General features: G+C 43.6%; 56 protein-coding genes (2 of these 56 cut by a window edge). 27 read left to right on the plus strand and 29 right to left on the minus strand.

The window, feature by feature from the left end:
* A protein-coding gene (locus tag K8B83_RS00290) for a DUF2959 domain-containing protein (RefSeq protein WP_188735795.1) crosses the window boundary here: on the plus strand, positions 1-633 show its 3' portion. 15 nt of this gene lie to the left of the window's left edge; 633 of the gene's 648 nt are visible here — the last part of the coding sequence; the start codon falls outside the window, past its left edge; its stop codon occupies positions 631-633.
* Between the two features lie 75 nt (positions 634-708).
* Here K8B83_RS00290 and K8B83_RS00295 read toward each other — a convergent pair whose 3' ends face one another.
* The 4 genes from K8B83_RS00295 to glnA form a co-directional block, all read right to left on the minus strand.
* Positions 709-1,179, minus strand: coding sequence for an Lrp/AsnC family transcriptional regulator (locus K8B83_RS00295; RefSeq protein ID WP_188735797.1), 471 nt, complete (start codon positions 1,177-1,179; stop codon positions 709-711).
* A gap of 495 nt (positions 1,180-1,674) precedes the next feature.
* Positions 1,675-2,205: a type II secretion system protein gene (locus tag K8B83_RS21675; RefSeq protein ID WP_188735800.1), complete on the minus strand. Its 531-nt coding sequence runs from the start codon at positions 2,203-2,205 to the stop codon at positions 1,675-1,677.
* 32 nt (positions 2,206-2,237) lie between these two features.
* Positions 2,238-3,821 carry a diguanylate cyclase domain-containing protein gene (locus K8B83_RS00305; RefSeq protein WP_188735802.1) on the minus strand — a complete coding sequence of 528 codons (1,584 nt, stop codon included), beginning with the start codon at positions 3,819-3,821 and terminating at the stop codon, positions 2,238-2,240.
* A gap of 346 nt (positions 3,822-4,167) precedes the next feature.
* The gene (gene glnA / locus K8B83_RS00310; RefSeq protein ID WP_188735804.1) at positions 4,168-5,577 is read right to left on the minus strand and encodes a glutamate--ammonia ligase; all 1,410 of its coding nucleotides are present in this window, start codon (positions 5,575-5,577) and stop codon (positions 4,168-4,170) included.
* Positions 5,578-6,152: 575 nt separating this feature from the next.
* Between glnA and typA the strand changes: the two genes are divergently transcribed.
* The 6 genes from typA (at position 6,153) to K8B83_RS00340 (ending at position 13,356) form a co-directional block, all read left to right on the plus strand.
* Positions 6,153-7,964, plus strand: coding sequence for a translational GTPase TypA (typA, locus tag K8B83_RS00315; protein ID WP_188735805.1), 1,812 nt, complete (start codon positions 6,153-6,155; stop codon positions 7,962-7,964).
* 304 nt (positions 7,965-8,268) lie between these two features.
* The gene (gene ppnP, locus K8B83_RS00320) at positions 8,269-8,586 is read left to right on the plus strand and encodes a pyrimidine/purine nucleoside phosphorylase (protein ID WP_188735807.1); all 318 of its coding nucleotides are present in this window, start codon (positions 8,269-8,271) and stop codon (positions 8,584-8,586) included.
* Between the two features lie 165 nt (positions 8,587-8,751).
* Entirely contained in the window at positions 8,752-9,279 is a 528-nt protein-coding gene (locus K8B83_RS00325) for a DUF4124 domain-containing protein (protein ID WP_188735809.1), read from the plus strand.
* 135 nt (positions 9,280-9,414) lie between these two features.
* On the plus strand, positions 9,415-10,452 hold the full coding sequence (glnL, locus tag K8B83_RS00330; RefSeq protein WP_188735811.1) for a nitrogen regulation protein NR(II): 1,038 nt from the start codon (positions 9,415-9,417) through the stop codon (positions 10,450-10,452).
* 34 nt (positions 10,453-10,486) lie between these two features.
* Positions 10,487-11,899 carry a nitrogen regulation protein NR(I) gene (glnG, locus tag K8B83_RS00335; protein WP_188735813.1) on the plus strand — a complete coding sequence of 471 codons (1,413 nt, stop codon included), beginning with the start codon at positions 10,487-10,489 and terminating at the stop codon, positions 11,897-11,899.
* A gap of 227 nt (positions 11,900-12,126) precedes the next feature.
* Positions 12,127-13,356 carry a sensor domain-containing diguanylate cyclase gene (locus tag K8B83_RS00340; protein WP_188735814.1) on the plus strand — a complete coding sequence of 410 codons (1,230 nt, stop codon included), beginning with the start codon at positions 12,127-12,129 and terminating at the stop codon, positions 13,354-13,356.
* Positions 13,357-13,379: 23 nt separating this feature from the next.
* On the opposite strand, the gene fieF is transcribed toward K8B83_RS00340, so the two are convergent.
* Positions 13,380-14,249 carry a cation efflux pump FieF gene (gene fieF, locus K8B83_RS00345; protein WP_188735816.1) on the minus strand — a complete coding sequence of 290 codons (870 nt, stop codon included), beginning with the start codon at positions 14,247-14,249 and terminating at the stop codon, positions 13,380-13,382.
* Positions 14,250-14,443: 194 nt separating this feature from the next.
* The gene (locus K8B83_RS00350; RefSeq protein WP_188735818.1) at positions 14,444-14,938 is read right to left on the minus strand and encodes a Spy/CpxP family protein refolding chaperone; all 495 of its coding nucleotides are present in this window, start codon (positions 14,936-14,938) and stop codon (positions 14,444-14,446) included.
* 275 nt (positions 14,939-15,213) lie between these two features.
* Here K8B83_RS00350 and K8B83_RS00355 point away from each other — a divergent pair, with 275 nt between their 5' ends.
* The 6 genes from K8B83_RS00355 (at position 15,214) to K8B83_RS00380 (ending at position 20,455) form a co-directional block, all read left to right on the plus strand.
* Positions 15,214-16,647, plus strand: coding sequence for a thioredoxin family protein (locus K8B83_RS00355; RefSeq protein WP_223418899.1), 1,434 nt, complete (start codon positions 15,214-15,216; stop codon positions 16,645-16,647).
* A 110-nt stretch (positions 16,648-16,757) separates the two neighbouring features.
* Complete coding sequence (locus tag K8B83_RS00360; protein WP_188735822.1) at positions 16,758-17,444, plus strand: response regulator; 687 nt, start codon at positions 16,758-16,760, stop codon at positions 17,442-17,444.
* The gene (locus K8B83_RS00365; RefSeq protein WP_188735823.1) at positions 17,444-18,820 is read left to right on the plus strand and encodes an ATP-binding protein; all 1,377 of its coding nucleotides are present in this window, start codon (positions 17,444-17,446) and stop codon (positions 18,818-18,820) included. Before K8B83_RS00360 ends, K8B83_RS00365 begins: the two co-directional genes overlap by 1 nt.
* 62 nt (positions 18,821-18,882) lie before the next feature.
* A complete protein-coding gene (locus K8B83_RS00370) occupies positions 18,883-19,566 on the plus strand; it encodes a hypothetical protein (protein WP_188735825.1) in 684 nt (227 codons plus the stop codon).
* 89 nt (positions 19,567-19,655) lie between these two features.
* A complete protein-coding gene (gene trmL, locus K8B83_RS00375; protein WP_188735829.1) occupies positions 19,656-20,120 on the plus strand; it encodes a tRNA (uridine(34)/cytosine(34)/5-carboxymethylaminomethyluridine(34)-2'-O)-methyltransferase TrmL in 465 nt (154 codons plus the stop codon).
* Positions 20,120-20,455 (plus strand): DUF2956 domain-containing protein, encoded by a 336-nt coding sequence (locus tag K8B83_RS00380; RefSeq protein ID WP_188735832.1) that lies wholly within the window; start codon positions 20,120-20,122, stop codon positions 20,453-20,455. The genes trmL and K8B83_RS00380 overlap by 1 nt, the downstream gene beginning before the upstream one ends.
* A gap of 3 nt (positions 20,456-20,458) precedes the next feature.
* Here K8B83_RS00380 and K8B83_RS00385 read toward each other — a convergent pair whose 3' ends face one another.
* The 7 genes from K8B83_RS00385 to K8B83_RS00415 all read right to left on the minus strand — a co-directional run bounded on the left by K8B83_RS00385 (position 20,459) and on the right by K8B83_RS00415 (position 27,048).
* Entirely contained in the window at positions 20,459-20,989 is a 531-nt protein-coding gene (locus K8B83_RS00385; protein WP_188735835.1) for a hypothetical protein, read from the minus strand.
* Between the two features lie 132 nt (positions 20,990-21,121).
* Positions 21,122-22,546, minus strand: coding sequence for a M16 family metallopeptidase (locus tag K8B83_RS00390; RefSeq protein ID WP_373284846.1), 1,425 nt, complete (start codon positions 22,544-22,546; stop codon positions 21,122-21,124).
* A gap of 20 nt (positions 22,547-22,566) precedes the next feature.
* Positions 22,567-23,895, minus strand: coding sequence for a M16 family metallopeptidase (locus K8B83_RS00395; RefSeq protein ID WP_188735838.1), 1,329 nt, complete (start codon positions 23,893-23,895; stop codon positions 22,567-22,569).
* A 43-nt stretch (positions 23,896-23,938) separates the two neighbouring features.
* Positions 23,939-25,246: an amidohydrolase gene (locus K8B83_RS00400; protein WP_188735840.1), complete on the minus strand. Its 1,308-nt coding sequence runs from the start codon at positions 25,244-25,246 to the stop codon at positions 23,939-23,941.
* A gap of 118 nt (positions 25,247-25,364) precedes the next feature.
* The gene (locus K8B83_RS00405) at positions 25,365-26,003 is read right to left on the minus strand and encodes a class I SAM-dependent methyltransferase (protein ID WP_188735842.1); all 639 of its coding nucleotides are present in this window, start codon (positions 26,001-26,003) and stop codon (positions 25,365-25,367) included.
* Positions 26,004-26,033: 30 nt separating this feature from the next.
* Positions 26,034-26,417, minus strand: a complete 384-nt coding sequence (locus K8B83_RS00410; protein WP_223418901.1) for a hypothetical protein — start codon at positions 26,415-26,417, stop codon at positions 26,034-26,036.
* Between the two features lie 19 nt (positions 26,418-26,436).
* A complete protein-coding gene (locus tag K8B83_RS00415) occupies positions 26,437-27,048 on the minus strand; it encodes a tRNA-uridine aminocarboxypropyltransferase (RefSeq protein ID WP_188735844.1) in 612 nt (203 codons plus the stop codon).
* A gap of 99 nt (positions 27,049-27,147) precedes the next feature.
* On the opposite strand from K8B83_RS00415, the gene K8B83_RS00420 reads away from it, so the two are divergent.
* Complete coding sequence (locus K8B83_RS00420) at positions 27,148-28,146, plus strand: hypothetical protein (protein ID WP_223418902.1); 999 nt, start codon at positions 27,148-27,150, stop codon at positions 28,144-28,146.
* 100 nt (positions 28,147-28,246) lie between these two features.
* Here the strand turns inward: K8B83_RS00420 and K8B83_RS00425 are convergent, their stop codons facing one another.
* Positions 28,247-29,452: a multidrug effflux MFS transporter gene (locus K8B83_RS00425; protein WP_188735848.1), complete on the minus strand. Its 1,206-nt coding sequence runs from the start codon at positions 29,450-29,452 to the stop codon at positions 28,247-28,249.
* Between the two features lie 126 nt (positions 29,453-29,578).
* Between K8B83_RS00425 and K8B83_RS00430 the strand changes: the two genes are divergently transcribed.
* Together K8B83_RS00430 and K8B83_RS00435 are read left to right on the plus strand one after the other, a co-directional pair.
* On the plus strand, positions 29,579-30,562 hold the full coding sequence (locus tag K8B83_RS00430; protein WP_188735850.1) for a LysR family transcriptional regulator: 984 nt from the start codon (positions 29,579-29,581) through the stop codon (positions 30,560-30,562).
* 180 nt (positions 30,563-30,742) lie between these two features.
* Positions 30,743-31,075 carry a hypothetical protein gene (locus K8B83_RS00435; protein ID WP_188735852.1) on the plus strand — a complete coding sequence of 111 codons (333 nt, stop codon included), beginning with the start codon at positions 30,743-30,745 and terminating at the stop codon, positions 31,073-31,075.
* Between the two features lie 175 nt (positions 31,076-31,250).
* On the opposite strand, the gene K8B83_RS00440 is transcribed toward K8B83_RS00435, so the two are convergent.
* The 3 genes from K8B83_RS00440 to K8B83_RS00450 are packed head-to-tail and all read right to left on the minus strand — an operon-like array spanning position 31,251 to position 33,673.
* The gene (locus K8B83_RS00440; protein WP_188735854.1) at positions 31,251-31,463 is read right to left on the minus strand and encodes a hypothetical protein; all 213 of its coding nucleotides are present in this window, start codon (positions 31,461-31,463) and stop codon (positions 31,251-31,253) included.
* Between the two features lie 31 nt (positions 31,464-31,494).
* A complete protein-coding gene (locus K8B83_RS00445) occupies positions 31,495-32,934 on the minus strand; it encodes a DUF4145 domain-containing protein (protein ID WP_188735856.1) in 1,440 nt (479 codons plus the stop codon).
* Positions 32,935-32,956: 22 nt separating this feature from the next.
* Positions 32,957-33,673: a hypothetical protein gene (locus tag K8B83_RS00450; protein ID WP_188735857.1), complete on the minus strand. Its 717-nt coding sequence runs from the start codon at positions 33,671-33,673 to the stop codon at positions 32,957-32,959.
* A gap of 171 nt (positions 33,674-33,844) precedes the next feature.
* Here K8B83_RS00450 and K8B83_RS00455 point away from each other — a divergent pair, with 171 nt between their 5' ends.
* Positions 33,845-34,396, plus strand: a complete 552-nt coding sequence (locus tag K8B83_RS00455) for a DUF2780 domain-containing protein (RefSeq protein ID WP_188735859.1) — start codon at positions 33,845-33,847, stop codon at positions 34,394-34,396.
* An 87-nt stretch (positions 34,397-34,483) separates the two neighbouring features.
* Positions 34,484-34,939, plus strand: a complete 456-nt coding sequence (locus K8B83_RS00460; protein WP_188735861.1) for a tellurite resistance TerB family protein — start codon at positions 34,484-34,486, stop codon at positions 34,937-34,939.
* On the opposite strand, the gene yjeH is transcribed toward K8B83_RS00460, so the two are convergent.
* Positions 34,940-36,223, minus strand: a complete 1,284-nt coding sequence (gene yjeH, locus K8B83_RS00465; RefSeq protein ID WP_188735863.1) for an L-methionine/branched-chain amino acid transporter — start codon at positions 36,221-36,223, stop codon at positions 34,940-34,942.
* 169 nt (positions 36,224-36,392) lie between these two features.
* Between yjeH and K8B83_RS00470 the strand changes: the two genes are divergently transcribed.
* Complete coding sequence (locus K8B83_RS00470; protein WP_223418904.1) at positions 36,393-36,821, plus strand: Lrp/AsnC family transcriptional regulator; 429 nt, start codon at positions 36,393-36,395, stop codon at positions 36,819-36,821.
* A 43-nt stretch (positions 36,822-36,864) separates the two neighbouring features.
* Here K8B83_RS00470 and K8B83_RS00475 read toward each other — a convergent pair whose 3' ends face one another.
* A complete protein-coding gene (locus tag K8B83_RS00475) occupies positions 36,865-37,698 on the minus strand; it encodes an HDOD domain-containing protein (RefSeq protein ID WP_223418906.1) in 834 nt (277 codons plus the stop codon).
* Positions 37,699-37,897: 199 nt separating this feature from the next.
* Here K8B83_RS00475 and menD point away from each other — a divergent pair, with 199 nt between their 5' ends.
* Genes menD through menE form a run of 4 tightly spaced genes read left to right on the plus strand, consistent with a single transcriptional unit; the run spans position 37,898 to position 42,970 of the window.
* A complete protein-coding gene (gene menD, locus K8B83_RS00480) occupies positions 37,898-39,637 on the plus strand; it encodes a 2-succinyl-5-enolpyruvyl-6-hydroxy-3-cyclohexene-1-carboxylic-acid synthase (RefSeq protein WP_223418908.1) in 1,740 nt (579 codons plus the stop codon).
* Complete coding sequence (gene menH / locus K8B83_RS00485; protein ID WP_223418910.1) at positions 39,619-40,437, plus strand: 2-succinyl-6-hydroxy-2,4-cyclohexadiene-1-carboxylate synthase; 819 nt, start codon at positions 39,619-39,621, stop codon at positions 40,435-40,437. The genes menD and menH overlap by 19 nt, the downstream gene beginning before the upstream one ends.
* Complete coding sequence (gene menC / locus K8B83_RS00490; protein ID WP_223418912.1) at positions 40,437-41,543, plus strand: o-succinylbenzoate synthase; 1,107 nt, start codon at positions 40,437-40,439, stop codon at positions 41,541-41,543. Before menH ends, menC begins: the two co-directional genes overlap by 1 nt.
* Positions 41,540-42,970, plus strand: coding sequence for an o-succinylbenzoate--CoA ligase (menE, locus tag K8B83_RS00495; protein WP_223418914.1), 1,431 nt, complete (start codon positions 41,540-41,542; stop codon positions 42,968-42,970). The genes menC and menE overlap by 4 nt, the downstream gene beginning before the upstream one ends.
* Before the next feature lie 69 nt (positions 42,971-43,039).
* Here the strand turns inward: menE and rpoH are convergent, their stop codons facing one another.
* From rpoH to ftsY, 4 genes are all read right to left on the minus strand, one after another.
* The gene (rpoH, locus tag K8B83_RS00500) at positions 43,040-43,897 is read right to left on the minus strand and encodes an RNA polymerase sigma factor RpoH (RefSeq protein WP_188735876.1); all 858 of its coding nucleotides are present in this window, start codon (positions 43,895-43,897) and stop codon (positions 43,040-43,042) included.
* A gap of 233 nt (positions 43,898-44,130) precedes the next feature.
* Complete coding sequence (gene ftsX / locus K8B83_RS00505) at positions 44,131-45,096, minus strand: permease-like cell division protein FtsX (protein WP_223418915.1); 966 nt, start codon at positions 45,094-45,096, stop codon at positions 44,131-44,133.
* A complete protein-coding gene (gene ftsE / locus K8B83_RS00510) occupies positions 45,093-45,776 on the minus strand; it encodes a cell division ATP-binding protein FtsE (RefSeq protein WP_188735881.1) in 684 nt (227 codons plus the stop codon). The genes ftsX and ftsE overlap by 4 nt, the downstream gene beginning before the upstream one ends.
* Before the next feature lie 3 nt (positions 45,777-45,779).
* Positions 45,780-47,366 (minus strand): signal recognition particle-docking protein FtsY, encoded by a 1,587-nt coding sequence (gene ftsY / locus K8B83_RS00515; protein ID WP_223418917.1) that lies wholly within the window; start codon positions 47,364-47,366, stop codon positions 45,780-45,782.
* A 180-nt stretch (positions 47,367-47,546) separates the two neighbouring features.
* Between ftsY and rsmD the strand changes: the two genes are divergently transcribed.
* Complete coding sequence (gene rsmD / locus K8B83_RS00520) at positions 47,547-48,155, plus strand: 16S rRNA (guanine(966)-N(2))-methyltransferase RsmD (protein WP_223418919.1); 609 nt, start codon at positions 47,547-47,549, stop codon at positions 48,153-48,155.
* A gap of 161 nt (positions 48,156-48,316) precedes the next feature.
* Here the strand turns inward: rsmD and K8B83_RS00525 are convergent, their stop codons facing one another.
* Both K8B83_RS00525 and K8B83_RS00535 read right to left on the minus strand, forming a co-directional pair.
* Positions 48,317-49,078 (minus strand): IS5 family transposase, encoded by a 762-nt coding sequence (locus tag K8B83_RS00525; RefSeq protein WP_223417353.1) that lies wholly within the window; start codon positions 49,076-49,078, stop codon positions 48,317-48,319.
* 596 nt (positions 49,079-49,674) lie between these two features.
* Positions 49,675-50,238 (minus strand): NapC/NirT family cytochrome c, encoded by a 564-nt coding sequence (locus K8B83_RS00535; RefSeq protein WP_223418921.1) that lies wholly within the window; start codon positions 50,236-50,238, stop codon positions 49,675-49,677.
* Between the two features lie 346 nt (positions 50,239-50,584).
* Between K8B83_RS00535 and K8B83_RS00540 the strand changes: the two genes are divergently transcribed.
* The 3 genes from K8B83_RS00540 (at position 50,585) to K8B83_RS00550 (ending at position 56,034) form a co-directional block, all read left to right on the plus strand.
* Entirely contained in the window at positions 50,585-50,989 is a 405-nt protein-coding gene (locus tag K8B83_RS00540; RefSeq protein WP_223418922.1) for a hypothetical protein, read from the plus strand.
* A 129-nt stretch (positions 50,990-51,118) separates the two neighbouring features.
* Positions 51,119-52,891: an efflux RND transporter periplasmic adaptor subunit gene (locus K8B83_RS00545; protein ID WP_223418924.1), complete on the plus strand. Its 1,773-nt coding sequence runs from the start codon at positions 51,119-51,121 to the stop codon at positions 52,889-52,891.
* A gap of 11 nt (positions 52,892-52,902) precedes the next feature.
* Positions 52,903-56,034, plus strand: a complete 3,132-nt coding sequence (locus K8B83_RS00550; protein ID WP_223418926.1) for an efflux RND transporter permease subunit — start codon at positions 52,903-52,905, stop codon at positions 56,032-56,034.
* A gap of 96 nt (positions 56,035-56,130) precedes the next feature.
* Here K8B83_RS00550 and K8B83_RS00555 read toward each other — a convergent pair whose 3' ends face one another.
* The 4 genes from K8B83_RS00555 to mtr all read right to left on the minus strand — a co-directional run.
* Positions 56,131-56,382 (minus strand): hypothetical protein, encoded by a 252-nt coding sequence (locus tag K8B83_RS00555; RefSeq protein WP_223418927.1) that lies wholly within the window; start codon positions 56,380-56,382, stop codon positions 56,131-56,133.
* Between the two features lie 26 nt (positions 56,383-56,408).
* Positions 56,409-56,669 (minus strand): tetraspanin family protein, encoded by a 261-nt coding sequence (locus K8B83_RS00560; RefSeq protein ID WP_188735897.1) that lies wholly within the window; start codon positions 56,667-56,669, stop codon positions 56,409-56,411.
* A 100-nt stretch (positions 56,670-56,769) separates the two neighbouring features.
* Complete coding sequence (locus K8B83_RS00565) at positions 56,770-57,549, minus strand: VOC family protein (RefSeq protein ID WP_223418929.1); 780 nt, start codon at positions 57,547-57,549, stop codon at positions 56,770-56,772.
* A gap of 105 nt (positions 57,550-57,654) precedes the next feature.
* A protein-coding gene (gene mtr / locus K8B83_RS00570) for a tryptophan permease (RefSeq protein WP_188735900.1) crosses the window boundary here: on the minus strand, positions 57,655-57,671 show its 3' end. It continues 1,240 nt past the right edge of the window; 17 of the gene's 1,257 nt are visible here — the last part of the coding sequence; the start codon falls outside the window, past its right edge; the stop codon is at positions 57,655-57,657.

Genomic DNA, 57,671 nt, shown 5'->3' on the forward strand with positions numbered 1-57,671 from the left:
TCACTGGCACTATTAAGTAGCAGTTTACTGTTGAGCGGTTGTCAAAGCGCCTATTACGGTGCCATGGAAAAAGTCGGTTATCACAAACGCGACATTATGGTAGACCGAGTTCAAAACGCCAAAGAGTCACAACAAGAAGCCCAAGAGCAATTCAGTTCAGCTCTAGAAGAAATGCAAGCACTGCTCGCATTTGATGGCGGCGATTTAGAAGATGCTTACAACAAAGCCAAAGACGAATATGAGTCAGCCCAAGCTGCAGCAGATGAAGTCACCAGCCGTATTGATAAAGTAGAAGATGTTGCCGATGCATTATTTGCAGAGTGGCAAGATGAAATCACTGAAATCAGCAAAGCCAGCTTACGCCGTAATAGCACAAATAAACTTAACGAAACCAAACGAGCTTACGCATCGTTAGTCAAAAGCATGCGCCGCGCAGAAGCTAAAATGCCACCCATTTTAACCGCCATGAAAGATAACATGCTTTACCTAAAGCATAATCTAAATGCTCAAGCGATTGGCGCCATAAAAGGTGAGTTTGCTAATTTACAGTCTGACATTTCGAGCTTGATTAATGAAATGAACAAATCGATTGAAGAGTCAAACAAGTTTATTGCGTCTATGGAACAAGGCTAGTCGTCTTAACTGAATCATCGAGGTAAGTATTGGCTATGTAAACTCGCGGAGCATAGCCAATACCCATGCAGCGAATTATTCTATTGGTGAAGCGTCCACGGGTAACACGTTATGACTAAAGATTTGTTTTAATACTACTGTGGTTTCAATATTAGACACGTATTTTAAGTTACCTAACGATCTTTTAATGAACTGCTCGTAAGTCACGAGATCTTGAGCGACGATTTTTAACAAATAATCATGCGAGCCCGTTACCACAGAGCATTCCATCACGGCAGGCAGTTGCGCCACGGTATTTTCAAATAAAGCGGTAGACTCATCAGAGTGCTCACTCAAACGCACCGACGCATATACCACCACGCTTAACCCCACTTTAGCGGGATCAACTTGGGCACCATAGCCTAAAATCACTTTATCAAGCTCTAGCTTTTTTACACGGCGTAAACAAGGTGTGTCAGACATATTAACCTTGTCGGCTAATTCAGACACTGCCATGCGGCCATTACGCTGTAATATTTCTAATAGCTTTAGGTCTTTCTTATCCATGACATTGGCCGTTTTTTTGCTGAGTGATTTTCAGTGAAAATATCATATTTTTGAGTGAAATCCTCTACTAATTTAACTTAGAATCAAATATTTCAAGAAAACCATCAAAAATGACATGAGAAAGTCATCAATCCCCTAAACTCTCAATAAATATGATTGCTATAAACAAAAATGCCATGAAACAATCTTCATGGCATTCGTATTAGCTTAAGGGATTAACTGGGGTCTGTTGATCTTTGCTGTTTGAATTTTGTTCGAGTTAAAAACGTTTTAATCGAGACGAATGGATTGATGCCTAGTCATCTAAGCAAAATCCATTCAACAAAGAGTAAAACGTTTTTAGCCGAACCCTTCGGGCAGCGTTTGTTGGCCATTTTTACTGCGCTATCGACTTTTTATGTAAAATAACTACACTTCAAAGTCTCTGCCGCGCACTTGTATATGAGTAATAGCCAACAATTCGCTGCAAAAACAATCTTGAAAGATCAACAGACCCTAGCATTCATCTATATACACTTCGATTAGTGGCTCCTCGCCAGCGGCTAAAGGCTGTGAGTAGCGTATTTCACACTTGTTTGCGTCGTAGTCTGCGTCTGGGCGAATACGCAAACCAGTACGGCCAGAAGAGTTATAAGTGGTTATTTCAAAATCCACACCATCGGTAATGTTTATCATTCTAGCAATACCCGTTGCAGTATGACGCGGGTACCCATAAGCTAAAATAACAACCTCACCCTCAACAGTAATACTATTTCCAGAGCCATTACCACCTCCTGCTGGCGCAGTTTCATCGCAACTGGTGCTTATCACACAGGCGGAATACACCATGGTTTTACCACTACTAATGGCTGCGGCAACACCTTGCATTGAGCTGGCATACGCATCACTTTTTAAACTAATAAATTTAGGTGCTGCAACTGCGGCTAATACGCCCAAAATAATAATCACAACCACTAACTCAATTAAGGTAAAGCCATGTTGCTTAGCGTGTTGAGCATTAGGTAGGCTAACAAGTCGATTCTTCATTTTATTCCTTTATCGGCATACGCTTTAGTCAGTTAACTCGCATGCATCACTTGATCTTTACCCGCATTCTTAGCTTGGTACATGGCAACATCTGCTCGATGGATCAAGCTATCGATATCGGTATCTGTACCATCATATTGAACAACACCAATGCAAGCGCTCACCTGTAATTGATGTGAACCAATGTCATAGGGCTGTTTAATGGCCTCTAGCACCCTATTCGCCTTCTGATTAACTTTATCGCATTGCTTATCATTTTGTAAAACTAATACAAACTCATCACCACCATAACGCGCCAAGATATCGTCACGCTCTAAATATACTGTCACCTGCTGACCAATACTGGTTAATAAGCTATCACCTACACCGTGGCCATAAGTGTCATTAATCTTTTTAAAACCGTCTAGGTCAATAAATAACAAAGAAAAAGGTTTTTTGGCATTAATCAGTTGTTTAATGGTATGTCTAATCGACATACGATTAGCTAAACCGGTAACTTGATCATGATTGGCTAAATGCAATGCAGCCGCTTGTGCTTTGGCTAAATCCGCCGTTTTATCTTTTACCCTTTTAGCCAGATCTTTTTGACTATTAATCACTTGCAAAGACATCTGATGAAAACTGTCAAACAAGGTCACAAACTCATTTGTCTCAATGCGCTGCTTAGGTAAAGGGCTTAACTGTGTTTGCTGTTCTGCTAGGTCGCACACTTGCGTGGTGAGCGCGGCAATGGGCCGAGTAATTAACCCCGTCATCCACCAACTGAGTAAAAGGCAGGCAACAAAAGACCAAACGGCTATCCACAAAATCGTGTTAATTTGAGATTCGGCTCGCACATACAACTCAACTAATGGTTGCGGGATCATCACCCCCCACCCTGTTGTTGGCACCACAGTGTATGCCGCTATCATATCTTGTTGTACTGCTGGTGAATAAAACTCCATTACACCGGTATTACCTGCCATCATCTGTTGCACAATATTGACTTTAGCTAGGTTTTTACTGTCGGCTTGCCACTGTTTGTTAGGATGAGCCAACACATTGCCTTTGCGGTCAACAATTGCGGCGTGACCTTCTTTGCCAAACTTAACCGCAGACTGTAATAAATCAATAAATTCTGGGTTCATTACTGCTAGCCAAACACGTTGTTGTTGGTCTTTGCGGACCATATACAAAGTAGGCGTTTCGCCACCCAGATTTTGCACATCGGTAAATGTTGCTTGAGATCTTTGTGCAAGGTCAAATACGTTCACACCTTTTGTGAGTGAAACGGGCTGAAGACTTTCAGGACCAAATAACACATTAACCAGCTGACCTTGAGCGTCATACTCACCGATAGACTCAACATCAATATCCTGAAGCAGTGAAACTAAATGAGGGGAAATATCTTGTTGTACCACGGAGTCAGTTGCATGAGTAAAAATGGATAAAGCATCAACACTATATCGGTCTAATGCCTGAGATAGATTTTTAGCTAAAAGTAGATGCTTGTCATGAACCGTGCGGTATTCATTGTCAAGTGCGTTATGGCTGCTCCATAACGCTAAAATACAAATGGGGATTAATGAAACTAAACTCATGGCAATTAACAATAGATACCGAAATGATAATTTCATTTAATTCTCACATACCCAATCAACTTAATTAAATTACGCTAATGCCAAGCATAAAAAAGACAAAGACAACACCTTAGACACATCCATTTACATTTGCAACACACTGTATACCCAATCAACCTGAAAATGCTCAATTTCAGCAAGAATTTACACGCGTTTAGGCAAGGCATTGATTACGGATAATGGTTATTCCCTTTTCAAAATCAGCTAATTCAACAAAAGCCGCAGCATAAACACGGTGAAACTCTGAAACACATATCTTTTGGGTATAAAACAAAAACCCCCGATAATAACTTATCGGGGGTTTTGATCTAGCTATACTTCGTCGTCTAAAAAGACAAACTCATTATAGGCTGTAGTACATTTCAAACTCTAATGGGTGAGTTGTACGTGATACACGCTCAGCTTCTGCAGACTTAAGAGTGATATAAGAATCAATAAAGTCTTTACTGAACACACCACCTTTAAGTAAAAAGTCGTGGTCAGCTTTTAAGTTTTCAAGTGCGTTTTCTAATGACGTTGCAACTTGTGGGATCTCAGCCGCTTCTTCAGCAGGTAAGTCATACAAGTCTTTATCCATTGCTTCACCTGGGTGGATCTTGTTTTGAATACCGTCAAGACCAGCCATTAACAATGCAGCAAAACCTAAGTATGGGTTTGCATGTGGATCAGGGAAACGCGTTTCGATACGACGGCCTTTAGGGCTTGGTACCACAGGAATACGAATTGAAGCACTGCGGTTACGCGCAGAGTAAGCTAACATTACTGGCGCTTCAAAGTGTGGCACTAGACGCTTGTAAGAGTTAGTGCTTGGGTTAGTGAATGCGTTCAATGCACGAGCGTGCTTGATAATACCACCAATGTAGTAAAGTGCAGTTTCACTTAAACCAGCATATTTATCACCAGCAAATAAGTTAACGCCGTCTTTTGCTAAAGATTGGTGAACGTGCATACCGCTACCGTTGTCACCAACGATTGGTTTTGGCATAAATGTCGCTGTTTTGCCATAAGCATGCGCCATGTTGTGCACAACATACTTAAGAATTTGGATTTCGTCCGCTTTCTTAGTCAAGGTGTTAAAGCGTGTTGCGATTTCATTTTGACCAGCTGTAGCCACTTCATGGTGATGCGCTTCAACAACTTGGCCCATTTCTTCTAACACTAAACACATTGCAGAACGCAAGTCTTGTGAAGAATCAACTGGAGCAACTGGGAAATAACCCCCTTTCACCATTGGACGGTGGCCAGTGTTGCCTTCTTCATAGCTTTTAGCTGAGTTCCATGCTGCTTCTTTGGCATCGATTTTAACGAAAGTACCTGACATGTCAGTACCAAAACGGACGTCGTCAAATATAAAGAATTCTGGTTCTGGACCAATCAATACTGTGTCGGCAATACCGGTAGACTTTAAATACTCTTCTGCTTTTTTAGCGATTGAGCGTGGGTCACGGTCATAACCTGTCATTGTGCCAGGCTCTAAAATATCACAACGGATTAGCGCTGTGGTTTCTTCGGTAAATGGATCTAAAACGAAAGTCGTTGGATCAGGCATTAATACCATGTCTGATTCGTTGATGCCTTTCCAACCAGCAATTGAAGAACCGTCAAACATTTTGCCGTCTTCAAAAAAATCTTCATTTACTTGATGAGATGGGATAGACACATGCTGCTCTTTACCTTTGGTATCGGTAAAACGTAAGTCAACAAACTTAACTTCTAACTCTTCAAGTTGCTTTAAAACTGATTCAACTGACATTCTCAAGCCTCCGGTAGGGTAAAGGGTTATCCCTTAAAATAATTTTGTATATTCGCCAGAAATCGTATCTGGAAAACGAATTTGCATTCATCCGATGACCAACAACTTAGCGATAATCATGCCAATTAGCTAACTAATTGATTTTATGCATTTTGAAAATATTGCAGCCAGTAGCAAAACTCATTTTGCACCAGTGCAGTGCACCACTATGTTTCAATATGGTGCAAAAGTCCATTGTGGTGCGTAAGCAAATAGATAACATTATTACCAGTGTCACATTTCTGCATGACAAGCCTGTTACGTTATCAAAGCATTAACGCGATAAACATCAGTATCAGCATTTAAACTGATGCATTTATCTGCCGCTCAAAAGAACAAAAAGCGTAATACTTTCTATTAAAATAATGGTTTTCAGATGATTTTTGGCCACAAGCACACAAAAATTGCCATGTGTTCAAAAATAATCCTATCTACAAAAGCCGCTCTGAAGTAGAATGGCACGCTTTTTTATAGTGTCTATAATTATGTTTCACTATAAAGCCCCCCTTTTTTATTGATGGTTTAGAGGTTTATCCGTGCTAGAGAATTTACGTAACATCGCCATTATTGCCCACGTTGACCATGGTAAAACTACCCTGGTAGACAAGTTGTTGGCGCAGTCAGGAACCCTTGCATCTCGTGGAGAAGCTACTGAGCGGGTTATGGATTCTAACGATCTTGAAAAAGAACGTGGGATCACCATTCTGGCAAAGAACACTGCCATCAAGTGGAATGACTACCGTATTAACATCGTAGACACCCCAGGTCACGCCGACTTCGGTGGTGAAGTAGAACGTGTTCTATCTATGGTAGATTCTGTTTTATTATTGGTTGACGCTGTTGATGGCCCAATGCCACAAACTCGCTTCGTAACCAAAAAAGCGTTCGCGCAAGGCTTAAAGCCGATTGTTGTAATCAACAAAATTGACCGTCCAGGCGCTCGTCCAGATTGGGTTATTGACCAAGTATTCGATTTATTCGACAACTTAGGTGCTACTGACGAACAGTTAGATTTCCCAATTGTGTATGCTTCTGCATTAAATGGTTTTGCTACTTTAGACCCAGAAGATACTAGCACTGACATGACTCCGCTTTTCCAAACTATCGTTGAGAAAGTTGCTTTCCCTGACGCTGACGCGGAAGGTGCATTCCAGATGCAAATTTCACAGCTAGATTACAACTCTTATGTGGGTGTAATCGGTGTTGGTCGTATCAAGCGCGGTAGCGTTAAAACTGGTCAGCAAGTGACTGTAATTGGTGCTGACGGTAAAAAACGCAACGGTAAAATGGGCCAAGTATTAGGTTACATGGGCCTAGAGCGTACTGAAGTTGAAATCGCAAACGCCGGTGACATCGTGGCCATTACTGGTTTAGGCGAGCTTAAAATTTCTGACACTGTTTGCGCTGTTACAGACGTAGAAGCATTACCACCTTTGTCTGTTGATGAGCCAACATTAACCATGACGTTCCAAGTAAACACTTCACCATTTGCTGGTAAAGAAGGTAAATACGTGACTTCACGTAATATCCTTGAACGTTTACAGCAAGAGTTAGTGCACAACGTGGCACTACGTGTTGAAGAAACTGACAGCCCAGATCGTTTCCGCGTATCTGGCCGTGGTGAATTACACTTATCAATCTTAATTGAAAACATGCGTCGTGAAGGCTACGAGTTAGCAGTATCACGCCCAGAAGTTATTCTTAAGACAATTGATGGTGAACTATGTGAGCCATTTGAAACCGTAACCGTTGACGTTGAAGAAGAACATCAAGGTACCGTGATTGAAAAGTTAGGCACACGTAAAGCTGAAATGAAAGACATGCAGCTTGACGGTAAAGGTCGTGTACGTATTGACTTCGTAATCCCAAGCCGTGGTTTAATTGGTTTCCAAACTGAGTTCTTAACTGCAACATCTGGTACTGGTTTGATTTATCACTCATTTGATCACTATGCACCACATAAAGGCGGTGACATTGGTCAACGTGCTAACGGTGTATTGATTTCAAACGCGACAGGTAAAGCACTAACATTCGCCCTATACGGTTTACAAGACCGTGGTCGTTTGTTTATTGGTCACGCTGTTGAAGTTTATGAAGGCCAAGTAATTGGTATTCATGCACGTTCAAACGATTTAACTGTTAACTGTCTAAAAGGCAAACAGTTAACCAACATGCGTGCATCTGGTACCGACGAAGCTCAAGTACTGACCCCGCCAATCAATATGACACTTGAGCAAGCACTTGAGTTCATCGATGATGACGAATTAGTTGAAGTGACGCCTAAGAGCATCCGTGTTCGTAAGAAATTCTTAACTGAAAACGAGCGTAAGCGCCACAACCGTGGTTAATTCTGTTCAGTAAAAATATCTAGCCCAGATAATTATCTGGGCTTTTTTATGCCTGCAAGAACATGAAAACATTTAACTAGGAAGTTTAATAAAATATCTGTAATACTCTAAATAATAACAATCAGGATAAATAAGTGCTCAGAGGTTGCTTAGGAAAAATCGTTTAGAATAAGATAAAAATTGCAGCGAGCGAGCTGTTCTACCTTCAACATTTCTAACGACGTAATAAGCGACGTTAACCCGTAAGAATAGTCACATCCTTGTGCTGATTGGTTTAGTATAATTACATTAATTGGGAGTCGATATGAGTATGTTGCAACATGTAAGCGTGGCAAAACAAGCCAACGTATATTTTAATGGCAAGGTCACCAGTAGGAGCGTGTTGTTTGCCGATGGCAGTAAACAAACTCTGGGGGTTGTACTTCCTGGCGAATATGAGTTTTCAACTGCAGAAGGCGAAATCATGCAAGTAACTTCAGGTGAATTTGATGTGTTATTACCTGGTGCAACTGAATGGTCAACCTATGCCGCCGGCACTCAATTTGAACTTGCACCAAATGTGAGCTTTTCGATTCGTACAAGTCAAATATCAGAATACTGCTGCCATTACATCAAAGCGTAACAGCGCATTAACCGCAAGACACAAACGGCTGCGCCTTGGCCGTTAGGTTAATCAGCTTACTCATTATTGAAGGGAAGCACAGTTTACCCTGACAAAGATGATTAAGCTGATTTTTTTATAAAAAGCGTCTACTCTATGAAAATATTGGTTTTCAAGGAGTTTAACATGCGTGCCTTTTTGCTTATTGCTTTGCTGATCTTAAGCGCCAGCAGCCCTGCTACTGTCTATCGCTGGGTAGATGAAAACGGTAAAGTGCATTATTCTGATGAACCCAAATCAAATGCAGAAGCTGTTGATTTAAATAAAAATACTCAAAACAGCATGACCATCAACACCCCACCGCAAGCTAAAGAGTCCCCAAAAACAGAGTCTCAGATTAACTACAGTGTCACGATTATTTCACCTCAAGAAGAAGCCACCATCCGCGACAATAATGGCGACCTCACAGTCAATGTTAGTGTTAGCCCTAAATTGCCACGTGGAGCAAAAATGACATTACTCGTAGACGGTGTGGTGGCAGTCGAGCCACAAACTGCACCAATATTTAAACTTACTGGAATTTATCGCGGCGAACATAACCTTGTTGTTAATCTAGTTACACAAAACGGCAAAGTACTTGCATCTAGCTCTCCAAGAAAGATATTTCTGCACCAAGCATCAGTTTATAGCCCAGCAAACAAAGCTAGGCAATAATTTAAAATAGATTAAAATCAAACTCTTATATTGATTGATTGCTTTTTAAATCTTAACTCTTGTTTGTGTAGAACAGGTTGCGGCCTGCACCAAAACGGTGCATCATGTTAGTGCAACCTCAAATTAGGACAGCTAATGGACACAAACAACCTACTCAATCATTTAGTGACAGCTGTGCTGGTAATCGATACCGCGCTAAAGCCGTGCTATGCCAACGCCGCTGCGGCGCAATTACTTGGAGTAGGAAACCACAAACTACTTGAACAACCCTTACCAGAACTCTACCAACTCATGGGAGTGGAGCCTCAATTACTGCGAGACGCCATTAACGCAGGCCAAGGACTGACGGTAAACACCGCAGCATTAATCACGCTTGATGGTCAACATCACACCATTGATATCACTTTGATGCCCCTAGAAAATGACACCAATATGAGCATTTTAGAGTTACGGCAAGTAGACCAACAACGCAGAATTCATCAGCAATTGAACATGGACGCACAACAGCAAGCTGCACAGTTTTTAGTGCGCAATTTAGCCCATGAAATCAAAAATCCATTAGGTGGTTTACGCGGTGCCGCGCAATTACTCTCAAGAGAGTTAACCTCACCAGAATTAAAAGAATTTACCAGTTTGATCATTGAGCAAGCTGATCGGTTGCGTAATTTAGTTGACAGGCTTTTAGGACCACAACGCCCTACACAACATTCAGTGCACAGCATTCACCAAGTGGTGCAAAAAGTCTTAAAGCTGGTTCAAATGGCGCTGCCAGAAAATATTAAGTTAAAACGCGATTATGATCCGTCGATCCCCGATCTACAAATGGACGCAGATCAAATGCAACAAGCAGTATTGAATATTGTGCAAAATGCGATTCAAGCGTTGGAGCCCTGTGGCGGCGAAATTTTAATTAAAACTCGCACCCAGCATCAGGTCACCATTGGCACTCAACGCTATAAATTGGTACTCGCGTTGTCGATTATCGATAACGGCCCTGGCATTCCTCCCGACTTAATGGACACACTTTTTTACCCTATGGTCACCGGCCGAGAAGAAGGTTCAGGATTAGGGTTATCAATTGCACATAACATTGCCCGTTTGCATGGCGGCCGTATTGATTGTGTGTCGGCACCAGGACACACCGAATTTATTATTAACCTGCCCTTACAATAATTAGCACGCCTTTGTAGGCGCGAAGAGGTTTACCATGAACATAAGCGAACAAGTTTGGATCCTTGATGATGATAGCTCTATTCGTTGGGTATTAGAAAAAGCTCTTCAAGGAGCATCACTATCGACCGCCAGTTTTGCCGCCGCTGAGTCACTATGGCAAGCATTAGAGTCATCACAGCCGCAGGTTATTGTGTCTGACATACGCATGCCTGGCACGGATGGATTAACCTTATTAGACCGATTACAACTTCACTACCCGCATATTCCTGTCATTATCATGACAGCACATTCGGATTTAGACAGTGCGGTAAGTGCTTATCAGGCAGGTGCGTTTGAATACCTGCCAAAGCCGTTTGATATCGATGAAGCAATTAGTCTTGTTGAGCGAGCCTTGACTCACGCAACCGAACAAACACCGCTACCGGTAAGCGATGCAGAAGTCAAAACACCTGAAATCATCGGCGAAGCTCCGGCAATGCAAGAAGTCTTTAGAGCCATCGGCCGCTTATCACGTTCATCAATCAGCGTGCTTATCAATGGTCAATCCGGTACAGGTAAAGAGTTAGTCGCAGGAGCATTACACAAACACAGCCCTAGAAAAGACAAACCCTTTATTGCATTAAACATGGCCGCAATCCCTAAAGACTTAATTGAGTCGGAACTATTTGGTCATGAAAAAGGCGCTTTTACCGGGGCGGCTAATGTGCGCCAGGGTCGGTTTGAGCAAGCCAATGGTGGCACCTTATTTTTAGATGAAATTGGCGACATGCCCCTAGATGTACAAACACGATTATTGCGCGTATTGGCTGATGGCCAATTTTACCGGGTCGGCGGCCACCAAGCGGTGCAAGTAGATGTGCGCATTATTGCCGCTACCCATCAAAATCTAGAAGTGTTAGTGCAAAAAGGCACCTTCCGCGAGGATTTATTCCACCGTTTAAACGTGATCCGCGTACATTTACCACCTCTTTCACAACGCAGAGAAGATATTGCTCAGCTTGCCACGCATTTTTTATCGACGGCGGCCAAAGAAATCGGAGTAGAACCCAAAATACTCACCAAAGAAACGGCAATAAAGCTCGCAAACCTGCCCTGGCCAGGTAACGTACGTCAATTAGAAAACACCTGTCGCTGGTTAACCGTGATGGCATCTGGTCAAGAAATTTTGCCGCAAGATTTACCGCCAGAGTTATTAAAAGATCCTGTGGCAAGTCAGCAAAAACAAGCTGGTGCAAGCGATTGGCAAACAGCCCTAACCGACTGGATTGACGAGAAATTAGCCGCAGGCGAAAGTGACTTATTAACCGAGGTGCAACCAGAGTTTGAGCGGATATTGCTCGAAACGGCGCTGCGTCATACTCAAGGCCATAAACAGGAAGCCGCCAAACGCTTAGGTTGGGGACGAAATACCCTTACACGTAAATTAAAAGAACTGTCGATGGATTAACCATGCTCGCACTCAGATAAATGACCGGCGAAATAACACTGCAATGTATAAATAACCCATTATTTTACAAGTTATTATGCTATTTTATATCGAGCTGTGAGCGTTAGCGCAAATTGAAAAATTATTTTGTAACTTACTCATAACAGCGCATGCAAATAAAAAGATGAGTGCTAAAATAAATCATCCGTAGAACAATCATTACTCATCCCCAAGTGCAAGGATAGATTTTGGATTTTGATGCTCAATTTGGTGTGGTCATTCACCAGGACTTTATACCGCGACATGCGGATGACACCTATGCAAAAATATTTGGCTACAATAACGCTCAGGAGATCCTTGCGTTAAAAAGCATATTAGAACTCATCGATCCTGAGTCTCAAGATATTGCAGCTCATACTTATTACGCACTAATGAGTGGCATTGAAAAACCCCAAGTTCGCAGTTATATCAACCGTAATCGCCTTGGTGAAGTGATGAATGTGCTTTCTATTGAACATATTGTTGAATGGCAAGGCCGCCCTGCATTGCAAGTCACAATTGTTAATTTAACGCGCTCTATTCAGCTTGAGCAATCACTTCAACAAAGTGAATATCGTTACCGACAATTACTTAATGGGTCAATCCAGGGCGTATTAATACACCAACACTTTACCCCCCTGTTTTGCAATCAAGCATTAGCCACTATCTTAGGTTACCCAAACCCACAAAGTATTTTGGCATTACCGTCGATGCTAGACTTTATTGACCCAGACTATCGCACCCGACGCGAAGAAGCGCTTAAGAACCTATTTAATCACCAAACCAAACCTTATCCAGTAGAAATTAAATGCCTGCATCATAGTGGTAAGCCTGTTTGGGTAAAATTACAAGAAACCATTATCGACTGGGACGGCAAACCAGCCATCCAAGTCACCATGACAGACATCACTGAATCATATTTGCTCAAAGAAAAGTTTGAACAGCAAATCCATTTAGATTACCTCACAAAAACCCTCAATCGCAGAGGCATGACAACGGCTGGCAAAGCTTTGCTTGCCGACAGTACAGTGCAACACAAAAATCTGTATTGTTTGTTAATGGGCTTAGATGAGTTAAAACAAATTAATCATTTATTTGGCCACGACATTGGCGACAAAACACTTATCCATTTTGCCAGACAGTGCCAAAGCAAACTTGCTGATGCTGACATACTCGGACGCTGGAGTGGTGACGAATTTATCGCGATAATACAAGCAAGCAGTAACAAAATTGCCCGCAACATCGCAGAAAGTGTTCGTCATAGTATTGATGGTATTGATCTTATCGATCCAGAAACAGGCAAACACCTTAGCTTCAGTGCAAGCGTTGGCATATCAAAATGGCAAGAAAATGACACATTAGATGAGTTGATTTTACGAGCAGATTCAGCACTAGAACAAGCAAGATCGCAAATAACTAACCAGCTGGTCATGGTGTAAAACACCATGACCATTGGGTCCCACTAAACGGGGTCTTGATGGATAATGACTTCAGCGTCGTCAAAAGCAGCCTTTATCGCTAACCCTGCTTTGTCTGCAATGGCATGCGCCTCTACTAACGACAACTCGCCCGATAATTCCATATGCAATTGAATAAACGTTGTTTTACCCGCCTGACGCGTGCGTAAATCATGGATACCTTTAACTCTAGGGTCTTGTTTAGCCAATGTCTTGATTTGTTCACGAGTGGCATCATCTAACTCGCGATCAAGCAAACTTTGTATTGAGCGATAACCTAAATCTAGCGCTTGCTGGCCTATAAACACTGCAATTAATACTGCAAATAAACCGTCAGCCCACCACCAGCCATACATAGCCAATACTAATGCCAATAACACTGCACCATTAAGTAGCAAGTCAGATTTATAATGTAACGAATCCGCTTCGACTACCGTACTGTTGGTGTTTTCTAATGCTTTTTGTTGCAGTAATACCAGCGCTAAAGTCATCACAATAGCGATCACCGACACGACAATACCCACGCCTGTATTCACGACAGGCACAGGGTTTATCAACTTTTCACCACCATAAAGCAATAAGAGCGTTGCTGACCCTAAAATAAATGCAGCTTGTGCCAACGAGGCTAACGGCTCAGCTTTACCATGCCCATAACGATGATCTTTATCCGCTGGCACAATGGCATAACGAATGGCAATAAAGTTAACAATTGAAGCTAAAGCATCTGCAAATGAGTCGGTTAACGACCCCAGCATACTGGCAGAGCCAGAATACAACCAAGCTAATAACTTGATCACAATAAGGCATAAGGCTGTAGCAACTGAAGCGCGGCTCGCGAGTTTGACCCAAAAATCATAATCAGAAGATGTGGACATAAAAAATTATCGACTCTATTGGCTGTATATATCGACCGTGATTATAGCAAGCTAGACACTATATGAGGACAAAGTTTACACACCACACCAACCTCCATTTATCAAACTGTGACCATTAGCAAACTTGCATAAACAAAAAAGCCGTCACACAAGGTAACGGCTTTAATTTATTGGCTTTAGCATACTGCTAGAGATTAACGACGACCTTTACCGCCTTTATCTTTAGCAAACTTTTCTTGAAACTTTTGCTGTTGTTCTGGGGTTAATAATTGATAGATTTCGTTTTGCATTTTTAAATGCGTCAACATGCGCTGTAAATGCATTTGCTGCTTTGATTCAGCCATTTCAGTTGCTTTCGCTTCGTCAAAGCTTGCGCCTGTAATTAGCGTTAACATTTCAGCACGGTGCGCAGCACGTTGCTCTTCAGTTGGTTTTTCTGGGCGATCAGCTTTGTATTTTTCAACAACCGCTTTAACTTGCTCTTTTTGAGCATCGGTTAAATCCAGTTTGCGTAACATCTTGTGCATGCCATCTTTAGGGCCTTGATGCCTTTTACCTTTTTTGCAAGTTTGCTCTGTTTTCACAGTCGAGTCTGCTGCGGTATCAACTGCATATAATTGTCCAGCTAATAATGCCGAGCTTGCCACTAAGGCCACTAAACTGGTCTTGATGATCGATGATGTCTTCATTGTTAAGTACCTCGGTATGTATGAGTATTTAGTTTCTGCCTTAACAGATTGATACTCAGTGTAACCAATGCAATGTCAAGTAGGGTTAATCATGGGTAAAACTATGTAAAGAGCCATTTTATGGATTATTCAGGTCAATAATCCTTGATCCACTAGACATATTGGATCATAAAAATCGATGTAATGAGAGCCAGTTAACGAAAAATAGACTTAACCCTTTCAGCAAACAGATAAGGGCATAAAATCATCATATTAGCGTTTTAATGGAATTGAAGATGAACCGATTAATTGGCCACATACTCTTACTAGTTGGCATGTTTCTATTAGCACCAAATGCGGTCGCCGCTTCATCTGCAGCAATAGATGACACTATTTGGTATAGCCAACAAAACCAACAACCTGTTATAAAACTGCATTTTTTTTGGTCTAAAACCTGCCCGCATTGCCGCGAAGCGCATCCCTTTATTGATGCACTTGGTGAACGCTTTGATTGGATTGAGTTGCACGATTACGTGATCAGCGACAAAGGCAATGTCGATAAACTCATGCAAATAGGCAAGCTGACTGGCGTTGAACCCAAATCAGTACCGTATTTTGCCATTTGCGGCGAAGCCGTTGTTGGCTACAACAACCACGATGTCACAGGTCGCTACATTTTAGAACGCCTCATTGACTGCTACCAACGCCAGGGTGGTCAAGCCAAGATAGGCAATACACTCGATGACTTCCTTGTGGCGGCACCAAGCAACGATGCCCCTTTATTTGAAACCTGTGCCGACACCAGTGATGACCCAAATGCCCAAGGCAGCTGCGGCATGTCATTTGACAGCACGAGCCAAATCGAGCAAAAACCACAAGTACAGCCTGTTGATATTCCATTAATTGGTGCGGTTCATCCTGAGCAAATGTCATTACCTGTACTCACCTTAGTGTTGGCCGGTGTTGATGCCTTTAATCCCTGCGCCTTTTTCGTGTTGCTGTTTTTACTGAGCATTATGGTTAATGCGGGTAGCCGTAAACGCATGCTGCTAGTGGGTGGCATTTTTGTGTTCTTCTCTGGTTTTATCTACTTTATCTTTATGAGTGCATGGCTCAACTTATTCCAGCTCTTAGGTGGTGGCGATGGCGGTATCATTATTACCTGCGCGGGTGTGTTGGCACTGGTCGCGGCAATGGTCAATATTAAAGATTACTTTTATGGGCGCGGCGATGTGAGCTTATCGATGTCGGTCGAAAACCGCGGCTCACTCATCAAACGCATGGGTAAACTCTCCAAAGCTAGCTCATTACCGACCATGATTTTAGGCTCAACGATTTTGGCCATTTTAGCCAATGCCTATGAACTATTATGCACAGCTGGATTTCCAATGATTTACACTTCGGTTTTGTCATTGTCAGACGTTGATACCATGCAACGTTATATGTATCTTATTGCCTATAACATCGTATACGTCATTCCATTAGCGGCTATCGTAATTGTATTTTCAATGACCCTAGGCAAACGCAAACTCACCGAAAAAGAAGGCGAAGTACTTAAGCTTATGTCTGGCATTATGATGCTCGGCTTAGGCGGGATGTTAGTGCTTAATCCTGCTGCATTACAAAATGCAGTATTCTCAGTCGGCTTGATATTAGGGGCTATTTTACTGACATTTGTCGTAGTCAAAGTCACTCGTTACGTAAAAAAGCAAGCAAACGCTAAAATGTAAAACTATGCAATGTTAATGTAAATTGCCTCGAGTATGAGATAATCTTTAATTGATTGAAAATCGGTATGTTAAGTTAACTTACCGATTTTATTTTGTGCTAGAGGACAGTTATGAATCGCATTTTATTGATAGACGATGACGTTGGGCTATCTGACTTACTCAGTCAACTGCTCGAGCTTGAAGGCTTTGCATTAACCCAGGCCTACGACGGCGAGCAAGGGTTATCACTCGCACAACAACAAGATTTCGATTTAATTCTACTCGACGTAATGCTGCCCAAATTAAATGGCTTTGAAGTATTACGCGCACTGCGTCAGCGCAAGCAAACACCCGTATTAATGTTAACCGCTCGCGGTGACGAAATCGATCGCGTTGTTGGGTTAGAAATTGGTGCTGATGATTATTTGCCAAAGCCATTCAACGACCGTGAGTTAGTAGCCCGTATTCGTGCTATTTTGCGCAGAGCACAAACGACTCAGCAAGATCAACAAGTCAACGACATGATGCAGTTTGGCGATTTACGCCTCGACCCAACGCGTCAAGAAACCTATTGCAATGACCAACTGATTATCTTAACCGGTACTGAGTTTTTATTGCTGTTTCATTTGCTTGAAAAAAGCGGCGAGCTGGTCACCAAAGAATCATTAAGTGAAAACGTATTAGGCAAAAAATTAATGCCGTTCGATCGCAGCCTAGACATGCATTTATCCAACCTACGTAAAAAGCTGCCTGAACGCCAAGATGGCCGCCCACGAGTTAAAACTTTACGTGGCAAAGGTTATATCTGGATACCGTAATGCTAAAGCAAAACCCTTTCAATCGCTTGTTTTTCAAACTGCTGCTAGGCTTTTGGCTGTGCAGCTCATTGATTATTGCTTTGGTGTCATTATTACCGCTATTGCAGCAAAATCATGACCGCTCAAAGCTCCCACCTAGCCTTGAAAAGGTACTACAGCATGTGGCTGAACGCATTCAGCAGCAACCGCAATTACTAGAGAGCGAAAACCTGCAACGTTTACAACGCGGCCGCAACCATAAAGGCGGTCCTATCCGTTTATACTTAACCGACGACCAAGGTAAAGTACTAAACAATAAACGTGTTTCTCGAGAATTTAGACGTTTTCTATTAATGGCAGAAGAAGCCGACCAACCAATTAGCCACCAGTTTAGAGATGAACTGATTTTTGGGCCTTATTCTTTCGAGGTTAACAGCAAAACCTATCAATTATTCGGCCGTTTGCCTGACAATCACCCGCGGCCCTGGTTTTTATTTTTTGCCGACAATAAATTACTCACCGCAGGATTAGCAATTTTATTATCCGGTTTTTTATGTGGCCTTTTAGCCTGGTATTTAGGTAAACCATTACGCTCTTTAAAGCAAAGTGCCAACGCCTTAGCACGGGGTGATTTAGCCAATCGTGTAGACGAGGCAACCGCTAGCCGCCGAGATGAAATGGGTCAACTTGCCGTGGCATTTAATGCCATGGCAGATGCAGTAGAAACCATGGTGAATAACCAGCAACGCTTAATGGGCGATATCTCCCATGAGCTACGCACGCCATTAACACGCTTACAATTGTCACTTGCGCTTGCACGTAAAAAAGGCCAGCACAGTACTGAGCTCGATCGTATTGAATATGAGGCGCTGCAACAAGAAGCGCTCATTAGTGAACTGCTTACCTTGTCACGAGTAAGACTTAACGCCACTGAAAAACGCCTCACTGCCGAGTTAACAGAAACCTTAAGCCAGGTACTTGATGACGCGGAGTTTGAAGCAGAGCAACAAGGAAAACAGCTACACATCAACATCGATGACTCGATTTGCTTTGAACACTTTCCTAAAACCTTATCACGCGCGATTGAAAACTTACTGCGTAACGCCATTCGCTATGCAGAAAAGCATGTTTATATCGAAAGCCAACAAACTAAGCATCAGGTGAGTATACTTGTTAAAGATGATGGACCAGGCTTACCAGAAGAAGAACTAGAAGCGATTTTTACTCCTTTTTATCGTCCAGACAGCTCACGCGATAGAGAATCTGGTGGTTGGGGGCTTGGTTTAGCCATTACTCAAGCGGCAATTCAAGCTCATAGGGGGCACATAGCGGCTCAAAATCAGCAACCCCACGGCCTAATCGTTACCATCAGCATACCGAATCAATTAAGTCATTAAGATTAAACACATCGCCGATGTGATGCTATGCTTAACATTATCATCACATTAACGATTTCCATATGTATCGAATAATCATTGGTTTATTATGCTGTTGTATATTTGTCAGTCACGCCCAAGAAATCGACGTCATTGCTTTTGAGTATCCGCCTTATTTGACTCAACACACGAGCGAGCAAGGTGAGGTAGTGGTGTTGCTAAAACGCGCTTTTGCATACAGTGCTTTTAGCCCAAAAATAACATTTATCAGCAGTCGCGATGCACAAAAATACATCACCCAAAAAAAGTGGTGCTTGAGTTTTATTCCACCACAAACACCTGCTAAGCAACACTTGCAGGTGATATTGGCCGATAAAACCATACCATTAACCTTATTTCGCCTTGCTGAGCCTCAAGTGTTTATAGGTAACGAACTCAAAAACAAAGTGATTGCCCACCTACCTCTCTCACTTGACGATCGAAAAGTACGTTCATTTGCCAAGGCTGGGGCTAAACTGACCCTTGTTGATACCATAGAGCAAGGTGTGTCGTTATTGCTAAATCAAGAGGTCGATTATGTGTATGGCGATCAACAGGCAATTGATTACGCCAGCAATAACCTCAACTTCCCGGCAATGTTATTACAAGACTCAGCTATGGTATTTTACCAATTCCCAATGGCTGTTTGGTTAAATAGTCAGTGTGCAAGTGCAGATAAAATCCGTACTCATCTTGAGCAGCAACATTACTCTATTCACCGCTTTTAGCTTTACCTGAGTTGCAATGGATGACGCTTAAGCTCTGCTCAGGTATAATTTCTTCCCTGTTTTAAGCCTCGCAAAGTCTTAAGGTTACTATGTTTCATATCGCACTCTACGAACCAGAAATCGCCCCCAATACTGGCAACATTATCCGTTTATGTGCTAATAACGGTACACAACTGCATTTAATTGAACCGTTGGGTTTTGATTTAGAAGAGAAAAAACTACGCCGTGCCGGTTTAGACTACGCAGATTTAACTCGGGTTACCCGCCATAAAGACTACGCAAGTTTTTTGGCCGCCATGCCTGGTAAACGTATCATGGCTTGCACCACAAAAGGCAGCCGTCCACATACCCAAATCGCCTTTCAAAAAGATGACGTACTGTTGTTTGGCCCAGAAACTCGTGGCCTGCCCATGGATATCATCAACGCCACACCATTAGAACAGCGTTTACGCATTCCTATGACAGCCAACAGCCGCAGTTTAAACTTATCTAACTCAGTTGCCATTATCAGTTATGAAGCTTGGCGTCAGTTAGATTTTATAGGCGCTGAATAATGAAACAAACGCCCTCGCCAGAAACTCAAAACGATGCACTTGCCATGGCCAAAGCCACACAAAAGCCTGGTCAAACCAAAGAACAAACTAAGCTCATCGCTGCTGGGATAGAAAAGGGCATTGCAGAATACAAGAAACGTGAAAAAGCCAAAGCGCGCGACAGAGACAAAGCGCGTAAACAACGCTTAAAAGCAAAAAACCAGGTTAATGATATCGATGACACTGAGATGGACCATAGCGAATCAAGCGCTCAAATGACCACAATGGCTTGGGGGTTGCTCGGGTTATTGGTACTAAGTTGGGCGGGATTTGCTACTTACATATTGGTGCTTTAACCATCACTTAGACGGATACAAACTTAGCGCTCTAACCACCTGATATTGCTCGCTATCATCGTCAAGGTAGTGGGCACTTTGCTGCCATTGCCAGCCATTTTTCGGCTTGTCTGCTGTGGCCTTTATCGGGTCAAATTGCAATTGCACTAACGCTGGGCGCTGATTGATCTCTCCTTTACCCAAAAAAGAAAAACTACCCGACTGCCGATATAACGTCAGGTGCTGCATTACGTCATCGGTCACACCATTAGCGTAAATTAATAACACGTTATCTTGTTGCTGCCTAAACCACCAAGTTTCGCTATTTGAAAACCGGCTACCGCGACTGACACTAATGTATAAATTACCTTGATCGGCCGAGCACATCACCGAGGTTGTCACCGCCATTGGCGCCAAGTTGGGGTTGGCTGCAGTACCTTGCCATTCACCCACCAAGTGCGGGCATAACTCAGCCAATAACACCTTGTCGGCATTCGCACTCAAAGACAGAGTAATACTCAATGCTCCTAGTAATAGTAACGAGCGACGCTTCATCCCCCCCCCCTAAATGCCATACCAACTTAGAGTGTCAGTGTACTCCAACTCGCGGATAAAAAAATGACCCACTGAACAAATCAGTAGGCCATTTTATGTCTATTGATTACCTCGTGCCGAGGTCAACGACGCTTATTGACCAAAGCCAGTATCGGTAATGTTCACTTGAGTCACTTCACCGTATTGTGCAGCAATATCGGCAATTTCAGCAGCATTACCAATTAACACAAACTGCAGATTTTGCTGCGGAAAGTATTGAGCCACTAAGCGTTGAGTTTCAGCTAATGTGAGGCCATCCACTTTAGCTTGGAACTGGTTAATAAAATCATCGTTCATGCCATATAAGTACATGTCAGACAGTAAACCGGCTAATTGGCCACTGGTTTCGTACTTAGGCGGAAACTGCCCTTTAACGTACGCTTTGGCTGAGTCGAGCGTCGCTTGATCAATGCCCTTTTCCCATAAACGCGAATAGGTGAGCAAGGCTAAATCGATGGCTTCTTTGGTGGTCGATGACTTAGTAAAGGTACTAATTTGAAATACCCCAGACTGTGAATATGGGCTAAAGCCAGAGCGCGCACCATAGGTTAAGCCAGCGTTTACGCGTAACTCATCATTTAACCATGAGGTAAAACGGCCACCTAAAATGGTGTTCACCACAGTTAAACCAACATAATCCGGATTGTCATATCGAATGCCCACACCACCAATTAAAAACGTAGTTTCAATCGCGTCAGGCTTGTCGACTAACAAGACTCTTGGCTTGGTTAGTGTTGGTAAGCCCTGGCTCAAATCTGGTTGCATCACGGTTTCTGTAGCTTGCCAATCACCAAACGCTTTGTTGAGCTTGGCTGTCATGTCATTTACATCAAAATCACCAACCACGTTAATGCTCATGTTATTCGGTTGGTAATAACCTTTATGAAACGCTCGTAGCTCATTAACATTAATCGTCGAGATTGACTCACTGCTGCCAGATGCGGGATTTGCATAAGGGTGTTTGCCAAACACCAACTTGTTAAAGTAGCGACTAATCACTGCGCGTGGGCTTTCTTTTTGTTGCGATAATCCCACAATTTCGCGCTGTTTTAGCTTATCAAACTCGGTAGAGTCAAAGTCGGGTTGGCGTATAACATTGCTGAAAATGGCCAACACAGTGTCGATGTCTTTGGTCATCATATTAGCGCGCACATAAGTGCCCTCGGCATCGGCGTTAGTATTTACACTGGCACCAATAAAGTCGAGTTGTTGCTCAATATCAGCTTTAGACTGACCCGCAGCACCTAGCATTAAGCTTTGCGAGGTTAAATAAGCCAAACCTGAAGTGGTGTCATTAACCGCTCCGGCTTTTATCACTGCATCAAGGGTGACTAATGGCACTTCTTTTTGCACCATTAAATTAACGGTTAGGCCGTTATCTAAGGTCACTTTTTGATAACTCGGCATGACAAAACTTGGGGTTGCGGCAACCGGTTCAACGCTGGTTTTTTGAGTTGTTGCACAACCACTTAAAGTTAAACAGCATGCCAGCGAAATGGCAGATAACGACAGGGTCATTGTTGAATGAGTAAGGGTTTTCATTTGTCTGACTCCTCAGTCGCCGCGAGCACACCAACAGTGCGATTTGCTTTAATTAAATAGGTTTGTGCCACACGCTGAATGTCTGCTGGAGTCACTTTGTTATAAGCTTCAGGCGCATTAAAAAGCTTGGTGTAATCACCAAAATACAACTCGTAGGTACCAAGAGTATTAGCTTTACCATTAATGGTTTCCATGGTTTGATAAAAATCCATTAGCTTGATATTTTTTACTTTTTCGAGCTCTTGCTGAGTTACACCTTGGCTGGCAATTAAATCAATTTGCTCAATAAGCGCTTTCTCTAGCGTATCAGCACTGACGCCAGCATTAGCCACACCCAGGATATAAAAAAGATTAGGGTCAAATGACATGGGCATATAAGTGTCAGCCGCTACAGCCACTTGCTTATCAACTAACGCCTGATAAAAACGCGAACTATTGCCCTCACTTAACATTGAGGCTAATAAATCAAGTGCATAATAATCGGCATGGCTTGTGGCGGGCACGTGGTACGCCAGCATCACATTAGGGGTACTCACCGACTCTTTTTTAACAAACACACGGCGCTCACCTTTTTGCTCAGGCTCTACAGTACGTACGGCTTTTGGCGGCGCTTGGGCTGGAATAGGCGCAAAGTATTGGTCAGCTAACGCTTTTACCTGGGCAAGTTTTACATCACCGGTAATCACCACTAACGCATTGTTGGGTGCATAATAGGTTTTGTGGTATTGCTGTAAATCTTCCAAAGTCCATGCGGCAATGTCAGACTCATAACCAATCACCGACCAGCTATAAGGGTGCGCTGAAAATGCCACACTTTTAAGAGCCTCTTGAATGGTGCGCCAGTTAGAGTTTTCAAGCCCTGTGGTGCGCTCAGATTGCACAACACCACGCTCGCTTTCAACCATGTCAGGGTCAATGTCTAAATTGGCGATACGATCAGATTCAAGATCAAAAATAGTCTCAATACCACTGGCAGGAAACCAGTTGGTGTACACGGTTAAGTCTTCACTGGTATAGGCATTATTTGCGCCACCCGCGGCTTCCATGGTGCGGTCGAACATCTTAGGGCCAAACTTTTTTGAGCCGTTAAACATCATGTGTTCAAAAAAGTGCGAAATACCGGTAATACCAGGTACTTCGTTGCGCGAACCGACTTTCCAAAAAATGTACATGTTGGCATTAGGGATGGAACTATCCTCAAGCACCATGATTTTCATGCCATTGCCTAGGGTAAAGCTGTTAATGTCTTGTGCTTGTGTTGCTGACACAGAGGGCGTACTCAATACGCCAATTGTCATCAACAACGCGATTAACTTGCGTGTCATATCTCGCTCCTTTGAGCTATTGTCCAATATTATATTTACTGGGTTATTGTGCCGTGCCAAGTGCGGTCAATGCAACTTGAGTCATGGTTTGCACGCCTACTTTTAGTGCGCTCTCATCTACATAAAAAGCAGGCGAATGGTTACTGGCCACCTGGCTTGGCACTTTATCTGTTGGCGTCACGCCTAAAAAGAAAAACATGCCTGGGGTTTCTAGCGCATAGTAAGAAAAATCTTCTGCGCCAGTGATTAATCCTGGCTCAATCAATTTATTGTCACCCACCACAGAGGCTATCACCGGGCGCATTTTGCTAACCAACTCTGGGTTATTCACGGTAACTGGATAACCAGGTTGGATTTCTGTTGTCGCGGTGGCACCAAGGGTTTTAGCCGCATTAGTGGCAATTTCGGCCAGTTTCACTTTAATATCGGCGCGCATATCCTGATCAAAGGTGCGAATAGTGCCAATAAGCTCAACTTCATCTGGGATAATGTTTGAACGAATACCGCCATTAATGGCGCCAAAGCTAACAACCGCTGGCGCTTTAGTAATATCGACCTGACGGCTAATAATGGTTTGCACGCTGTTAATAATCTGCGCAGAAGCCACGATAGGGTCAACACCGCCCCAAGGGCGCGAACCATGGGTTTGTCTGCCCGTCACTTTAATAGTAAATGAATCTTCACTGGCCATGGCTGGGCCAGAGCGTAAACCAATCACACCAGTTGGCATGCTTGAGGTAACATGCATACCAAACACTTGCTCAGGCTTGCGTTTGGCAAACAAGCCTTCTTTTAGCATTAACTCAGCGCCGCCTTGCTCGCCTTCTGGCGCGCCTTCTTCGGCCGGCTGGAAAATAAACATCACATCACCAGCCAAACTGTCTTTTACCTTCACGAGGTTTTCGGCCACGCCCATTAACATCGCCACATGCGTATCGTGACCACAGGCATGCATTACACCGACTTTTTGGCCCCGATAAGTGTCTGTCGCTTTAGAGGCAAAAGGTAAATCAACCACTTCGGTCACTGGCAGCGCATCCATGTCAGCACGTAAACCAATGAGTGGACCAGGTTTACCACCTTTAAGGATCGCCACCACACCAGTATGTGCAATACCCGTTTGCACCTCGAGCCCTAGCGATTTGAGGTGTTTCTCAATCACTTTACTGGTGCGAAATTCACGATTTGATAATTCAGGATGTTGGTGAAGGTCGCGGCGCCATGCAATCACTTTGCTTTCGACTTGAGCAGTTAATTCTGCGGCATTAGGCACACTGGCCACGGTAGATGAACTGTAAACACTGCTAGCAAATACACTAGCAAGCATGAAAGCGAGGGAGGTCGGGCGCATGTAAGGTCCATTTTTGTTGTTATTTGAGAAACAAAACTACCGTGAAACGCCCCATTTGTTAACTGTTTTACCGATTTACCCTACAGACAATTGTATCTATTTATTAACATATGCGAGTTTATATCGAGGGCAGCTGTAAAAACACGACGTCATTGTCGATGATTTCAAGTTGCCAACCGCGTTGTTGTGCCAACCATTCAAAGGTCTCAACAGAGTAAAAGTTAATATGGGTTGGGTCACTTTTATAGTGCCATTTTGTGAACGCTTCCAAATCGAGCACACGCTTGGTCATAATGGCCAAAATGCCGCCGGGCAAAAGCAGTTGGCTTAATTGTTCAATTAACTGATGAGCATCGGCAATATGCTCTATCACTTCGGTTAAACATACAAAGTCATATTGCTGATTAAGCACCTGAGTATCTGGATGATAAAACAAATCATAATTAGCGATACTGACACCCTGGGCTGCAGCCATTTGGCTAAGCACGGCGCCTTCACCGCAGCCAAAATCTAAGCCTTTGGCATTAAGCCCAGTGCGAGCCAATAATGGCGTGAGTGTACGCGACAAAAACCGTTGGTAGCCTGCATCGGCAAAGTCATTGTCGTGTAAATCATATTGGGCTTTTTCAGCCGTTTCATCTAAATAAAACTGCGAGGGCACCGACACTAAATGGCATTGTTGGCAACGTACATATTCACGATTTTTGTCTTGATGAAAAGCAAACGTTTGCTGGTGACACAATGGGCAAGACGACAAAGACAACACTCCAAATTATAGCGAAAAAGGTTATTGTTCAGATTGAGCAGGATCGCTGGTTTCTTGTGGGATTTTTCGGGTTTGTGCTGCGGCCTCTTGCGCTTGCTGGAGGTATTTTTGCTCGCGAGTTAAACGCTGTTCCGATTGCGCTTTCGCTTTTTCGAGCTGCTGTGCTTCCCAATCATTTGCTTCTTGTTTGGCTAACACTTTTTGTTCACGCTCTGCAGTGGCACTGGCTGCGTCACGGGCTTTTTGCAATTGAGTTTGCTCAAGCTCGGCAGATTCAATCCGCGCTTGTTCGCCCTTTTCTGCCAAGGTCATTTTTTTATGTGGCTTGTCTGTCGCTAAAGCATTGACCGAAAGCATGCTAGCAAAACACATCAGCATTATCATCGCAATAAGGCGAGCATTCATAACATCTGTCCTTTGAGTCTTATCCCTTAAACTTATCGCTATTATAGCGCCCACGCACCGCCACTGGCATAGCGGATAACTTATGGTGCACCATTGCGTTAAACACTGCAAATATTGGCGCGATATCGGCACTAGGCTCAAGTCTTGCTAGGGTATAAGCCGCTGCCTCAAGGGTCGATAAACTGTCGCTGCGTTTGGCTTTGCGGATAACATATTGCGACTCATCTTCACACTCAAGGTGCAATGACGGATAGTTAAGCAACCATGGGTTAAGCTGCAACATACGGTAAGCTTTACGCCAGGTGCCATCAATTAGCACAATAATCGCTGTATTATCAGCGCCCACCTCACTTACCGCTTTGCTGTGCTCATTAGGGTACACAATATACACAGGCCGATTTTGCGCAGCTAAATACCCTTGCAACTCAGCAAAATCCTCTGCGGTTTCACCGACATAAACCTGAGTTTGTGGCAACGCCAGCTTGAGCAACCTAACGGTATTTTTAGCATGCCCCACCTCAGATGGATGCTGCATGATGATAATGTCAGTTGCTGTAGAGATTGGTTTTACTGCATGACAAATGCAAGCTGACTGTGGGTATTGGCAATTAATACAATAACTTCTACTCATATTTAATCTTATTTATGTTGCAATTTTGTAAAGCGCAATCCAGTATATTCCACTCTTATGATACCACCTCAAGGAAGAACCACTATTATGACAAGAGTTATGACTACAACTAAGGCAATGACAATGACTACAGTGTCTATTGCCTTAATGCTCGCGCTTTCTACAAGTTCGGTTTATGCCGCTCAAGATAATGCCTATCACCACGAAGCTGAAATAGGCTTTTTAGATTCAGACGATGGCGGTGATGGTATATTTAATGCCAACTATCGTTATTATTTTAAAGCGGTTGAACAAGCAGATAAGCCTTATGCGCTCGCTGACTTTTTTCACCAAGGGTCAAAGGTTGCAGTACGTTATTCGACTTCTGATTTCGATGATATATATGCACTTTCTGGCCAATATGTTTTTGACTCTAATTGGTTTATCAATGCAGAAGTGAGTCAGGTAGACTTTGAGGAATATGAATACTCTACCACTCTTGATAGCTTCACCATTTACGCAGTCAATCTAGGGTATTTTTTCACCGACTATTCAGCTTTAACCCTAGGTTACAGCACTATGTCTGAATCTAAAGCGACAAGCTTTACATCTTCAAGCTATAACTCTGAAAGATATTACAGTAATGACTTTGATGCTTTCCGTTTAACTTATGAGCACTTTATTCCACTGCAATCAACCGTCGGAGTAATGCTCACAGGTACATTGGCCTACAGCGATGAGCAATATAGTGATCATTTTTTAAACTCCGACACTAATGACCAAGGGCAAGTAACAAACAGTAATTCTGAGCAGAACATTACTTACGACAGATATAATGTTGCCATTAATGCCGATTGGTATATTAATAATTCATGGTCTGTCGGTGCTGTTATTGAGCAAGGTAATACCGATACTCATTATAATTACAGTAGTGCCAATTATGACGATGTAGGCAGTATTGACCAAACAGACACATCTACTAGCATAAACACACGCTATACATGGCGTTTTGCCGATATATTCTCAGCTAAGTTCTCACTTAGCTATTCAAATTTTGATGGCGAATATGAGAACGACTCACAAACTAACTTTAGTGTAGGTGTTAACGCGCGCTTCTAAGAAACCTAGTATTGAGAAAAAAATACCCGCAGAATGTGGTTAGCATTCTGCGGGTTAAAGGTGATATTACCAATATGTAATCTGAGCTCAGGTTATTTAATTAATCGTGTTGTAGTTGCTCTTGATGCAGATGGCTTAAACGGTTCATTGCCATCATGGCGAGTAACACACTGCAAAAACCACCCATCACAATCGCAATGGCATAAGGTGCTGGTATATCGGTTAACTGGATTAATGCAGTTAATATCGATGCGCCGCTCATTTGAATACAGCCTAACATTGCCGTTGCAGTACCTGCGCGCTCACCAAAGGCCGATAACGCCATACTGGTAGCAGGCCCAAGTAAAATCGCAAAGCCAACACAAAGCAGCATCATAGGTGCCATAAAGGCAACACCCGCAGCAATACCTTGCTCTGGGCCAGCTAATTGCATTACCACTTCAACCACAGCCGCTAACACCATTAACCACAACGCCACTATGACACCAGGGCGATTACCAATACGCTTAATTAATACTGGTGCAGCAAAACAGGCCGCGACATTCACTAGGGCATTTAACCCAAATAAGCCGCTAAACATCAGCTCTGAAATACCTAAGTGACCAATTAACCACACTGGTGAGTAAGACACGTAACATAAAATAGAAGCCATCGCGATCATGCAGCAAGAGGCATAAAACATAAAGTGAGCATCGCCAAGCACCGGCTTATAACGCCCCCACCGGTAAAGCGGGCCTGTGCTGTCGGTATTGAGTGGACGCGTTTCTGGGAAACGAAAACCTACTAAAAACAAAACGATTACGGCATAAATGGCCATAAAGATAAACGTCGAACGCCAGCCAAATTGCAATGCTAATAAGCCTCCCAATGTAGGCGCTAATGCGGGTACCACACAAATAGCCCCATTTAAATAACTGTACATCGACACACTTTGCTTGCGATCGTAACAGTCACGTACCGCACTAAATACCACAATAGACGTTGAACATGCGGCTAAACCTTGAAACACACGGGCAATTTGCAACAGCTCAAATTCAACCGCATACGCGCCCAACAAACTGCTAATGCCGTAAAGCACAATACCAAACAAGGCGACAGGCCTGCGGCCAAAACGGTCGGCTAATGGCCCAATCAATATCTGCCCGACACCCATCGCAAATAAAAACAGTACTAAAGTAGACTGAACCTCACTGTTCGATACTCCATACTCAAGTGCCATTGTCGGCATAGACGGAAGATAAATATCGATTGCCAGTGGGCTTAAAAGCACCATAAACATCAATAATGGCAGTAAGTTACGACGCATAATGTTCTTTCTCTTAGTGTTTAGCTGATAAAAGGTCACCCTTAATTGAGCGCTATGATAAGTCAAATGGTGGTATGAACAGAAATGATATAAAATCCAAAGTGAATTTCCATTTGAGAATATCTAATGAATCTTGATAACCTCGCACGTGTTGACCTTAATTTACTGGTTATTTTACAAGTACTGCTTGAGGAGCAAAGCGTCACTCGAGCAGCCCATCGTTTACACCTTAGTCAATCTGCTGTGAGCAAAAGCTTAAACCGCCTACGCGAAGCATTAGACGATCCATTGTTTCAACGAACAGCTCATGGCCTTAAACCTACAGCCCATGCATTAACTTTACGGCACAAACTGTCCCCAGTACTGCAAAACTTATATCAGTTAACGCAACCCCCCACATTTCACCCAGCCAGTAGCCAACGTCACTTTACGTTTTCAATGGTCGAAAGCGCTTATGAAACATTGATCCCCTATTTTATTGGGCCATTGTTACAACAAGCACCGTCGATAAAATTAGATTCATATGTGTGGACAGAAAAGTCGATGCAAGATTTACAGCAAGGGCAAATCGACTTTGGTATTGCAGGCCGCGACATTCATCCACAAAGTGACTTTAAGATAGAACATGTTCCCGAAGGTATCGAATATCAAACGCTATTTAACGACCATCAAGTGTGTTTGGTGCGTCAAAACCACCCTATTTTACAGGTTTTCGAGTCGGGTCACTGGGATCAATCTCAATACTTAAACATGTCCCATGTACAGGTAAGATGCGAAGGCAACGATTGGTGGGCACTCGATTATCACTTGGCTAATTTAGGTTTACACCGTCACTTATCAACCACAGTGCCAGACTTTTATGGCGCAGCCAGTGTATGCGCCCATACCGACCTTATTTTTACGCTGCCATCGAGCTTTGCCATCCATGCACAAAAACTCTATTCGTTAGTGTCTATCCCTTTACCATTTGATTTTATGCCCATGGCATATGTGTTTTTGTGGCACGAACGGAATAACCAGGAGCCCGGGCATCAATGGTTTCGCAATCTTATTTTTAACAGTGTCGACAGTGCCATGGCGAATACCAATCACCTACCTGAAAAACGCTAAAGCCTGCATTTTCAAGAACGAGCAAATTAAACATCTTGTCTGGCGCGTTCTCTGCACTGTTAAACACTACAGTATCAAGATTAACTAGGTTTAACGTGACATATTATGTCTTGAAGTTGCACACTGGATCTTCAATAGTCATTCGTTATCGATGCAAACAAGCCGCATTTAGGAGCCAACATGAACGTTAATCAAGCATTTAACAGCGCCCATTTTAAACATCGCATGGCGACGATGAACCCTATTATGACCTTATTGATGGTTGTTGCTATAACCTTGATAGCCATCACTTTACTGCCATTTTTATTTTTGTTTGGCTTAATCAGTTTTGTCGCCTTGCGTTTTTGGGGTAAAAAAATGCTCCGTCGTCAACAAGCTCAACAAGCGTATGCGTACCAAGATTTCGCCAATGTACAACGCGAACCCGCAGCGCCATATGCCGATATGTTTAAGCGCTCAAACGCAAACCAAGCGAAACCTACAGGCAGAACATTTGAACACCAGGCAGATTAACTCGGCAAAAAAGCTGACGAATGGCTTTGCTTAAGCGTTAGTGTCAGGAATTATCTAAGTGATAAGTTTTCGAAGTGCTAAAGAAAAGGTTGTTACATAGACAGAGACTTTACTTTTTGAGCAAATGCCGTTGCTGAGTCGCGCTTGTTACGGGGGCCAAAACCCGTGACTGCAGCTATCTATATAGCCAGCAAAACACTTTTAGACATAAATAATAAAACAGGCTGATGAAGGCAATTTTAACAAACAACGCGGCGATATATTCAAGCGATAAACTGGCTTCAACATCAATATCTAAATACCAAAAGATACTTTGAGCAATACCCAGTGCAACCACTAAAGATAGCCAATGAATTAATCCGCTTTCACGGGGATCCGTGCTTTTCATGCTCACAATACTCCCTTTGAACTCGTGAATGTTACCCCAAAAGCAACTTAGCCTGTTGCAACGCAATCATTTCATCATCACTGGGATTAAGCTCAATAACACTGTCGATTTGCATTGCCAGCGATTGCCATAACGGCTCAATAACCGCCAACTGTTTATCATTGGCATGGGCTTTCGCTAATGTCAGTAAATACGCCGCTTGCACCACATCAATACGACCTAAAATACCATCAGCCAACGCCACACTAAGCTCAATCATGGCTGCCACATTATGACCATATTTAATCGCTTGGTGTAAATAGCCTTCAGCCTTAACACGTTGTTGTTGACTAGCATTATCGTCATGCAAAATGTGACTGCCACAATGCAACATGGCATCAACCTGCCCTTGCTCTGCTGCCTCAAGCATCCATTGCCCGCTGGCCGCTAAGTCTGATGAGCAACCCAAGCCGTCAGCCAACATCAACGCCAAATGATATTGCGCATTAGGGTAACCCGCTTGAGCCGCCTTATTCACCCACAAAAACGCATTTTCAAACTGTTGGGCCTGGTAGTACAGCACCCCAAGGTTTGACATTGCCTCAGCGTTTTCGGCGTTGGCAGCCAGAGTGAGTAAACGTTCGGCTTGTACCAAATCAACCTCAAACTGATTACTGCCCACCAGATAAAAAAAGCCCAACAATGCCTGAGCGTCAACAATGCCACTATCAGCTGCCTGTGCAATAAATCGCTCACCCTCACTGAGATTGACCTCGCCGCAATAGCCATGCAGTAAACTTACGCCATGCTCAAAAACCGCGTCTTGATAATGGTTCGACGCAAGTGAAAACCAATAACCCGCTTGAGCAAAAGCCTCTGCTGCTGTGGTGTGTGTGCTAGCCTTATCAGCTTTGTCAGGCGCGCATATGTCTGTTGATGTTTGTGCTAATGCCTGCTCTTGTTCTTGCAGCATAAGGCCTTTAGCCTTTAACGACATTCCCACTAGATACTGCGCCTGAGCATCATTATTCATAACAGCGCGATAGCACAAATCTCGCCCAGCAAATGAGTCAAAAGGTTCAAATGTATAAGCTGGCGCGGCGTGTTGATGTACTACAGGATAAAGTTTAGTTACCAAACGCAAAATGTGTTCAATCGACTTTTCTGCCACAGTGACAAGTTGCGCCTGGGTTAAGTGATATTTTTCAGGGTGTGCACCACGGTTGCCGTCACTGCGCAAGCGGTGTAATGCGCGCACAGCAGCAGGCTCTATAAGCTTTGCTTGGTGTAATTGTTCAATACGGTCGTATAAATTAGGGCTGGTGAATGCAAAACCATAAGATTCGCCTAGTTGGCTTGTCAGCTTGTGAGTAAAGCTACGGACATACACCAATGACTGGGTTGGAATATCGCGTGCATAACTTTTCGCTAAGCGATAATCTTCGGTTAAGAGCTCGGAGAAACCATCAATAAACGCACTATCATTTAACAATGGCCTCTCCTTTTATTGCGGTCTATTGTTGCAAGTCTTCTGTTTGGCGGTTAACCATATACAATCTAAATAATGCTATGTTCACAAACAAGCCTAAAAATGCAAAAGCGGCTTCAACCACTAACTGTAACGGGAAACCAACCTGGCTAGCAAACTGAGTAAACACACCAGCAAATAAAGACAGCGGAACATATAGCATTAATACCGCAATGGTATTAAATGCAATTGAACCTGCACTAAAAGAAAAGCTTTTTTTAATGGCTTCTAACGGCGTTAAGCGTTCAACCACCACCATAAAGTTCACATAGGCCAAGCGAGCAAACAAATACAAGCTCACTACCAGACCAATTAACCATAAAGGACCAAACGCGGCAAAAATCATTACCGGCGCTAAAATCGCCAGCCCCGAAAACACGCCCGCAAGCAATAAAGGTGGCACAAACTGTAAACTGGCTTTTAAAATTTGCCCAGGAGATAACTCATGGCCTTGTGAGCGTAACTCCAAAAATAGGGTTAACGCAGCAATAAGCACCGAAAACACTAACAATAGCAACATCATCACAGCAGCATGAGATACACCAAATTGTGGGTTTTCTGGATCGGCGGTTAACATTTCATTACCAAGCCACAATTGTATCGCGACTTGGATTAACAGCAGTGGCAAAGTCAGTGCTGCCAGCTGACGAATATGGTTTCGAAAAAAGTTTAATGCTTCAGTCAAAATAGCAAACAATGACATGTAAATTCCAATAATCGATTAACAATAAATATGGCGCTTAGGATACCCAAAAAAACGCTAATTTGCACAAGTCAAATCGCTAAAAAACCGATTACCTGTCGCAATTAGATAAATCAGGGTAAAATAGCGACTACGTTTAACCATTTATTTCCCATCAACAGGACACGCATTATGAAATTAGCATCCGCTTTATCGGTACTTTTTACCGTCTTCGCTATCTCAACACCGGCATCAGCAGGTTGGTTAGACAAAGCTTCTGAAGCAGCCAAAAAAGTCGTTGAAACACCAGCCACGACGGCAACAGCAGCAGACACTAGCACTGCGGCACAATCAACTGAGCTCGTAGGCAGCGTAATGTCACAGCTTGGTTTAAGCCAATCTCAAGCAGAAGGTGGGTTAGGTTCATTACTGAGCTTGGCGCAGTCAAACTTAGGTGGCAATGATTTTAGTCAGCTAACAAGCAGCATCCCTAATGCCGACAGTTTACTGGCTGCAGTTCCATCAATGTCATCAGACAGTGGTATGTCAGGTTTATTGTCTAAAGCTGGCGATTTAGGCTCCTCGCTACAAGGCACTGCGATGGTCTATGATGCGTTTGAAAAACTCGGTATTTCAAAAGAATACATTGTGCCTATGGTCGATATTGCTAAAAACTATTTAGAGCAAAGTGGCAGCGAAGGCACTGTTGATCTATTAACCAAGGGTTTAGGTTCGTTGCTATAAGTTAACATTAATTAATCCCAAGCCATTCGCTTGGGATTATCATTTTTGCTAGCATCAAATTGCTTTAACCTCAGCCGTGGAGTCAATATGATCGCCAAACTAAAACAGTTTATCCAATCACATACTCAGGCAAGTAGCCCTGAAGAAAAAGCTCAAAACCTTAATTTAGCTGCTGCAACCTTATTGCTAGAAGTGGTTTATGCTGACGAAAAGCTAGCAGAAGCCGAAGCCGCTTTACTGCCAGAAATGCTCATTAACACCTTAGGTATAACCCCCGAGCAAGCAAAAAGCTTAATCGCTGAGGCCAAACAAGCGCGCCATGATGCAACGTCGCTGTTTGAGTTTACTGCAGAAGTTAATGCCCAATTTAGCCTTGAGGATAAACAGCAATTGTTACTGTCGATGTGGCGTTTAGCTTATGCCGATGGGGAGTTATCCCGCTTTGAAGATCAAATCATTCGCCGCACTGCCGATTTGTTATACCTCAAGCACAGCGAATTAATTCAAATGCGTAATATTGCTATTCAACACTCCAGCCAATGATCACGAGTTAACTTGGGGCTTAATTGTTTTGCGATATAAGTGATTTTTTTGCCACCACATAAAAGGGGCAATCACCATAATTAATACCAGTACATAGATCATATTATCTGCCAGGGCGATGCCAAGCCCAATACAAAACACACACCCAGCGGCAACCAAAGGTAGGTAACGTTTGCTGAGTAACTTAGCTGCCGATAACATGGCGAGCAAGTAAATAATCACAAACACCCCGTTACTCCAGGCAATCAACTTCTCTAAATCTTGCCCCGAATAAAAGGTCAACACTATCACCACTGCCATACTGCCGAGTATGCAAAAAAGCGCTCTAAATGGCACACCATGGCGATTCAATTTAACAAAGTATCTAGGCAAAATGCCTTCATTGCTAAAACTCCACAATAACCGCGCAGCACTGGCAGAATAAACGTTAACTGTCGCCAGGCCACTGGCAATACCTAAAATACCTATCGCCTGCGCGCCATATCCCTGTAAAAAGCTGTCTGATAACAAATAATCAAACGCGCTTATCATTGCCACACCGGTTTTATCTGTCGGCACCATTAACAACAAAAAAGTACAGGCTAAATAAATAACCCCAACCAACAATGTGCCCATCAAAATAGCCGGCAACATGTCTTTGTCTGGACGTCGAAAATCACTGGCTAAATGTGTCATGGCCTCTATGCCCAAAAAGCTCCAAAAACCAATCCCCATAGCAACCATAACGGTATTTAATTGTGGGTGACTGGTTTGATTAAATGATTCGAGCTGTTCAGAGTTAAGCCCGCTAGCACCAAATAACAACGCCACCACAGTGACTATGGCAAGAGTGAGCGCAAACTGAAGCTTGGCAGACACTTGAATGCCCCGAATATTCAAACCAAGTAACATCAGCACCACAACAAGCTCTGCCACTAATTGCCAACCACCATGCAGTGGGATTAAGGCGTTCATAAATTGAAAGGTCATTAAAATGGCGGCGGGGGCACCTATGGGGATCACCAATAGAAAAATTAACCCTATGGTTCTTCCGGCAATTCGGCCAAAGGCTTTTTCAACAAAATACGCAGGCCCGGCGGCATGTGGAAAGCGACTCGCCAGCAAACCAAACACTAACGCCACAGGAATAATGGCTAAAGTTAATATTAACCAGGCCAATAATGCCCCAGAATCAGCTACGGCTATGGTCATTTGCGGTAAAATAAACACACCGGTGCCCAGCAATGTGGTGGCCATTAACCCTGCACCTTGCCAGCGTCCAATCGTTCCTGATATTTGATTCATAATAGTAATCTTGCTGTGATATATTGCGATATTATAAGTGGCATTGGCTTAACATTCTGCGGGTTAATCAACGCAAGTTGTAGCTTAAACCGACAAAATGACGGAATTATTATACTTTGCCGTCAAAATGTTGTAGCGCGGGCATGAATGACAACTCAGGAATACGCTATTGGATAAGTTTGATAAAGCGATTATAAACGAATTACGTCTTAATGCTCGACAGAGTATTTCGTTCATTTCCGAACAAGTGAATTTGTCACGCAGTGCAGTGACAGAGCGAATTAAGAAACTTGAACAAAGCGGCGTTATTCGTGGTTATCAGGTTTTACTCAGTGAATCGCAAAAATCTGGGGTGTCAGCATATTTTGAAATCCAACATCGCTGCGCGCGCTGCGCAGAGGTGATCCATATTTTTACCACGATTCCTGAGGTCATAACCTGCCAGGGGATTACAGGCGATATGGATTTGCTGGTGCATGTCCATGCCAACTCAATGCAACGTTTACATGAAATTCGTGAGTTTATTGATGCTCAGGCCGATATTGTTAAAATAAAAACCCATGTTGTCATGAGTGAGTGGATTAACAATAAAGCATAAAAAGCTCTGTATAAACAGAGCTTTAAATTTTAAAATAATTATATTATGCCAGTTGTTTACCGATTTCTAATCCTTTGCCTCTTAGTGCAACAAACTTTTCAGCCAAGCCAGACATATCCATTTTAATGATACCCGCTTCTTTATTTGCTTTACCCGCTAACCATGCAGTAAATGATTCATCGTCACGCTCATCGTCCCAATGAGAAAATACCGCATGTGATAAATAAATTACCGATGCCAGTTTTGAAGCCGGTTTAGCTTGAAGCGGCGCACGTTGAAACTCAATACCCTGCACTAACGACGGAGCAAACTTCCAGTTTTTTGCCAATAAAGCACCAACAGATGGAGAATCAAACCCTAATAAACTGGTTTCGAGTTGCTGTTTATCCGCACCTTCTGCAACTGCAGCTCTAATTTGTGCCGCAATAGCAGGCTCAACAACTGCAATTAATAAATCACCAATGTTATGTAAAATGGCACAAGTAAATGCCTCATCAGTTGCCACGCCACATACTTTCGCCATTTCTTGGGAGTACAAAGCCACTTCAAAGGTTTCCCCCCAAAATTCCGCTAAATCGATACCTTCTACTTTTGGAATAACCCCAATAACAGCAGACGAAATAACGAGCGTTCGTAACGTTTGCATTCCTAAACGCACAACAGCATCTTCAATGGAGCCCACTTCACGGCTGCGGCCAAAATGAGCTGAGTTTGCAAGGCGAAGTACCCTCGCACTGATAATAGGGTCCTGGGCGACCTTGGCAGAAATGCTTTCTATCGAGGTGTTTTCATTATTAACTGCATCAAGTAACTCACTAACAGCTTTAGGTAAACGCGGTAATTCATCGACTCTTTTTAATAGCTCAGCAGAAGGCATATGTTTTGGTCCTTAAATTAACTGGTATGTAAATAAATCATTTTTATCACTTTAGCACAACATAAATTATACAATTAGGAATGCAAAAAAAGAGTAATATTATATTTAAGGCTTGGTTGAAAAAAGTCTGCGTTAAACCTTAGATATCATGCACACTTGGCGTTACACTAAAGCGTGTTTATCTTCTACATGAGCCAATATGCAACAACAGACTAGTGCTGATATGAATTTATTATGGGGACAATTGATCCTCGAAGAACTCGCGCGATTGGGCGTTAAACATGTGTGCATGGCACCGGGTTCTCGCTCAACGCCATTAACATTAGCTGCTGCTAGCCAAACCCAAATTACACGACATATTCATTTTGATGAACGAGGTTTAGGCTTTATGGCACTCGGGCTTGCTAAAGCCAGTGACGCCCCAGTTGCCATTATCACTACCTCTGGTACTGCGGTAGCTAATTTGTACCCAGCAATAGTTGAAGCCTGGTTAACCCATGTGCCGTTAATTGTTTTATCAGGAGATCGACCTAGTGAGTTAATAGATTGCGGAGCCAATCAAGCAATTGTACAACCCGCTATTTTTGCAGGTTATGCCAAACAATTAAATTTACCGACACCCGATAACGCTTATCCTGCCAATGCATTATTAACCGCCATTGACCATGCTATAGCCAATCAGCATCAACCTGTACACATCAATTGTATGTACCGTGAGCCGCTGTACCCAGCAGAATTAGTGACATTAAACCATGTAAAAAAAACCGCGAGTGTTACGACTGCAACTTACCTTTCACCGCTTAATTCATGGTTTGACAATAATAAGCCGTTAACGCGCTATGCTGCGCTTAATGGGTCCGAATTGCCCACCACTGACACCTTAATGCGCTTTGTGCATGGTAAAGGGATCATTGTTGTGGGTACGCTTTCGCCGGCAAATAATCCTCAACTTATTGTGGCATTGGCTCAAAAACTTGGTTGGCCAGTCGTTGTTGATGCACAATCGCAATTACGCCAGCACCCTGGCGTCGTCGGTCATATCGATCAGTTATTACTTAACCCCAAAGCCAGTAAATTACTAGAACAGGCTGAGCGAGTATTAGTATTTGGTGGTCGCTTTGTGTCAAAACGTTTGATCCAATACCTCGCCCAACAACAGTGGCATAGCCATTGGCAGATATTAGCTCACAGTGACCGGTTAGACCCAACCCATCAACATAAACAAATATGGCAAACCAGTGTACAGGCCATGTGCCAATTGCCTTGGCCAAGATCATCTGAGGCCAATTGGGCGCTGCAATTGTTACCTTACAACGAGTCGTTAGAGTCGGTACTAAAACAGCAAATAGACAACACCAGTTTTGGCGAAGCACAAGTTGTGCGAACCGTTGCGGCGAATCAAACCAATGAACACATTTTATTTATTGGTAATAGTTTACCCATACGTCTTTACGATATGTATGCCCCAATTGCTACCAATACGCCTTTAATTTATACCAACCGCGGCGCCTCGGGTATCGATGGTCTTATTGCGACGGCCTGTGGCGTGGCGGCAGACAAAAAAGCGCCTACCACTTTACTGATTGGCGATTTATCCTGTTTACATGACTTCAACTCAATGGCGCTGCTAAAACAGATGTCACGCCCTTTTGTGCTGGTCATTATTAATAATGATGGCGGTAATATTTTCAATTTATTGCCCGTACCCAATGAAAACTTGCGTAATGATTTTTACCGTTTAAGCCACGGGCTGGAATTTGGTTATGGCGCTGCCATGTTTGGTTTGGCCTATCGTCAGGTAGACGACATAGAGTCGTTCCAACAAGCTTATCAAGAGGCATTTGAGTATAACTGTGCCTCAGTGATTGAAGTCAATGTTGCGCCAAATCAAGCTAGCGATCAAATTGCGCAAATTAACCAATGGGTAAAACAACACTAATGGTCAGCATCCGTCGTTTTGGCCACCCCAATTTACCAGCATTAGTGATGTTACATGGTTTTTTGGGCAGCAAAGACGACTGGTCTATTTTGATGCCAAGCTTAAGCCAGCATTTTCATTGTATTTGCATCGACTTGCCCGGCCATGGTGCTAACCACTTAGCATTAACATCACCCGGATTTAGCCAGGTTTCAGCGCATATTCTGGCTAAAGTAAACGAGCTTGGCGTTAAGCAATTTCATTTGCTGGGGTATTCATTAGGCGGCCGCATTGCACTGCATATTGCTAAAGATTTTCCTGAGGCTTTACTGAGTTTAACTCTGGAGTCGGCCCATCCTGGATTAACCGATGACGATCAACGTGATGCCCGCGCCAACAGCGACGGCTTATGGGCTAAAAAGCTACAACAGTTACCCATAACGGCTTTTTTGTCGCTGTGGTATCAACAAGCGGTATTTAACGACCTTAGCAAACAGCAAAAGCAACAGTTAATCACCTTACGCAGTCATAACGACCCACTGCGCCTGAGCAACTGCTATCTGGCCACATCACTTAGTTTGCAGCAAGACTGCAGAAACGTATTGAGCCAACTCTCGTGCCCGTGTTATTACCTTTACGGCGAGGATGACACTAAATTTGCTCAGGTGGCGATAGATTGGCAGACACAGTCCGGTCAATCGGCATTGCAACTGCAACCACTAAACGCCGCTGGGCACAATATTCATAGTCTGCACCCAGCATTATTTTGCGACACTTTATTAGCCTTACTTACCCCCAAAAATCCAGCTAAGGAGGCGTAATGCAATTTGTCGACGAGTTAACCATTAGCGCAGTGTCTTTGTATCGATATCATATCGCGCTAACCCCAACATTGCCGGTGGCCAAACAACGCATAGATCACCGCCAGGGCTTGGTGCTGCTAACCAGCGTTATCAACAGCAATCAGCAAGAGCACCAGTTTTGGGTTGAAATAGCGCCGCTATCAGGTATTGATACCGAAGGGCTGGCTATTGAAGGATTTAGCCAAGAGTCACTTGATGAGGTGATTACAGCCTTATCACAGATTGCCAAGCAACTTATTGGCAAATCACCTAATGCGTTAATGGCTTTAGCCGCAACCTCTACTTTTGCATCTGTAGCGTTTGGACTGAGCTTATTACACGCCAAATTGTGCCATCAGTTACCTTGCAGAATAGAGATACCATATACTCAATCGGTCACGGTTCCTTTGGTTTATTCTGGTATGAGTGAACAACAACTGCAGGCTAAACTGCACCAAAATGGCAGCATCAATAGCGTTAAAGTCAAAGTGGCACAAACCTCAATGGAAGATGAAATTGCCTTTGTTTATCGGGTGCTAACGCTTGCCCCGCAGGTAAGCTTACGACTCGATGCCAATCGGGGCTTTACCCCAGAACAGGCCATCGATTTTTTAGCCTGTTTACCCAAAGACAAAATAGAATTTATTGAAGAACCTTGTATTAATCCAGCAGACAATCCTCTGATTTACCAGCAATTAGGGGTGCGTTATGCATTAGATGAGTCACTTAACTCAGCAACATTTGATGTGATCAATGCCATCAAACAGCAAGCAGGAATAGCTGCGCTAGTCATTAAACCTATGTTGCTTGGCTCTCTGGCTGATTTACAACACATGATTGATGCCGCCCATATTGAGGGGGTGCGCTGCATATTAAGCTCAAGCTTAGAGTCTGATATTGGCATTACTGATTTACAGCTTCTCAGCCAGGCCTTAACCCCAAACGAGACGCCGGGTTTAGATACTCTAGGCGCATTTAGTCAGTTGCTATTGATTGACTCGACACCCTCTAGCAAGCTTAATGTGAACGCTCTCCAGTTAGTTTATCATGCTGGAAATATAGATAAGACCACCACAGCATTATGATGATATCGCCACTGCATCAAACAGCACTAACTGCGCCCGACGCCGTTGCCATTGAAGATGCAAGCAACAAATACACCTATGCCCAATTAAGCGTAATGGTGATTCAATTAACTCAATCTCTGCAAAAGCAGGGTATTCACGCTGGCGATATTGTGGCGTGTTTGTCACACAATAATCTACAGATGATTTGCTTGTATTGGGCTTGTATCGATGCCGGTTGGGTGTTTTTGCCATTATCGCCACGCTTGTCTAACCAGCAGATTAATCAGCTCATAGACACATACCAAGTCCAGTGGTTATGGACAGATAATCCAAGTCGGCAAGCTGACATTGCTGTTTCACATTATTTAACCGTGTCTCTATACACACAAGGCATAGCAGACTTATCTGCTGCTAAAATTTCCCCGCATGTTGCTTCAAATATCATTTTAACCTCTGGCTCTAGCGGCACACCCAAAGCTGCTGTCCACAGTTTGCTCAACCATATTGCCAGCGCCCAAGGCGCAGCGAGTTATATCCCGCTAAGAGGCAACGACGCGTGGCTTTTGTCTTTGCCGTTATTTCATATCGGCGGCTTAGCCATATTACATCGCTGCACGTTAGCTGCAGCCCGCATTGTATTGCGTGATATGGCTAAATCTTTAGCCGAACAATTACAACAAAGCACCATTAGCCATGTGTCATTAGTTCCCACGCAAGCCTTACAACTGTTAACTTTGCAACCTCAGGCATTAACTCATGTTAAGGCGCTATTACTCGGCGGCGGCATGATAGAACCACAACTGATAAATACCCTTAACGCGCTCCATGTGAAGGCATATACAAGCTATGGTATGACCGAAATGAGCTCACAAATTACTACCGCTAAAGCCAATCTGAGTGGCCACCATGGCCGCCCTTTGCCTGCCCGACAACTCAAACTCGTCGACGGGGTAATCTGGGTTAAAGGTGAGTGTTTGTTTATGGGTTATTTAACCCCTCAAGGTGTGTCACTACCGGTAGATGAGCAAGGTTGGTTTTGCACCCAAGACAAAGGTCTGCTCAATGAAAAAGGTCAGTTAATGATTTTAGGCCGTGCAGATAATATGTTTATTTGTGGGGGCGAAAACCTCCATCCAGAGCAAATAGAAGCTGCGCTAATAACGCACCCTAATGTGGCGCAAGCCATTGTGTTTGCCATGCCCGATCCCGTTTTTGGTAACTTACCAGCAGCGATTATCGACTATATCGATGACAACGGCGCCGAGCAGCTCAATACGGAAGAGATTAATCAAGTTAACACTCAACTGAGTGAGTTAATTGAACTAAAGTTAGCCCGCTTTATGCGTCCAAGACAATATTTTAGCTGGCCCAAACAAGTCGTATCCAGCGGCATTAAAGCACCGAGAAAATTGATCATTGATGCTGTGCAACAGCCGCGAGCATAATAGCGTTAGCGCCAAAATACAAAAAACCTGCCGCAGCAGGTTTTTTAGTTTAAAAAGCGTAAGAGAAAATTATTCCATACAGGCTTTAAGCTTGTTCATGGCATTTTTTTCTAGCTGCCTGATCCGCTCAGCTGACACCTGATAGGTAGAGGCTAATTCTTGCAGTGTGGTTTTATCGTCATCTAACCAACGGGCGCGAAGAATGTGCTGGCTACGCTCATCTAAGGTTTTAATCGCCGACAGTAAACGCGCTTGAGAATCTGCTTCCCAGTTGTCGTTTTCAACTTGCTCAGCCAAATCAGAAGAGTGATCTTCTAAATACAATGCAGGGGCAAAGTCATGTTGATCGTCGTCGTTGTCACTGGCTAAGTCAAATGCTGGATCTTGTGCTGCCATACGCGACTCCATTTCAGTCACATCGGCTTTAGACACACCCAGATTTTCTGCCACCATGGTCACTTCAGCGTCGCTAAACCAACCCAAGCGTTTTTTCGATTTACGAATGTTAAAGAATAACTTGCGCTGCGCTTTAGTGGTCGCCACTTTTACAATACGCCAATTTTTAAGCACGTACTCGTGAATTTCGGCTTTAATCCAATGCACTGCAAAAGAAACCAAGCGAACACCCACGTCAGGATCGAAGCGTTTTACCGCTTTCATCAAGCCAATGTTACCTTCTTGAATAAGATCGGCTTGTGGTAAACCGTAACCAGAGTAACCTTTAGCCACGTGAACAACGAAACGTAGATGCGACATAATTAATTGCTTTGCAGCTTGCAGATCGCCTGTTTCTTGTAAACGCTTGGCAATGTCGTACTCGGTTTCAGCGTCCAACATGTCAATGCTGGTCACAGACTGGATATACGCTTCTAAACTACTACTGCCTTGAGGGACAGTCAGTGCCATTGATTGCGTTTGATAAGTCATTCGCTCTCCTACTACATTCAAAAAATTAACTTCTATTAGCTAAATACGTTTTATGAAACCCATTGGTTCATCTACTTCAAGACCGATTTAGCTGATGAACTATCAACTAAATGACATCATATGTCAACTTAGCGTCAGTTCATTAAATATTTTCACCGCTGACCATTAAAAAAGCAAGTGAACAATCGTTCATTAATAGCACCTATCGCGCTATGTTATGCCTTAAGCTGTGATTATGAGGGTTCAATATTACGTAAATGTTGCCTAACCGATAAATACGAGCCCAACCAACCTAAAAATGAAGCCAACAACACCAACTTAACGAGTTCCGTAAGGGTGAGCGACTGTATTGTCAATTGGCTACCATATAAGCCCATCAGCTCTGCTAATGCACCGTCGAGGTACCATACTAACGCATTAATAATAAGCCAGGCCAAAATACCACCAATGACTCCGTACCAAATACCGGTATACAAAAAAGGTCGTTGAATAAAGGCTTCGGTGGCTCCCACTAACTTCATCACTTCAATTTCGGTGCGCCGATTCATGATGGCTAATCGAATTGTGTTACCAATAACCAGTACCACAGCCAATACCAGCAATGCCGCTATGGCCAATACCGTCTTTTCAAGCAATTTAAGCAATGCTTGTAAACGCTCAAGCCACTCAATATCAAGACGACCAAAATTGACCTCGGGCTCACGTTCTAATTTTGCTAATAATTCACGAGCACCTGTAGGGCTTGAGTATTTGATTGATGGCGTGACAGTCACTACTGCTGGCAAAGGGTTATCGTCAAGGTAAGACAGAGCTTCGCCAAACCCAGATAGACGCTGAAATTCTTCAAGCGCCTGATCACGGCTAATATAGCTAACGGTGTCGACTTCTCTAAAGGCTTTAATCCGCGATAATAAACTTTGGATAGATTGCTCACTGCGGCCTTTATTAATAAACAACGAGATCTCAGCAGCGCTGTTCCACGATTGGGTAACGTTTTCGGCATTTTTAACCAACACCTGTAATGCCGCAGGCAAGCTTAAGCTCACCCCAAGTACAGCCATGGTCATAATGGATGAAACCGGGCTACGCCACAGCTCGCCCATACTTGACATGCCTTGCTGCACATGACGAATAAAAAACATCACAATACGGCCACTTAACGGTAGCTTGCTTTGGGTAATATTAGGCTTTTTACTCATCGCATTGTCTCCCGGCTACTACTTTCGCCACCCAGCATACGGCCCTGACGTAAAGTAAAGGTGCGGTATTTCATTCGCGCAATTAATCCCAGGTCATGGGTTGCAATTAATACGCTGGTGCCAGAGTCGTTAAACGTTTCAAACAAACGTAAAATATCCATCGACAATTTAGGGTCTAAGTTACCGGTTGGTTCATCGGCAAGCAGTAGCGGAGGCTTGTTAACAATAGCGCGTGCAATACCGACGCGTTGCTGCTCACCACCAGATAACATTATCGGCAGATGACGTTCTTTGCCATATAACCCCACCATATCGAGGGCTCCGGCTACCCGCTTACGAATTTCGCCGTGCGAGAAACCTTCAATCACCAATGGCAGAGCGATATTGTCAAACACACTTTTATCCATCAACAAATGATGATTTTGGAAAATCATGCCAATGTTACGGCGTAAATACGGCACATGCTTAGGGCCAACATTAGCAATGTTGTGCCCATTGATAGACACTCTACCTGCGGTTGCCCGCTCAATGACAGTGATCAATTTAAGCAAGGTACTTTTACCTGCACCTGAATGGCCAGTTAAAAAAGCCATTTCACCTTTTCTAAGATGAAAATTGACATCCATGAGGGCTTTCTGGCCACCTGGATAAATTTTACTCACCTGCTCAAATTGGATCATAAATTAGTGGTCCGTTTTTTCTTGACTGAATAACGCTTCAATAAAGTCATTTGCGTTAAAGGGGCGTAAATCATCAATTTGTTCGCCTACGCCAATATGGCGGATCGGGATATTAAATTTATCTGCAATAGCAAAAACGACCCCACCTTTAGCGGTGCCATCAAGTTTGCTGATGGTTAAGCCAGTAACGCCAACGGCTTCCTGGAATAACTGCGCCTGGCTTATGGCATTTTGGCCTGTGCTTGCATCTAGGGTAAGCATGACTTCATGGGGAGTGTCTGGGTCGAGTTTTTTCATTACTCGCACGACTTTTTTAAGCTCTTCCATTAAGTGGCTCTTATTTTGTAAGCGCCCTGCTGTGTCGGCAATTAATACATCCACTTTACGGGCTTTCGCCGCTTGTAATGCGTCAAATAATACCGATGCGCTATCGGCCCCCGTGTGCTGAGCGACAACAGGAATATTATTACGCTGGCCCCACACCTGTAACTGCTCAACAGCGGCAGCACGGAAAGTATCACCCGCTGCTAACATGACAGATTTACCTTGATTTTGATACTGTTTTGCCAGCTTACCAATTGTGGTAGTTTTACCCACACCGTTAACACCAACCATTAAGATAACAAATGGGCCATTGGCGTTGTCTGGCACCAGCGGAATCGCGACTGGTTCAAGCATTTTTTGCATTTCGTCACGCATTAAATCGTAAAGCGCTTCTGCATTTTTAAGCTGTTTACGCGACGCGTGCTCAGTAAGACTTTTAATGAGTTTAGTGGTTGTTTCAACGCCTACGTCGGCTATTAGCAATTGCTCTTCTAGTTCTTCAAATAACTCATCATCGATTTTTTTGCCGCTGAATAAGCCAATAAAACCAGAACCGATGTTTTCGCTAGTGCGCATTAACCCACGCTTTAAGCGGGCAAACATGCCTTCTTTTTTAGGCTTCTCTTGTGGTTCGTCCTGGACTTCTAGCTCAATTGATTCAATTGGCACCTGCTCGGCAGCAAGTTTTTCAGCAGCCAACGCTTCTGCTTCTAATCGCTCTGCGGCGGCTTGTTGTTCGGCTAAGGCTTGCGCTTTTGCGGTAACTTGCTCAGCCTCAAGACGAGCTTGTTCGGCGCGCTGGGCTTCTTCGCGAGCCGCTTCTTGTGCTGCCTGCTGTGCTGCTAACTGCTCTGCGGCTTGTTGTTCGGCGGCTAGAGCTTGCGCTTTTGCGGCAACTTGCTCAGCCTCAAGACGAGCTTGTTCGGCGCGCTGGGCCTCTTCGCGAGCCGCTTCTTGTGCTGCTAACTGCTCTGCGGCTTGTTGTTCGGCGGCTAGGGCTTGCGCTTTTGCGGCAACTTGCTCAGCCTCAAGACGAGCTTGTTCGGCACGTTCATTTTCAATACGTTGCTGTTCAAGCTGCTTTTCACGTTCTAGCGTTTCAAGGCGAGCAGCTTCTTCTGCTTGCTGTTGCTCTGCTTGCTGTGTTTGCTCTGCGGTGCCTGTGGCAACATCATGCGATATGTCTGCATCAGTTTGCTGCTGTTCTTCAACTTCAGGGGCGGGTTTATCTTTACGAAACCAGGAAAAAAAACCTTTCTTTGCCATGTTTGCTACCAGTATTTATATGTTTAAAAATTCAGTTGAAGCCGTTTGTTGCATCTCTGTGCAGTAAAATGATGAATACTCACATTTAATCACGAGTTTGATATAAAATAACGACGGTTCAGATTGTGGCATAGTCTACCACTTTCTTTTTTCTTTGTTCAGGCAAATCACGAGGGTGAGATGGCTAAAAAAAACACCAGCAGCGGTCAGGTGCGAATTATTTCTGGTCAATGGCGCTCTCGTAAGCTGCCTATCCATGATTTAGAAGGTTTACGCCCAACCACAGATCGGGTTCGCGAAACCCTATTTAACTGGATAGCCAGTGATATTCGGGGCGCAAGAGTACTCGACTGCTTTGCGGGTAGCGGGGCGTTATCGCTTGAAACCCTATCGCGTTATGCTGACTTTGCCACCATGATTGAACTGCAAAAAGACGCTGCTAATCAATTAAAACAAAACCTAGCCACCTTGCAATGCAAAAATGCTGAAGTGATTAATGGTGACAGTTTGCAAGTACTGGCCAAAGGCACTAAAAACGGTTTTGACATTGTGTTTATTGATCCGCCGTTTCGCAAAGAACTTGCAACTAAAGCAATAGATTTATTAATGGCTCACCAATGGCTCAACGACAATGCCTTAATTTACGTTGAAACCGAGTCAGAAATAGCCAGCTTACACGTCCCTGCTTCTTGGGTACCACTAAAAGAGAAAAAAGCCGGCCAGGTGACTTACCGACTTTATCAATATCAACTGACTGATACGTCGGTTGATGACCCCTCGGTGCTATAATCATGCTCAATAAGATGACCTTAAGCGACATAGCCCGCAACGATTTGGTATTAATCGGGAAAACCGCCACGTTATCAATGTGGGGGTTATTTGCCTATGGTTTTTTTGTATTTAGCCAAGATGTTACTAGGGTCTGTTGATCTTTGCTGTACACATTTTATTCAACAATACATCGGCAGCCACATTATAGTAAACGCCAGTGATACCATACTGGCGTAATTTCTTGCTAACTTATCATATCTTGTTGATATTGCTCGGAAGTGCTTTATCCTCGCGAAAGCATTCTCAACCAAATGTCGATACTTGTAGAGACACCAATCCATGCTTTCTTTGTCGATATCTTGCCCATAATTTCGCTTCGGTATAACGGTTTTGCCACCTTTAGAATTGACATATGCCCTTAAAGCGTCGCTGTCATAGCCTTTATCAGCGATAAATACGTTGACCTCCTTAAGGTGGTCAACAAGACTCTCGGCACGAGCAATATCATTTCTCTGGCCTTCTGATAGCTCGAAATAGATTGGTAATCCACCGCTATCCACGACCAAATGAATTTTCGTTGAGTTACCGCCGCGACTCTTTCCAATACACTCATTATCTGGTGTCGCAGCTCCTGCGCTATGCTGATGAGCTTTGACTATTGAGCCGTCTGCAAACACCCAATCATAATCGGAAAGTTTTGATAACTCTTTGAATAGTATATCTAACAGGCCTTTTTTAGACCACAGATTAAAGCGACGATAAACAGTGCTCCAGTCCCCAAACTCTGTTGGAAGATCACGCCATGGAACTCCTGTTCGCAAGCGGTAAAGAATTCCTTCAAAGGTCATTCTATGTTCAGATTTATTATAGATGCGGCCAGTGTTCTTCATCAGTTGAAGTAGCTTTTGCCACCACTTATCAGTTAGCATTAGTCTCGGCATGGTATGGAGTTATCGTTTATTTTTGGCGAAACAAATTATAACGCCTTACCATGCTGCTTAAAAAGCCATCACGAAAGATCAACAGACCCTAGGGTCTGCTGTTCTTTGTTGGTTAAATTTTGTTCGAGTTAAAAACGTTTTAATCGAGGCGAATGGATTGATGCCTAGTCATCTAAGCAAAATCCATTCAACAAAGAGTAAAACGTTTTTAGCCGAACCTTTCAGGCAGCGTTTGTTGGCCATTTCTACTGCGTTATCGACTTTTTATGTAGAATAACTACACCTCAAAGTCTCTGCCTTGTATAAAAGACCAACAATTCGCTGCAAAAATAACCTTGAAAGATCAACAGACCCCGGCATACTCACTTTTTTTGCTGCGTTTACTGCCACAATGCACCTGTTATTAATTTTAGTGGTTCGCCTTAGCCCTAAAGGCCACTACCAACCCAACATAAATTATGCCGCCATTTTGTTATGGGGTGTATTTGCCTTTGTCGAACTTAAACCTCAACCTGCGACCTCATAGGGCATTTCACCTAATAGCATTTACAAAAAAGCCTCGTTAATTTAACGAGGCTTTTTAAGTTAATGCGGTATTACTTTTTAGGGTAAGGGTGAGCAACACCTTTGTGACAATCTACACAAGTTTTTCTGTCTTCTGGTGCTTTTTTGAAGTTATTGCTGTGCATTCTAACAGCCATTTTTTTCATGGTTTCTGGCTGGTTTTCATAAATACGAGTATGACAGTGCTGACAGTTAGCAGAGTCATTGCTACGGAAGTATTCTAATGCGATATCAGCTTGGTCTTTACGGTTTTCATCTAACCATTCTTGAGTCATAAAGCCATCAATAGTCATCAAACCTATGATGTCTTTTGACACGATAATTTTCTTGATCAAGTAATCAACTGGACCATGAGGTAAGTGACAATCTTGACATTGAACCGTCACACCAGCACTGCCACCACCATGGGCAGATGCCATGACTTCATCTCTTAACGAATGGTCACGGTGACAAGTCATACAAAAAGCATCTGTGCTGGTTGCATGCAATGTCTGTTGAGTTGCGAAATAACCTACGACACCCACAATTACACCAACCACTATAAGTGCAATAATTGAGTACTTCGCGCTTGGTTTAAATAGTGCACGCCAGTTCATTGTTCAATCTCCATAATAACTAAAACTACATTTCTAATATTTGTTTATCTAGTTTAGGATTTTTTTAAATTAGAAAATTGATTCTAGTCGCTATTTTTATGATTACTTATTGGAAAATATCTAAAATGGGAGCTAGATCGCTACAAGTGATTTTCAATCAGTCTCATTACTTAGGGCCTGTTGATCTTTCAAGGCATAGCTATGGTTAATTAAACAAACGAGAAAACACGACGAAATAAGTAACTCAAAGATAAAAATGAGCGCTGGCGCATTGTTTACCTTGGCATATGCGTTTATATTGACCTTGATTGACATTTTATTTTTGCAGATTCATTTTTAGGACACTATGGGTAAATCTATTCGCCATTATCTTATTGCTATTTGCACTTTGCTGTCTTTATTAGGCCAAGGTGTGCTAGCTAATGGCCACACTATGATTGCACCAAACCATAGTCAAATGAACGATAAAGCCACAGCATCTGTTATGCTTGCAGGCGATCAAAACAACAACGACTGTCACGGTATGATGCAAGCAAAAACTGCATCAGCCGACGATACCAATCATTGTTGCGATAATGGCAGTAATTGCGCTAATGACTGCAGTCATTGCTTTACGATTACCTTTACCGGCACTGTACTTACCACTGATATTAGTGTGAGCCCCGCACCTGCAGATGAAGTCATACCAAGGCCCACCTCACTACTGTTTTCTATTGATGGAACCCCAGCGTTTCGCCCTCCTATCGTTTAGCCTCGCTTTAATAACGTCGGCCTAATGCTGGCGAAATCAATGCTACTTTTACAATACCTATGGTTTTTGAGTATGAGCAAGTTATAACGTTATTTTCTGCTCCGCGCTCTGCCATGATGTGAGGTTAAAATGAAACACACTCTTTTCGTTGCGTTATTAGCAACTGCCTGCTTATTGGGTTATTTCACTTCTGCGCCAACACTGGCCGCAGGCGAATCAACACCCCATGAGCAACATCAACACGCCTACTATTGCCCTATGCATCCTGAAGTCACCAGCAATGAGCCTGGTAGCTGCCCAATATGCGGTATGTTTTTGATTGAAAAAGAATCCAATGCAAATGATGTTGAAGCTAAGTCAGTCACTCATGCAAAAACCCATTTAACTCCAGCAACACATGCGGCTAATTACTATTGCCCTATGCACCCAGAAGTCACCAGCCATGAGCCGGGCAGCTGCCCAAAATGTGGCATGTTTTTAATAGAAAAAGAGACCGATTCGGCGACATCACATTCTGATGAAGCCGCTCAAAACCATGAGCATCAGCAGCACAATTACTACTGTCCCATGCACCCAGAGGTCACCAGCCATGAGCCGGGCAGCTGTCCTAAATGCGGCATGTTTTTAATAGAAAAAGACATCGATGCTGAACCAGCAATGGATAGTAAGCAAATGACCCCAGCAGCTAAAAAGGTATTTGAGCAACCCATTAGCTCGCTCAAACCGTCTAAAAAGGCGCTTTCTATTGCAGATACCAGCAGTAATGAAACCACCAAATACATCTGCCCCATGCACCCTCATGTTATCTCTGATGCTCCTGGAAGTTGCCCTATTTGCGGAATGAATTTAGAGAAAGTTGTGGTTGGTGAAGCAAATCAAGAAATAGTCGTAGGTGTATCTGGCGGCATGCAACAAGCACTCGGCATGCGCAGCCATGTGGTGGCTAAAGGCAGTTTATCCCGTCAGGTGAATACCATTGGCACGGTACAATATAATGAAAATACCATTGGCCATGTGCATACTCGAGCAACCGGCTGGATTGAAACGCTAATGGTGCATAACGTTGGCCAACAGGTAAAAAAAGGGCAGTTACTCTATGAGCTGTATTCACCTGAACTGGTCAATGCTCAAGACGATTACTCCCAGGCGCTGGATTACCTTAAACAGGACAAAAACCGTGGCAGCATATTACTCAGTAAAGCACGTAAACGTTTAGAGCTGTTGGGGGTTGATAACGCGGTAATTAAGCGTCTAGAAACCACTGGGGAAACGGTGTATCGCGTGCCATTTTACGCTCCACAAAGTGGATTTGTAAGTGAGCTTACCATACGTCATGGCATGTATATTCAACCGGGTGACACCTTGTTTGAAATCGTCAATTTAGACAGTGTATGGGTAATAGCAGACGTGTTTGAAAACGAGCAAAGCTGGTTATCAGAAGGCCGCAAAGTTAGCGTAAGCGCAGCTGCACAAGGCTTGTTTGATATTGATTCAACCATTGATTATGTCTACCCAGAGTTAGACCCTGTCACTCGCGCAATGCGAGTTAGAATTGAGTTACACAACACACAAGACAAACTAAGGCCAGGGACATTAGTAGACGTCACATTACATGGCCAACCTAAAGACAATGTACTTACAGTTCCCACTGAGGCGTTGATTTTAACGGGTAGAGAAAACCGCGTAGTAGTGCAACGTAATGACACCAGCTTTGCTTCTGTTCCGGTAAAAGTCGGCATGATGACCCAAGGTAAAGCTGAGATCCTTCAGGGCTTAAACGAGCATGACAAAGTCGTAGTATCAGGACAATTTCTACTCGACTCAGAAGCCAGTATTCAAGGCAGTCTTCAGCGTTTAAGTAGCACCAATACACCATCTGCTAACGATACCCATCAGCACTAAGGAGCCTTGTTATGCTAGCGCAAATTATCAATGCTTCAATTAAAAATCGCATCATGGTGCTGCTGCTTACCGCCATCATTGCGCTGGTAGGTTATCAGGCCATGCGCACCACACCGCTTGATGCGTTGCCCGATTTATCTGACGTACAGGTGATTGTGAAAACCAGCTATCCGGGCCAAGCGCCACAATTGGTAGAAGATCAAATCACCTACCCATTGTCGTCGGCCATGTTGGCAGTTCCGGGGGCAAAAACCGTACGTGGATTCTCCATGTTTGGCGACTCGTTTGTGTATGTGATTTTTGAGGACGGCACCGACATTTATTGGGCTCGCTCAAGGGTGCTTGAATACCTTTCGCAAACCCAAGATCAACTGCCTGCTGGTGTAACGCCGAGTTTAGGCCCAGATGCATCTGGTGTCGGCTGGATTTTTCAATATGCGCTTGTTGATCGCAAAGGCCAATACGATTTAGCGCAATTACGCTCTCTACAAGACTGGTTTTTAAAACTTGAGCTGCAAAGTGTGGCTGGCGTGTCTGAAGTGGCTACCGTTGGGGGCATGGAGCAAACCTACCAAATTGTGGTCGACCCACACAAACTGGCGTTATATCAAATTGATTTAATGACCATTAAAAACGCCCTCGATAACTCCAATAGTTCAACGGGTGGCTCGGTGATTGAAATGGCCGAAGCCGAATACATGATCACCTCTAGTGGTTATCGCCAAACCATTGCCGAATTTGCAGAAATTCCCTTGGGTATTTTGTCTGAAACTGGCACGCCAATTTTAATGAAAGACGTGGCAGAATTACGCACTGGCCCAGCAGCAAGACGCGGTATTGCAGAGCTTGATGGCCAAGGCGAAGTTGTTGGCGGCATTGTGGTGATGCGCTATGGCGAAAACGCCCTTGAAACCATTAACAATATCAAACTCAAGCTCGAACAAATCAGCAATGGCCTGCCTGACGGTGTCGAGTTAGTCATTACTTACGACCGTTCTGATCTTATTGTGCGTTCAGTCGACAATCTCAAGCATAAAGTATTAGAAGAAATGTTTGTCGTGGGCTTAATTTGCTTACTGTTTCTATTACATGCCCGCTCAACGCTCGTTGCTATTATCACCTTACCCATTTCAATTTTAATTAGCTTTATTGCCATGCACTTTATCGGGGTGAACGCCAACATTATGAGCCTAGGCGGGATTGCCATCGCCATTGGTGCGGTAGTTGATGCATCTATTGTGATGGTAGAAAACACTCACAAGCATTTAGAGCACTACCGCCAGCAACATGGTTGTGCCCCAGAGGGTGAAGCACATTGGCAACTGGTAAAAGATGCCTCTGTTGAAGTCGGGCCTGCACTGTTTTTTAGTTTATTAATTATTACCTTAAGCTTTACGCCCGTGTTTGCACTCGAGGCACAAGAAGGCCGTTTATTTCATCCATTAGCGTTTACCAAAACCTTTGCCATGGCCGCATCGGCCATATTGGCCATCACCTTAATTCCGGTTTTAATGGGCTATTTTGTACGTGGAAAGATCCCCGATGAGCGTAAAAATCCGCTCAGTCGTGTTCTCATTGCTCTATATCAACCCTTATTAAAGTGGGTATTACGTTTTCCAAAAATCACCATAGTGATGGCTCTCGCGGCCTTGCTCAGCGCCTATTACCCACTGACAAAAATGGGCTCTGAATTTATGCCGACGCTAGAAGAAGGTGACCTACTGTATATGCCCACCACATTGCCAGGCGTGAGTGCGGGCAAGGCGGCGGAGATTTTACAGCAAACCGACAGGCTGATAAAAACCGTACCTGAAGTTAAACGGGTATTTGGCAAAGTCGGCCGAGCAAAAACCGCAACCGATCCTGCGCCATTAACCATGCTCGAAACCACGATAATGCTTAAACCCACAAGCGAGTGGCGCCCTGGGGTGACCTTAGAAAGCATTATTGCCGAGCTGCAAAAAACCGTGCGTATACCGGGTATGACCAATGCCTGGGTACAACCGATTAAAACCCGTATAGATATGTTGTCCACTGGCGTAAGAACCCCTGTTGGAATCAAAATATCAGGTTCAAACGTTGAGGAACTGCAACGAATTGGCAGTGAAATAGAAGCCGTGGTTAGCCAATTACCCGGTACCTTATCGGCGTTTGCCCAACGCAGCAGCGGTGGCCGTTATATTGATATAACTCCTAACTTAAAAAATGCTGCCCGCTATGGAATGACACTCAAAGACATTCAAGATGTGGTGCAGATTGCCATTGGCGGCATGACGATCGGCGAGTCGATCCAAGGCCAGGAACGCTACCCAATTAACATTCGTTACCCAAGGGAACTGCGCGACAACATTGAAAAACTAAAAGACCTACCCGTGCTCACTAAAACCGGTAAATATTTACCCTTAAGTTACCTAGCAGAACTCACCATTAGCGATGGTGCGCCAATGCTCGCTAGCGAGAATGGTCGCCTTATCTCATGGGTATTTGTCGACTTAACAGATATCTCAATTGGCGAGTACATTGCTCAGGCACAAGCCGCGCTCGATGAGCAAATTAACTTACCTGCACGTTACAGCTACAGCTTTGCTGGGCAATATGAGTATATGCAACGGGTTGAAGCTAAAATGACCCTGGTGATCCCGTTAATGGTGGCGGTAATTTTTATCTTATTAATGATGACCTTTAACTCCATGACACAAGCATTAGTGATTATGCTCAGTTTACCTTTTTCACTGGTTGGCAGTGCTTGGTTACTTTATTCACTCGAGTTTAATTTTTCGGTTGCTGTGTCGGTTGGCATGATAGCCCTGGCCGGTGTTGCCGCTGAGTTTGGGGTAGTGATGCAGGTGTATCTCAATAACAGCATTGCCGCGTATAAACGAGAGGACCGTTATCAAACCAAAGCCGATTTAACCGCTGCGCTTATGGAAGGTGCAGTAATGCGCATACGACCAAAAGCCATGACGGTTGCCACCATCTTTTTCGGATTATTACCCATTATGTGGGGCAGCGGCACAGGTAACGATGTCATGCAAAAAATTGCCGCGCCAATGGTTGGCGGTATGGTCACAGCTCCCTTATTATCGCTATTTGTGATCCCGGCGATTTACTTGCTGATTTATGGCAGACGGCTGCCCGCTTAAACATTAGCAGACGCCAAAAGCAAAAATCCCAAACAAAACATTGTTTGGGATTTTTATTGTCACGTTTAAACCTAAGTTAAGCTGAGGTTAGTTCGGTTAGTTACGCCCAAGTGACTCAATAAGATGATCCGCTTCATCTTGTTTCTTCTTACGGCATGCCGCGATGTCATCTGGATGACCGTGTTTGCATGGATCGCTGGCTAAAATGGCCCGAGGCAGATTGAGTATCATATACTCTGTATCATTTTTATTATCGTCTGCATTGCCAGCATTGCCTAAACGATAGGACGAAGTACCACTACAGGCCGTTAGCAACAGCAAACTAGACAACACCAGACTCGATAACAAAGTTGATCATAAAAGCGGCTTTTGCATTATTGAGTGATCCTTTGCTTTTCACGCGCCAACCCCATCATCCTAAACATTCCCCACGCCATAATCGCGCCACCAATAACCAACATTGCATTGATGATCATTGGGTGAGCCAGCATAGGTAAAAAGCCTTCATCAAAGCCGGCAAAAATGCCGTAAAGCCCTAAGCCAAACAATAAGGTGCCAGGAAAATCGATAATAGCCACCATCAGCATACTGCGATTAATTCGCGCTAATGCGGCTTGAGTCGTTTCTTGAGTCATAAATTCATCCTTGGGTGTATTCCTTGTGTATTGCTAATCACTGTGACATCGATTGTTAGTGTGAGTTCAAATAATGACCTAAATGCGAGGTGTTAGATGTTTATGCCGCTGGATCCAACAGCGAAATAATCGAGAAAAAACCGCCTTGTGGATCATTAAGCACCGAAAAACGGCCCACATTAGGGATATCGGTAGCCGGTACGCACACAGTCGCACCCAGGCTATTCGCCTTAGCCACTGAGGCATCACAATCTTCAACGGCAAAATAGTTCATCCAATGCGAAGGTGCGTCGCCCCACTCTTCGGTCATCTCCATCATGCCACCAATCGCTTGCTCGCCCACATACCATTCGGTGTACTCAAAATCGGCCATGTCTGCTAATTTTGTGTGATAGCCTAACACCTCACCATAAAACGTTTTAGCAGCATCACTATTTCGACACGCTAACTCAACCCAGCATAAGGTATTTGGCTCTTGAGCACGTTTAATACCAATATGATCTTGCCCCTGCCACAGTGCAAAACGGCTACCTTCGGGGTCGGTACATAACGCCATAGAGCCTGCATCACCAACGGCGTGTGGCCCAGCTATCACTTGCCCGCCGCCTTTTTTGACCAACTCAGCCGATACAGAGACATCATCAACAGCAAAGTATACTGTCCAGTGTGTCGGCAAGGATTTCATATTGTCTGGCATGGGATACATGGCACCAATATCATCACCATCTATTTGCAACATAGTGTAGTGACCTTCTGGCATAGGCATATCGTCTGCGACCCAACCAAATAGCGCTTGGTAAAACGCTTTACCTGCTGCCCAATCGTGTGTCGCCAGCTCAAGCCAGCATGGTTGTCCTTGTTGATATTGTTGTACTTTCATTGTAGTTATCCTGTGACTGTGATGCTTATAAGTTAAGTTGATATCACCCAAAAAGCAAAAAGCCTTCAAACGAAGGCTTTAAAAATAATGTGCTATTAAATCAGATTATTTAAATACCGGCA

The organism is Shewanella inventionis (assembly GCF_019931735.1).
Lineage (GTDB): Bacteria > Pseudomonadota > Gammaproteobacteria > Enterobacterales > Shewanellaceae > Shewanella > Shewanella inventionis.

Bases quoted from the DNA above. Each gene is read 5' to 3' on its own strand.
- ppnP (WP_188735807.1), top strand. From the start codon at position 8,269: ATGAGTATGTTGCAACATGTAAGCGTGGCAAAACAAGCCAACGTATAT.
- menC (WP_223418912.1), top strand. From the start codon at position 40,437: ATGCAATTTGTCGACGAGTTAACCATTAGCGCAGTGTCTTTGTATCGA.
- K8B83_RS00305 (WP_188735802.1), bottom strand. From the start codon at position 3,821: ATGAAATTATCATTTCGGTATCTATTGTTAATTGCCATGAGTTTAGTT.
- K8B83_RS00370 (WP_188735825.1), top strand. From the start codon at position 18,883: ATGTATCGAATAATCATTGGTTTATTATGCTGTTGTATATTTGTCAGT.
- menE (WP_223418914.1), top strand. From the start codon at position 41,540: ATGATGATATCGCCACTGCATCAAACAGCACTAACTGCGCCCGACGCC.
- K8B83_RS00565 (WP_223418929.1), bottom strand. From the start codon at position 57,549: ATGAAAGTACAACAATATCAACAAGGACAACCATGCTGGCTTGAGCTG.
- K8B83_RS00420 (WP_223418902.1), top strand. From the start codon at position 27,148: ATGACTACAACTAAGGCAATGACAATGACTACAGTGTCTATTGCCTTA.
- K8B83_RS00380 (WP_188735832.1), top strand. From the start codon at position 20,120: ATGAAACAAACGCCCTCGCCAGAAACTCAAAACGATGCACTTGCCATG.
- K8B83_RS00545 (WP_223418924.1), top strand. From the start codon at position 51,119: ATGAAACACACTCTTTTCGTTGCGTTATTAGCAACTGCCTGCTTATTG.
- K8B83_RS00400 (WP_188735840.1), bottom strand. From the start codon at position 25,246: ATGCGCCCGACCTCCCTCGCTTTCATGCTTGCTAGTGTATTTGCTAGC.
- K8B83_RS00395 (WP_188735838.1), bottom strand. From the start codon at position 23,895: ATGACACGCAAGTTAATCGCGTTGTTGATGACAATTGGCGTATTGAGT.
- fieF (WP_188735816.1), bottom strand. From the start codon at position 14,249: ATGTCCACATCTTCTGATTATGATTTTTGGGTCAAACTCGCGAGCCGC.
- ftsY (WP_223418917.1), bottom strand. From the start codon at position 47,366: ATGGCAAAGAAAGGTTTTTTTTCCTGGTTTCGTAAAGATAAACCCGCC.
- K8B83_RS00455 (WP_188735859.1), top strand. From the start codon at position 33,845: ATGAAATTAGCATCCGCTTTATCGGTACTTTTTACCGTCTTCGCTATC.
- glnG (WP_188735813.1), top strand. From the start codon at position 10,487: ATGAACATAAGCGAACAAGTTTGGATCCTTGATGATGATAGCTCTATT.
- K8B83_RS00435 (WP_188735852.1), top strand. From the start codon at position 30,743: ATGAACGTTAATCAAGCATTTAACAGCGCCCATTTTAAACATCGCATG.
- K8B83_RS00450 (WP_188735857.1), bottom strand. From the start codon at position 33,673: ATGTCATTGTTTGCTATTTTGACTGAAGCATTAAACTTTTTTCGAAAC.
- K8B83_RS00460 (WP_188735861.1), top strand. From the start codon at position 34,484: ATGATCGCCAAACTAAAACAGTTTATCCAATCACATACTCAGGCAAGT.
- K8B83_RS00295 (WP_188735797.1), bottom strand. From the start codon at position 1,179: ATGGATAAGAAAGACCTAAAGCTATTAGAAATATTACAGCGTAATGGC.
- K8B83_RS00355 (WP_223418899.1), top strand. From the start codon at position 15,214: ATGAACCGATTAATTGGCCACATACTCTTACTAGTTGGCATGTTTCTA.
- K8B83_RS00535 (WP_223418921.1), bottom strand. From the start codon at position 50,238: ATGAACTGGCGTGCACTATTTAAACCAAGCGCGAAGTACTCAATTATT.
- menH (WP_223418910.1), top strand. From the start codon at position 39,619: ATGGGTAAAACAACACTAATGGTCAGCATCCGTCGTTTTGGCCACCCC.
- K8B83_RS00525 (WP_223417353.1), bottom strand. From the start codon at position 49,078: ATGCCGAGACTAATGCTAACTGATAAGTGGTGGCAAAAGCTACTTCAA.
- K8B83_RS00560 (WP_188735897.1), bottom strand. From the start codon at position 56,669: ATGACTCAAGAAACGACTCAAGCCGCATTAGCGCGAATTAATCGCAGT.
- trmL (WP_188735829.1), top strand. From the start codon at position 19,656: ATGTTTCATATCGCACTCTACGAACCAGAAATCGCCCCCAATACTGGC.
- K8B83_RS00475 (WP_223418906.1), bottom strand. From the start codon at position 37,698: ATGCCTTCTGCTGAGCTATTAAAAAGAGTCGATGAATTACCGCGTTTA.
- K8B83_RS00415 (WP_188735844.1), bottom strand. From the start codon at position 27,048: ATGAGTAGAAGTTATTGTATTAATTGCCAATACCCACAGTCAGCTTGC.
- rpoH (WP_188735876.1), bottom strand. From the start codon at position 43,897: ATGACTTATCAAACGCAATCAATGGCACTGACTGTCCCTCAAGGCAGT.
- K8B83_RS00410 (WP_223418901.1), bottom strand. From the start codon at position 26,417: ATGAATGCTCGCCTTATTGCGATGATAATGCTGATGTGTTTTGCTAGC.
- K8B83_RS21675 (WP_188735800.1), bottom strand. From the start codon at position 2,205: ATGAAGAATCGACTTGTTAGCCTACCTAATGCTCAACACGCTAAGCAA.
- K8B83_RS00385 (WP_188735835.1), bottom strand. From the start codon at position 20,989: ATGAAGCGTCGCTCGTTACTATTACTAGGAGCATTGAGTATTACTCTG.
- ftsX (WP_223418915.1), bottom strand. From the start codon at position 45,096: ATGAGTAAAAAGCCTAATATTACCCAAAGCAAGCTACCGTTAAGTGGC.
- glnL (WP_188735811.1), top strand. From the start codon at position 9,415: ATGGACACAAACAACCTACTCAATCATTTAGTGACAGCTGTGCTGGTA.
- yjeH (WP_188735863.1), bottom strand. From the start codon at position 36,223: ATGAATCAAATATCAGGAACGATTGGACGCTGGCAAGGTGCAGGGTTA.
- K8B83_RS00360 (WP_188735822.1), top strand. From the start codon at position 16,758: ATGAATCGCATTTTATTGATAGACGATGACGTTGGGCTATCTGACTTA.
- K8B83_RS00550 (WP_223418926.1), top strand. From the start codon at position 52,903: ATGCTAGCGCAAATTATCAATGCTTCAATTAAAAATCGCATCATGGTG.
- ftsE (WP_188735881.1), bottom strand. From the start codon at position 45,776: ATGATCCAATTTGAGCAGGTGAGTAAAATTTATCCAGGTGGCCAGAAA.
- K8B83_RS00365 (WP_188735823.1), top strand. From the start codon at position 17,444: ATGCTAAAGCAAAACCCTTTCAATCGCTTGTTTTTCAAACTGCTGCTA.
- K8B83_RS00325 (WP_188735809.1), top strand. From the start codon at position 8,752: ATGCGTGCCTTTTTGCTTATTGCTTTGCTGATCTTAAGCGCCAGCAGC.
- K8B83_RS00425 (WP_188735848.1), bottom strand. From the start codon at position 29,452: ATGCGTCGTAACTTACTGCCATTATTGATGTTTATGGTGCTTTTAAGC.
- glnA (WP_188735804.1), bottom strand. From the start codon at position 5,577: ATGTCAGTTGAATCAGTTTTAAAGCAACTTGAAGAGTTAGAAGTTAAG.
- menD (WP_223418908.1), top strand. From the start codon at position 37,898: ATGCAACAACAGACTAGTGCTGATATGAATTTATTATGGGGACAATTG.
- K8B83_RS00350 (WP_188735818.1), bottom strand. From the start codon at position 14,938: ATGAAGACATCATCGATCATCAAGACCAGTTTAGTGGCCTTAGTGGCA.
- rsmD (WP_223418919.1), top strand. From the start codon at position 47,547: ATGGCTAAAAAAAACACCAGCAGCGGTCAGGTGCGAATTATTTCTGGT.
- K8B83_RS00430 (WP_188735850.1), top strand. From the start codon at position 29,579: ATGAATCTTGATAACCTCGCACGTGTTGACCTTAATTTACTGGTTATT.
- K8B83_RS00390 (WP_373284846.1), bottom strand. From the start codon at position 22,546: ATGACCCTGTCGTTATCTGCCATTTCGCTGGCATGCTGTTTAACTTTA.
- K8B83_RS00440 (WP_188735854.1), bottom strand. From the start codon at position 31,463: ATGAAAAGCACGGATCCCCGTGAAAGCGGATTAATTCATTGGCTATCT.
- K8B83_RS00540 (WP_223418922.1), top strand. From the start codon at position 50,585: ATGGGTAAATCTATTCGCCATTATCTTATTGCTATTTGCACTTTGCTG.